51 protein-coding genes and 2 pseudogenes (1 of these 53 only partly in view) are annotated in these 57,148 nt (G+C 71.2%); 15 read left to right on the plus strand and 38 right to left on the minus strand.

What is annotated here, in order from left to right; all coding sequences use genetic code 11:
* On the minus strand, positions 1 to 702 hold a 702-nt coding region (locus AQJ64_RS34190), incomplete at its 3' end, for a type I glutamate--ammonia ligase (RefSeq protein ID WP_483316193.1).
* A 146-nt stretch (positions 703 to 848) separates the two neighbouring features.
* On the opposite strand from AQJ64_RS34190, the gene AQJ64_RS34195 reads away from it, so the two are divergent.
* On the plus strand, positions 849 to 1,583 hold the full coding sequence (locus AQJ64_RS34195; RefSeq protein WP_055636358.1) for a FadR/GntR family transcriptional regulator: 735 nt from the start codon (positions 849 to 851) through the stop codon (positions 1,581 to 1,583).
* 46 nt (positions 1,584 to 1,629) lie between these two features.
* Entirely contained in the window at positions 1,630 to 2,349 is a 720-nt protein-coding gene (locus AQJ64_RS34200) for a gamma-glutamyl-gamma-aminobutyrate hydrolase family protein (RefSeq protein WP_055636357.1), read from the plus strand.
* Here the strand turns inward: AQJ64_RS34200 and AQJ64_RS48495 are convergent.
* A pseudogene (locus tag AQJ64_RS48495) lies at positions 2,324 to 2,589 on the minus strand (aminoglycoside phosphotransferase family protein); the annotation flags it as partial. The gene AQJ64_RS34200 and the pseudogene AQJ64_RS48495 sit on opposite strands and share 26 nt — an antisense overlap.
* Positions 2,590 to 2,883: 294 nt before the next feature.
* Here AQJ64_RS48495 and AQJ64_RS34205 point away from each other — a divergent pair.
* A complete protein-coding gene (locus AQJ64_RS34205; protein WP_157881049.1) occupies positions 2,884 to 3,741 on the plus strand; it encodes a hypothetical protein in 858 nt (285 codons plus the stop codon).
* 186 nt (positions 3,742 to 3,927) lie between these two features.
* A complete protein-coding gene (locus AQJ64_RS34210; RefSeq protein WP_159060324.1) occupies positions 3,928 to 4,800 on the plus strand; it encodes an aminoglycoside phosphotransferase in 873 nt (290 codons plus the stop codon).
* Here the strand turns inward: AQJ64_RS34210 and AQJ64_RS34215 are convergent.
* The 5 genes from AQJ64_RS34215 to AQJ64_RS34235 all read right to left on the minus strand — a co-directional run bounded on the left by AQJ64_RS34215 (position 4,766) and on the right by AQJ64_RS34235 (position 10,796).
* Positions 4,766 to 5,344, minus strand: a complete 579-nt coding sequence (locus tag AQJ64_RS34215; RefSeq protein ID WP_240512787.1) for a DUF6262 family protein — start codon at positions 5,342 to 5,344, stop codon at positions 4,766 to 4,768. The genes AQJ64_RS34210 and AQJ64_RS34215 overlap by 35 nt on opposite strands.
* On the minus strand, positions 5,341 to 7,257 hold the full coding sequence (locus AQJ64_RS34220) for a tyrosine-type recombinase/integrase (RefSeq protein WP_157881047.1): 1,917 nt from the start codon (positions 7,255 to 7,257) through the stop codon (positions 5,341 to 5,343). The genes AQJ64_RS34215 and AQJ64_RS34220 overlap by 4 nt, the downstream gene beginning before the upstream one ends.
* Positions 7,258 to 7,856: 599 nt before the next feature.
* Complete coding sequence (locus tag AQJ64_RS34225) at positions 7,857 to 8,999, minus strand: tyrosine-type recombinase/integrase (protein ID WP_055636354.1); 1,143 nt, start codon at positions 8,997 to 8,999, stop codon at positions 7,857 to 7,859.
* A gap of 103 nt (positions 9,000 to 9,102) precedes the next feature.
* Positions 9,103 to 9,807, minus strand: a complete 705-nt coding sequence (locus AQJ64_RS34230) for a phosphotransferase (RefSeq protein ID WP_079062118.1) — start codon at positions 9,805 to 9,807, stop codon at positions 9,103 to 9,105.
* Between the two features lie 71 nt (positions 9,808 to 9,878).
* Positions 9,879 to 10,796, minus strand: a complete 918-nt coding sequence (locus AQJ64_RS34235) for a LysR family transcriptional regulator (protein ID WP_206189979.1) — start codon at positions 10,794 to 10,796, stop codon at positions 9,879 to 9,881.
* A 125-nt stretch (positions 10,797 to 10,921) separates the two neighbouring features.
* Here AQJ64_RS34235 and AQJ64_RS34240 point away from each other — a divergent pair, with 125 nt between their 5' ends.
* Positions 10,922 to 12,082, plus strand: coding sequence for a TDT family transporter (locus AQJ64_RS34240; RefSeq protein WP_059203266.1), 1,161 nt, complete (start codon positions 10,922 to 10,924; stop codon positions 12,080 to 12,082).
* On the opposite strand, the gene AQJ64_RS34245 is transcribed toward AQJ64_RS34240, so the two are convergent.
* From AQJ64_RS34245 to AQJ64_RS34260, 4 genes are all read right to left on the minus strand, one after another.
* Positions 11,994 to 12,713 (minus strand): helical backbone metal receptor, encoded by a 720-nt coding sequence (locus AQJ64_RS34245; protein ID WP_055634393.1) that lies wholly within the window; start codon positions 12,711 to 12,713, stop codon positions 11,994 to 11,996. The genes AQJ64_RS34240 and AQJ64_RS34245 overlap by 89 nt on opposite strands.
* Positions 12,714 to 12,718: 5 nt before the next feature.
* Positions 12,719 to 13,288: a helix-turn-helix domain-containing protein gene (locus tag AQJ64_RS34250; protein ID WP_055634392.1), complete on the minus strand. Its 570-nt coding sequence runs from the start codon at positions 13,286 to 13,288 to the stop codon at positions 12,719 to 12,721.
* 410 nt (positions 13,289 to 13,698) lie between these two features.
* Positions 13,699 to 15,513, minus strand: a complete 1,815-nt coding sequence (locus AQJ64_RS34255; protein ID WP_055634391.1) for an ABC transporter permease/substrate binding protein — start codon at positions 15,511 to 15,513, stop codon at positions 13,699 to 13,701.
* Positions 15,506 to 16,591 (minus strand): quaternary amine ABC transporter ATP-binding protein, encoded by a 1,086-nt coding sequence (locus AQJ64_RS34260; protein ID WP_055634390.1) that lies wholly within the window; start codon positions 16,589 to 16,591, stop codon positions 15,506 to 15,508. Before AQJ64_RS34260 ends, AQJ64_RS34255 begins: the two co-directional genes overlap by 8 nt.
* A 222-nt stretch (positions 16,592 to 16,813) precedes the next feature.
* Here AQJ64_RS34260 and AQJ64_RS34265 point away from each other — a divergent pair, with 222 nt between their 5' ends.
* The 3 genes from AQJ64_RS34265 to AQJ64_RS34275 all read left to right on the plus strand — a co-directional run bounded on the left by AQJ64_RS34265 (position 16,814) and on the right by AQJ64_RS34275 (position 20,455).
* Positions 16,814 to 17,761, plus strand: a complete 948-nt coding sequence (locus AQJ64_RS34265; RefSeq protein ID WP_240512640.1) for a 5'-3' exonuclease — start codon at positions 16,814 to 16,816, stop codon at positions 17,759 to 17,761.
* A 170-nt stretch (positions 17,762 to 17,931) separates the two neighbouring features.
* A complete protein-coding gene (locus AQJ64_RS34270) occupies positions 17,932 to 18,777 on the plus strand; it encodes a siderophore-interacting protein (RefSeq protein WP_059203267.1) in 846 nt (281 codons plus the stop codon).
* Between the two features lie 121 nt (positions 18,778 to 18,898).
* On the plus strand, positions 18,899 to 20,455 hold the full coding sequence (locus AQJ64_RS34275; RefSeq protein ID WP_059203268.1) for an amino acid permease: 1,557 nt from the start codon (positions 18,899 to 18,901) through the stop codon (positions 20,453 to 20,455).
* 1 nt (position 20,456) lies between these two features.
* On the opposite strand, the gene AQJ64_RS34280 is transcribed toward AQJ64_RS34275, so the two are convergent.
* A complete protein-coding gene (locus AQJ64_RS34280; RefSeq protein ID WP_055638561.1) occupies positions 20,457 to 21,038 on the minus strand; it encodes a GNAT family N-acetyltransferase in 582 nt (193 codons plus the stop codon).
* Positions 21,039 to 21,106: 68 nt separating this feature from the next.
* Here AQJ64_RS34280 and AQJ64_RS34285 point away from each other — a divergent pair, with 68 nt between their 5' ends.
* Positions 21,107 to 22,054, plus strand: coding sequence for an RluA family pseudouridine synthase (locus tag AQJ64_RS34285; RefSeq protein ID WP_059203269.1), 948 nt, complete (start codon positions 21,107 to 21,109; stop codon positions 22,052 to 22,054).
* Between the two features lie 18 nt (positions 22,055 to 22,072).
* Here AQJ64_RS34285 and AQJ64_RS34290 read toward each other — a convergent pair whose 3' ends face one another.
* From AQJ64_RS34290 to AQJ64_RS34315, 6 genes are all read right to left on the minus strand, one after another.
* A complete protein-coding gene (locus AQJ64_RS34290; RefSeq protein WP_059203270.1) occupies positions 22,073 to 23,542 on the minus strand; it encodes a cytochrome P450 in 1,470 nt (489 codons plus the stop codon).
* Positions 23,543 to 23,598: 56 nt separating this feature from the next.
* A complete protein-coding gene (locus AQJ64_RS34295; RefSeq protein ID WP_055638919.1) occupies positions 23,599 to 24,219 on the minus strand; it encodes a GTP-binding protein in 621 nt (206 codons plus the stop codon).
* Entirely contained in the window at positions 24,200 to 24,610 is a 411-nt protein-coding gene (locus AQJ64_RS34300; protein WP_055638918.1) for a DUF742 domain-containing protein, read from the minus strand. Before AQJ64_RS34300 ends, AQJ64_RS34295 begins: the two co-directional genes overlap by 20 nt.
* Complete coding sequence (locus tag AQJ64_RS34305) at positions 24,607 to 25,014, minus strand: roadblock/LC7 domain-containing protein (RefSeq protein ID WP_055638917.1); 408 nt, start codon at positions 25,012 to 25,014, stop codon at positions 24,607 to 24,609. The genes AQJ64_RS34300 and AQJ64_RS34305 overlap by 4 nt, the downstream gene beginning before the upstream one ends.
* On the minus strand, positions 25,011 to 26,645 hold the full coding sequence (locus AQJ64_RS34310; protein ID WP_206189960.1) for a sensor histidine kinase: 1,635 nt from the start codon (positions 26,643 to 26,645) through the stop codon (positions 25,011 to 25,013). The genes AQJ64_RS34305 and AQJ64_RS34310 overlap by 4 nt, the downstream gene beginning before the upstream one ends.
* Positions 26,646 to 26,918: 273 nt before the next feature.
* A complete protein-coding gene (locus AQJ64_RS34315; RefSeq protein WP_055638916.1) occupies positions 26,919 to 27,554 on the minus strand; it encodes a TetR/AcrR family transcriptional regulator in 636 nt (211 codons plus the stop codon).
* 368 nt (positions 27,555 to 27,922) lie between these two features.
* On the opposite strand from AQJ64_RS34315, the gene AQJ64_RS34320 reads away from it, so the two are divergent.
* Genes AQJ64_RS34320 through atzF form a run of 4 tightly spaced genes read left to right on the plus strand, consistent with a single transcriptional unit; the run spans position 27,923 to position 34,514 of the window.
* A complete protein-coding gene (locus AQJ64_RS34320; protein ID WP_059203271.1) occupies positions 27,923 to 28,750 on the plus strand; it encodes an urea amidolyase associated protein UAAP1 in 828 nt (275 codons plus the stop codon).
* Complete coding sequence (locus AQJ64_RS34325) at positions 28,747 to 29,346, plus strand: urea amidolyase associated protein UAAP2 (RefSeq protein ID WP_059203272.1); 600 nt, start codon at positions 28,747 to 28,749, stop codon at positions 29,344 to 29,346. Before AQJ64_RS34320 ends, AQJ64_RS34325 begins: the two co-directional genes overlap by 4 nt.
* Positions 29,343 to 32,849, plus strand: a complete 3,507-nt coding sequence (locus AQJ64_RS34330) for a 5-oxoprolinase/urea amidolyase family protein (protein WP_059203273.1) — start codon at positions 29,343 to 29,345, stop codon at positions 32,847 to 32,849. Before AQJ64_RS34325 ends, AQJ64_RS34330 begins: the two co-directional genes overlap by 4 nt.
* Before the next feature lie 15 nt (positions 32,850 to 32,864).
* Positions 32,865 to 34,514, plus strand: a complete 1,650-nt coding sequence (atzF, locus tag AQJ64_RS34335; RefSeq protein ID WP_059203274.1) for an allophanate hydrolase — start codon at positions 32,865 to 32,867, stop codon at positions 34,512 to 34,514.
* Positions 34,515 to 34,605: 91 nt separating this feature from the next.
* Here the strand turns inward: atzF and AQJ64_RS34340 are convergent, their stop codons facing one another.
* The 11 genes from AQJ64_RS34340 to AQJ64_RS34390 all read right to left on the minus strand — a co-directional run bounded on the left by AQJ64_RS34340 (position 34,606) and on the right by AQJ64_RS34390 (position 46,198).
* Positions 34,606 to 37,458 (minus strand): DEAD/DEAH box helicase, encoded by a 2,853-nt coding sequence (locus AQJ64_RS34340; protein WP_055636557.1) that lies wholly within the window; start codon positions 37,456 to 37,458, stop codon positions 34,606 to 34,608.
* A 153-nt stretch (positions 37,459 to 37,611) separates the two neighbouring features.
* Positions 37,612 to 38,571 (minus strand): twin-arginine translocase subunit TatC, encoded by a 960-nt coding sequence (gene tatC / locus AQJ64_RS34345; protein WP_055636556.1) that lies wholly within the window; start codon positions 38,569 to 38,571, stop codon positions 37,612 to 37,614.
* Positions 38,572 to 38,618: 47 nt separating this feature from the next.
* Complete coding sequence (gene tatA / locus AQJ64_RS34350; protein WP_055636555.1) at positions 38,619 to 38,906, minus strand: Sec-independent protein translocase subunit TatA; 288 nt, start codon at positions 38,904 to 38,906, stop codon at positions 38,619 to 38,621.
* Between the two features lie 283 nt (positions 38,907 to 39,189).
* Positions 39,190 to 39,384, minus strand: coding sequence for a hypothetical protein (locus AQJ64_RS34355; RefSeq protein ID WP_055636554.1), 195 nt, complete (start codon positions 39,382 to 39,384; stop codon positions 39,190 to 39,192).
* Between the two features lie 19 nt (positions 39,385 to 39,403).
* Positions 39,404 to 39,694, minus strand: coding sequence for a hypothetical protein (locus AQJ64_RS34360; protein ID WP_055636553.1), 291 nt, complete (start codon positions 39,692 to 39,694; stop codon positions 39,404 to 39,406).
* Positions 39,691 to 40,839: a helix-turn-helix transcriptional regulator gene (locus AQJ64_RS34365; RefSeq protein WP_079062119.1), complete on the minus strand. Its 1,149-nt coding sequence runs from the start codon at positions 40,837 to 40,839 to the stop codon at positions 39,691 to 39,693. The genes AQJ64_RS34360 and AQJ64_RS34365 overlap by 4 nt, the downstream gene beginning before the upstream one ends.
* A 19-nt stretch (positions 40,840 to 40,858) precedes the next feature.
* Positions 40,859 to 41,854: a helix-turn-helix transcriptional regulator gene (locus tag AQJ64_RS34370; protein WP_055636552.1), complete on the minus strand. Its 996-nt coding sequence runs from the start codon at positions 41,852 to 41,854 to the stop codon at positions 40,859 to 40,861.
* Between the two features lie 167 nt (positions 41,855 to 42,021).
* Positions 42,022 to 42,393: an FKBP-type peptidyl-prolyl cis-trans isomerase gene (locus AQJ64_RS34375; protein ID WP_055636551.1), complete on the minus strand. Its 372-nt coding sequence runs from the start codon at positions 42,391 to 42,393 to the stop codon at positions 42,022 to 42,024.
* A 60-nt stretch (positions 42,394 to 42,453) separates the two neighbouring features.
* A complete protein-coding gene (locus AQJ64_RS34380; RefSeq protein ID WP_055636550.1) occupies positions 42,454 to 43,458 on the minus strand; it encodes an FKBP-type peptidyl-prolyl cis-trans isomerase in 1,005 nt (334 codons plus the stop codon).
* A gap of 109 nt (positions 43,459 to 43,567) precedes the next feature.
* Positions 43,568 to 44,929, minus strand: coding sequence for a Pup--protein ligase (pafA, locus tag AQJ64_RS34385; RefSeq protein WP_055636549.1), 1,362 nt, complete (start codon positions 44,927 to 44,929; stop codon positions 43,568 to 43,570).
* A 9-nt stretch (positions 44,930 to 44,938) separates the two neighbouring features.
* Positions 44,939 to 46,198, minus strand: a complete 1,260-nt coding sequence (locus AQJ64_RS34390; protein WP_059203275.1) for an MFS transporter — start codon at positions 46,196 to 46,198, stop codon at positions 44,939 to 44,941.
* Positions 46,199 to 46,293: 95 nt separating this feature from the next.
* Here AQJ64_RS34390 and AQJ64_RS34395 point away from each other — a divergent pair, with 95 nt between their 5' ends.
* Positions 46,294 to 47,313, plus strand: a complete 1,020-nt coding sequence (locus AQJ64_RS34395; RefSeq protein ID WP_059203276.1) for a LacI family DNA-binding transcriptional regulator — start codon at positions 46,294 to 46,296, stop codon at positions 47,311 to 47,313.
* 67 nt (positions 47,314 to 47,380) lie between these two features.
* Here the strand turns inward: AQJ64_RS34395 and prcA are convergent, their stop codons facing one another.
* The 6 genes and pseudogenes from prcA to arc form a co-directional block, all read right to left on the minus strand.
* Positions 47,381 to 48,121: a proteasome subunit alpha gene (prcA, locus tag AQJ64_RS34400; protein WP_055638671.1), complete on the minus strand. Its 741-nt coding sequence runs from the start codon at positions 48,119 to 48,121 to the stop codon at positions 47,381 to 47,383.
* 62 nt (positions 48,122 to 48,183) lie between these two features.
* On the minus strand, positions 48,184 to 49,029 hold the full coding sequence (gene prcB, locus AQJ64_RS34405; protein WP_055638670.1) for a proteasome subunit beta: 846 nt from the start codon (positions 49,027 to 49,029) through the stop codon (positions 48,184 to 48,186).
* A pseudogene (locus AQJ64_RS46845) lies at positions 48,981 to 49,497 on the minus strand (endonuclease VII domain-containing protein). Before AQJ64_RS46845 ends, prcB begins: the two are co-directional and overlap by 49 nt.
* 32 nt (positions 49,498 to 49,529) lie before the next feature.
* Complete coding sequence (locus tag AQJ64_RS34410; protein WP_055638672.1) at positions 49,530 to 49,748, minus strand: ubiquitin-like protein Pup; 219 nt, start codon at positions 49,746 to 49,748, stop codon at positions 49,530 to 49,532.
* Positions 49,749 to 49,935: 187 nt separating this feature from the next.
* A complete protein-coding gene (gene dop / locus AQJ64_RS34415) occupies positions 49,936 to 51,447 on the minus strand; it encodes a depupylase/deamidase Dop (RefSeq protein ID WP_079062120.1) in 1,512 nt (503 codons plus the stop codon).
* A gap of 237 nt (positions 51,448 to 51,684) precedes the next feature.
* Entirely contained in the window at positions 51,685 to 53,451 is a 1,767-nt protein-coding gene (arc, locus tag AQJ64_RS34420) for a proteasome ATPase (protein WP_055638668.1), read from the minus strand.
* 243 nt (positions 53,452 to 53,694) lie between these two features.
* Between arc and AQJ64_RS34425 the strand changes: the two genes are divergently transcribed.
* Positions 53,695 to 54,000, plus strand: coding sequence for a ferredoxin (locus tag AQJ64_RS34425; RefSeq protein ID WP_055638667.1), 306 nt, complete (start codon positions 53,695 to 53,697; stop codon positions 53,998 to 54,000).
* Positions 54,001 to 54,058: 58 nt separating this feature from the next.
* On the opposite strand, the gene AQJ64_RS34430 is transcribed toward AQJ64_RS34425, so the two are convergent.
* The 3 genes from AQJ64_RS34430 to AQJ64_RS34440 form a co-directional block, all read right to left on the minus strand.
* Positions 54,059 to 54,643 carry a hypothetical protein gene (locus AQJ64_RS34430; RefSeq protein ID WP_059203277.1) on the minus strand — a complete coding sequence of 195 codons (585 nt, stop codon included), beginning with the start codon at positions 54,641 to 54,643 and terminating at the stop codon, positions 54,059 to 54,061.
* A gap of 217 nt (positions 54,644 to 54,860) precedes the next feature.
* Positions 54,861 to 55,763 (minus strand): tRNA (adenine-N1)-methyltransferase, encoded by a 903-nt coding sequence (locus tag AQJ64_RS34435; RefSeq protein ID WP_059203278.1) that lies wholly within the window; start codon positions 55,761 to 55,763, stop codon positions 54,861 to 54,863.
* 65 nt (positions 55,764 to 55,828) lie between these two features.
* Positions 55,829 to 57,148 carry the 3' portion of a site-2 protease family protein gene (locus AQJ64_RS34440; protein ID WP_059203279.1) on the minus strand. It continues 282 nt past the right edge of the window, so 1,320 of the gene's 1,602 nt are visible here — the last part of the coding sequence; its start codon lies beyond the right edge, outside the window — the gene reads right to left on this strand; the stop codon is at positions 55,829 to 55,831.

Consider the following 57,148-nt stretch of genomic DNA (forward strand, 5'->3'; position numbering starts at 1 on the left):
GTAGATCGCGTGCTGGTCGCAGGTGACGAGGGCCTCGTCGTAGCGGAAGGCGATCTCGTGCTGTCCGGGGTTGCACTCGCCCTTGGCGGACTCGACGGTGAGGCCGGCACCGGCCATGTCGTTGCGGATGCGGCGCAGCAGCGGCTCGATCCGTCCGGTCCCGAGGACCGAGTAGTCGATGTTGTACTGGTTGGCCGGGGTCAGCCCCCGGTAGTTCGCGTCCCAGGCCTGCTCGTAGCTGTCCTTGAAGACGATGAACTCCAGCTCGGTGCCGACCTGGGCGGTGAGGCCGTGCTCGGCGAGTCGCTCCAGCTGGCGGCGGAGGATCTGGCGCGGGGCGGCGACGACCGGCGAGCCGTCGTTCCAGGCGAGATCGGCGACCAGCATCGCGGTACCGGCGTTCCAGGGCACGCGGCGCAGGGTGGACAGGTCGGGGTGCATGGCGAAGTCGCCGTAGCCCCGCTCCCAGGAGGACATGGCGTAGCCGTCGACGGTGTTCATCTCGGTGTCGACGGCGAGGAGGTAGTTGCAGCCCTCGGTGCCGTGGTGGAGGACCTCGTCGAGGAAGAAGCGGGCGGCGAACCGCTTGCCCTGGAGCCGCCCCTGCATGTCGGGGAAGGCCAGGACGACGGTGTCGATCTCACCGCTCGCGACGAGGGCGTGCAGTTCCTCGACGCCGAGCGGGGGTGTGCGGTCTGCCACGGGAGGGCCTCCTTCAGGCTTCCTGGGCTGCTTTGTTCCTGTGACTTCTTCTTTGTTTCTGGGACTTCCTGGGCTTGGATGGCTCGGACGACCGGGAGCCATAAGGTATTGCGGAGAACCATTGCTTGGGAAGGGGGCACGGCCAGATGTCGGTGGACGCGGACGGCGGCCTCGGGGACCGGCTGGCCCCGGTGCTGCGGCCGGTGCGCGCGGGGAACGGCTTCGAGGAGGCGCTGGAGCAGATCCTCCAGGTCGTACGGCTGGGCCTGGTGCCCGGCGGCGAGCGGCTGCCGGCCGAGCGGGACCTGGCGGAGCGGCTCGGGATCAGCCGGGTGACACTGCGCGAGGTGCTGAAGGTGCTCCAGGACCAGGGGCTGGTGGAGTCCCGGCGGGGCCGCTACGGCGGAACGTTTGTGCTGCCGCGCGCGGACGCCGGCGGCGAGGACGAGCTGCGGCGCCGGATCGCCGAGGTCGACATCGAGGACGTCCTGCGGTTCCGCGAGGTGCTGGAGGTCGGCGCGGCGGGACTGTGCGCGGCGCACGGGCTGACCGACGAGCAGGCGGACCGGCTGCGCGACGCCCTCGCCCGGACCGCGGACGCCCCGCTGGCCGACTACCGGCGGCTGGACACCCTGCTCCATCTCACGCTGGCCGAGCTGTGCGGCTCCCCCTCGCTGACCGCGCAGTACGCGGCCGTGCGGGCGACGGTGAACGAGTTGCTGGATTGCATCCCGCTCCTGGTGCGCAACCTGGAGCACTCGCAGCGGCAGCACCTCGCGCTGGTCGAGGCGGTGCTGGACGGGGACGCGGACGGGGCGCGGGAGATGATGCGGGAGCACTGCGCCGGGACGGCGGCGCTGCTCCGGGGGTTCCTGGCATGACATGTCATTGGTCTGGGGAAAACCCATTGCGGGGACGGGAGGACACATGACGGACGGCGGCCGCCCGTTGATCGGGGTCAGCACGTATCTGGAGGCCGGGGCGCGCTGGGGCGTGTGGGAGCTGGACGCCGCGCTGCTGCCGGCCGGATATCCGCGGCTGGTGCAGCGGGCGGGCGGTCTGGCCGCGCTGCTCCCGCCGGACGCGCCCGGACACGCGGCGGCGACGGTCGCCCGTCTGGACGGTCTGGTGATCGCGGGCGGCCCGGACGTCGAGCCGGTCCGCTACGGCGCCGAGCGCGACCCCCGTACCGGTCCGCCGGCCCGGGAGCGGGACGCGTGGGAACTCGCCCTGATCGACGCGGCGCTCGCGGCGGGCGTACCGCTGCTGGGCATCTGCCGGGGCATGCAGCTGCTGAACGTGGCGCTCGGCGGCACGCTGACCCAGCACATCGAGGGGCACGCGGAGGTGGTCGGGGTGTTCGGCAGCCACCCCGTCAAGCCGGTCCCGGGCACGCGGTACGCCGCCGCAGTCCCGGAGGAGAGCTCCGTGCCCACGTACCACCACCAGGCCGTCGACCGCCTCGGCACCGGTCTCGTCCCGAGCGCGTACGCGGCGGACGGGACCGTGGAGGCGGTGGAGCTGCCGGCCGCCGACGGCTGGGCGCTCGGGGTCCAGTGGCATCCGGAGATGGGTGAGGACCTGCGGGTGATGCGGGCGCTGGTCGAGGCGGCCGTGGCCGCTACGACCGCCGCCACCGCCCCCTGAGCCAGGCGAGGGCCGCCTCGCCCTGGGCGCGCTGGAAGGCGCGCAGGGTGGGCAGCCCGGGTGGGGACGGGCGCAGCGAGGCCTCGACGAAGTAGCCGGCCATGCGGCGAGGGCCACGGTCACCGCGTCCGGGTCCGCGTCCCGGCCGCAGGGGTGCGCGCCGAACAGCTCCTCCGGCTCCGGTCCGCCCTGGGCCCGTACGCAGGGCAGCATGACCAGCAGGTCGAACCAGGGGGCGGCGTGCCTTATCTAGATGTCCGGCCCATTTGTGCTGGTCAGACAGGTGCAGAGCGATTAGGGACGTTGGGGACGTCAAGCCCTGACGGCTGACATCCCTACTTCTTCCGTGTGAAAGGGCCGTCCTCGTTGTCGTCGGTCTCGGCATCGTCGGCCCGCGGCCGAACGGCCCGCTCCGCCGGGGGCGTGGCATCGAGTACACCGGGCCACTGACCCTTCCCGCACAGGGCCACAGCAGCCGGACAGGCGCGATACGGTGATCCGCGAGTCAATGTTTCGGGGGAAGGGGACGACGCGGTGACAGCGCCGGACGAAACCAGTAGCACCGCACCCGCGGACTCGTCTGCCGCGGGGCCCCCGCCGACTCCCGAGGACCCACCGGCAAACGGCAGCACCGGACGGCGGCCCCTGCGGCAGCGCCTGCGCGACTACCACGACAACCGGCTGGACGGTGGCGGACGGGGAGCGGTGATTGGCGCGCTAGCCACCCTCGTCGTCGGCGTGCTGACCGTCGGGGCGATGGTGTACACCGCTGATGACGACGACAAGGACCCGTCGGACAGTAACCCGGCTGTCAGCACACCGCCCACCGCAGGACAGCCCAGCGCGGTCACCAGTCCCCAGCCGCAGGACTCGCAAGCGCCGTCCCCCACGCCGTCGACCCAGGTGCCGGCGAACAGCTACAAGCTGGTCTACAAAGACCGCAAGGTCGGCGTCTCTAAGCCTGCCGGATGGGACTTCGGCACGCTCGACCTCGACCGCCCACGCGCCCAGACGTTCGGCTCCGCCGAATACAAGCGAATGCGGGAGGACGCGGAGACTGAAGGGAAGCTCGTCGAGCCCGACTTGCTCTACCGCACTGACGCCTTCCCGGAGTTGGTGCTCGAGGAGGGGCGGACAGCGGTGTTCGCAGACACGTCCCCTCCCACGCAGCCGAAGCAATGTGCCGCCGACGCCGAGGCGGGTGGATTCGATGCCATGCGCATGGACCAGTGGCCGGCGGAGGTTGGTAGCGGCTTCTGCCTGATCACCGACCAGGGCAACGTGGTGCGCCTTCAGATCACGCGGTTCGTGGGTGGGGACCGCGACATTGTCACAGGTGAACCGGACCGCATCGAGTTCAGCGCCACGATGTGGCGGGCACCCAAGTCCTAGTCTCCTGAGCAGGCGCGCAGCCGAAGTGCTGCCGCTGGACGGGCAGTCCGTGTGACCGCCCGCAGCCTTACCCAGCTCTACCTGGGCGCCCGTACGCCGCAAGAACAACTACTGGCAGCTTTGGGCACACCTCGACCCCCTGGAATGCTGGTCCGAAAGAGAACAGGCGACCCGAGGGGATAGACGGTGCCGATGTGGAAGCCCTCTGAAACTGATCTCCACCTTCTTCGGGAGATGTTCGCGCGGGCTGCGGAGGAGTTCGGCTGCCAGGCCGTCGATGGGGTGCGGGCCGAGGGCTGGAGAGGGCGGACCCTGGGCGGCAAGGTGACGGTGAACGGACTCGTCAGGTGGCTCCGGGTAGTCGTCGCGCCGACGGACAAGGTCAGCGAGAGACTCTGGATGGGTAACGAGTCCGCGCAGGCCATCGCGGGGGCGGCCCGGCCGGAGTTGCTGGGGGTCCGTGACTGGGCCGAGGAGGAACTCCGTTTCCGGGCCGAGCTTTCGACCTTCGTCGAGGACGCGCCGGTGTCGGTGACGCCCGAGCTGCAGGGACCCGTGCAGTTGTCGGAGAGCTGGTGGAAGGAACTGGAGACGTCCCTCAAAGCGGTGGCGGCGACCGCGACGGACCGGGTGTCGGTCCGTCAGGACCTGGTGAACCGGCGCCTGGAGTGGATCAGCGGCGGCCGAGTCGATCCGGAAGTCGCCGTGTGGAAGGCCAGCCATGGCGATCTGCACTGGGCGAATCTGACGGCTCCGGCATGCGTTCTCTTCGATTGGGAGGGATGGGGGTTGGCGCCGGCGGGGTGGGATGTTGCCGTTCTCCGCGCGTACTCCCTCTTGCAGCCCTCCGTGGCGGCGGAGATCACGGACCGCTTCTCCGGCCTCCTGACCGGTGCTGGAGGACGTCAGGTCCAGTTGTTCGCGGTGGCCGAGCTGCTGATGGCCGGCAGCCGGGGCGATCACCCCGAACTGACGCCCCCGCTGCTGGACCTGGCCTCCGAGCTGCTGGACGAGCCGGCCGAAGTCATTGCCCGTCGGGTGGGCCTGCCTGCTGCCTGATCATCTTCCGCAGGCTGGTGCGGGCCGCCGCAAGGTCGGCCTGCAGTTCCGCGACGCGTGAGCCGAGCTGCTCGGCCTCGGTCCTGGCCTGGGCTTCGGACCGCTCCAACTGCCGGACCTGTTCCGTGAGTTCGCTGACGCGGTCGGTCAGCTGCCGATTGCTGACCTGGTCGAGCTGCTGGCCGAGTTGCTGCCGGACGGCCTCACGGAGCCGGTCGCGTTCGTCCCGCAGAGAGCTGATCTCTTCCCGGGCCAGGGCGAGGTCGGTCGTCAGACTTGCCGGGCTGGTCTGCCGGCCCTGGCTTCGGGCCTTCGCGGGTTCATGAGACTGCTGGTCGATCGCGGCCTGGACGTGCTCGCGTACTCCTTCGGCGTAGACGAGCCAGGTGGACACTTGGGCCGCTCGTGCGACTGTGGCGAAGGTGATGCGCTCGCCGGCCGCCGCCAGGGTCTGGAGTGCTGCCAGGACGCTGGTCCGTTTGCGCTGGCTGTCGGCTCGACGGGCCTCGGCCAGGACCTGAGCGGGTGTGCGGACCGCCGTCATGGAGCCGCCTTGCGGACGACGGACAGCGGTAGTAGCGGTCGTGTACTCCCGGATCTGACCTGCCGCAGGACGGACGCGGCTTCCTCGATCTCCGCCCGTTCCTCGTCCGGCAGGGCTGTCAGGCCATCGCGCATCGTGGCCGCGACCTGCTGGTAGGCGGCGATCTGCGCGGTGAGGTTACCGATCACGAAGTCGGCGGCGTCCATCGCCTGGGCAGTCTCGCGGTCCGAGCGCAGGCTGTTGATCTGGTCCTCGATCGCGGGCAGGTAGGAGGGGTCGGGGCGATAGAAACCGCAGCCCGCGCACTGGAACCGCAAGGGGCATGCCTGCCCTCCGGCCTTGACGTTGGACGGCTCGGTGCAGCCGCCGAACGGGACGGCGACCGACCGGTGCTCGTACGCTTGCGGGGAGCACGGTTTCGCCGCTCCGTGCCGGTCGGTGACCAGCAGACTGAGCTTCTTCACCGCTTTCCGCTTCCGTTCCAGGGTGACGCGGTAGTAGCCCATCGTCGTCTTTGGATCATCGTGGTCCATGAGGGATTGCAGCACGTCAAGGGGTGTGTCGGCGTCCGCGAACCGTTGCGCGAACGAGTGCCGGAACGCGTAGGGGAAGATCAAGGACCGGTCGAACGGCACCAGCTGCCCGTCGGGGCCGACGACGTCACTGAGCAGTTCCGGCAGCGCGTCGACCCAGTTGCGGATGGCCGCGCTGAGGGACACGGAGTTCATGTGAGCGATGCCGCTGTAGTCCGAGATCGCGGGAAAGAGATAGGCGTCGCTGTGCCGCGGTGCCGGGATACGGTCGCGGATCTGCTGCCACCGCTTGATCCTCTCGACGGTCTCGCGGCTGAGCGGGAGCCTGCGCCGCAGGCGACGGCCTTTGTGGTTGTCCCAGATCAACTCGACATCGTCGCCGTCGTGTTCGAGGCAGTGCCGGGGCAGGGACACCACTTCCAGGGGACGGCGGCCGCAGTCCCGCAGCACGATGTAGAGGGTCTGGAACATCTCCCGGATCTCGCCGTCGGACAGGTCCCCGTAGGTGATCCCGGCGGCGATCGAGTCCAGCGCGGCATCCAGCTGAGCGATGACCGGCTCGGGGACGGCCTTGCCGATCTCCTCCTCGTTGGTGTCCTCCCTCGGGATGGTGTGCGTGGGGTGCCGGGCGAAGCTGCCGGGAGCCTCGTCGAGAAGTCCGGCGAACCGTCCGAAGTCCAGCAGTTGGAAGAACAGTCCGAGCAGGTCGCTGCGGAACTTGGAGCCGCAGAGCTTGCCGTCGCGGCGGCGGTCGGAGGCGATCTCCTCGAAGGCTGCCTGCATGTGCGCGAAGCCGAGGCTGGAGAGCTCACGGCCGCCACCGGGCAGGCGGTTCATGCCCTTGCCGGCCAGGGTGGCGGCTCGCAGCCAGCGTCCGAACTGATCGCTGTTGGGCCGCTCGGCCTCGGTCCGGCGTCGCAGCAGGTCCCGCAGCCAGGGCTGGGGAAGGACCGAGAGATCCGCGACTCCCGCCGTGCGGCGACGCCCTGTGCGGCTGGTGGATTTCAGCCCGGCGGCCCGCAGATCGAGGCGGTCTTCGCCCCACGGATCCGTGCCGGAGAACTCGACGAAGCCCCGCCGGACGGACCAGGCGACCTGCCGGAAGACGCAGTGCGGGTTCAACTGACGCTCGAAGTGCCCGGCGAGCTGGTCATCGCGCATGGCCAGGCTGGTGTTGTGCCGGGCAAGAACCGGGGCGATCTGCCGGACCGTTCGCGGGTCCAGGGGGCTGCCCAGCTCGTCACGTCGTTGCAGGCCGTAGGCGACCTCCAGCCGCAGAAGGGGTGACAGCTGGATCAGCGAGAAGCGGTAGGAGTTGAGCACGGGGGCCTGTCGCGCCGCCCAGGCCATGGCGTCCGCCGTAGTCGAGCGCGGCTTCATCTCAACCTTCCACTTCCCGATATGGAAGGTGCAGAGCACGGTCCGATCGTGCAGGGCCTTGTTCGGGCAGGCTCCGACCGAGCAGGGAGGCGGAGTCGGGAACGGCGTGGCCACGCCTGATGCCGCCCACAGTGCGACGTCAGGCGCACGCGTTCGTCCATGAAGTCGGCGCAGCCGCCCCCAGGTCCCGTAATGGACCCTGCAGAGGCCATGGCTGTTGCCGGGGCGGCCGCACCGCGTGCCGTCGCGGACGACTGCGCAGTCCTCCGGATCGACTCCGTCCCGGAGCATCCGATTCACAACATAGGTGCGGTCGAATTCCTCCCAGGACACGCCGGCCACCTTGTGGTCCCGCGCGCAGGTGATACACCGCCCCCGGCGAGAGTAGACGCCGATGGTGCAGGCCGGAGTCTGGCACTGCCAGATCGACGTCCGCGGGTTGTCAGGGTCGCCCGTGAACAGCCACCACTTCTCCTCCCACTCACCCGGCCGCCAGGCAGGATCAACCTGCTCGCGCAGCCACCGCTCCCATCCCGTCCAGTCGACGGCGAACGGCGACGGCCCCGCGGGATCGACGGCCGTGGCCGTCGTGACGGCCGTCACCGCCTCGCCGCCGCGACACGCTCGACGGCCTCGCGTTTCCGCCGGTCCCGGACATGCTTATAGGGCTTGAGGGACTGCGGGGACTGGTGGCCCAGCAGATCCGACACCACATCGTCCGGAACACCAGCCTCAAGCCACTCCGTGCCCGCGGTATGCCGCATCATGTGCGGCCGGGCGACGATCTCCGCCCACGTGGCGATCCGGTCGAAGAGTTGCTTGGCGTTCGGATAGCTCATGGCCCCACCGAGCGGGGCCCGGAAGAGGTTCACGAAGACCATGTCGCAGCCGGCCGCCTCCGGGACCTGCTCACGTTCCCACTGATACTCCCGGTAGTAGTCGATGACCTCGGCCTCGACCGGAATGACGCGCGCCACGCGGGACTTCGCGAGCGCGTTGTTGGCGTTGTCGTCGCGGCGCCGGACATGGACATGCGGCCCTTGGTGGAAGCAGCCCAGTCCGCGCGAGTCGGGAAGCAGGTGCAGGTCCTCGCGGCGAAGGCCGAGCGTCTCCCCGATCCTCATGCCGGTGGCCCGCATCAGCACGATCAAGAACCGGTCACGGGCGTTCCTCGCCAGGCGGGTCATCAACTCCACCTGCTCAGCGGTAAGGAACTCGATGCCCGGGGTGTCCCCCTTGAACTTCAGCGTCCGCGTCTGGATCTCGCGGAACCTGCCGCCCTCACCGGCGCTGAATCCCTGCGGAAGGAACCTCAGGTACTTCGGATGCGAGAGCATCAGCGCGAAGTCGACGCTCACCCAGCCGTGCTGGACGCCGAAGCCCAGGAACTCGGTCATCGTGCCCAGAACCGCGTCCGCGCTGCCGTCCGAGCGGAACCGGACACGGGCGGGAGGCTTCTTCCCCCGGGCGGGCAACGGCTCGCTGACCAGCCAGTCCCGGAACTTCACCAGGTTCTCGAAGCCCGGCGCCGACCAGGACAGCCCGCGCTCATCGCACCACGTCAGATACAGAGCGACCCGGCTGGCGTAGTTCCGCAGTGTGTTCGGGGAACAGTGGCGGCCACGCAGGCTCTCCAGGTACGTACTCGCCTCAACCTGCATCCGGTACAGCTCGTCGACCACGACCCACGCCACCGTCAGTACGGCACCGGGGAGCGTCACCTTCTCAGCATGGAACTTCACGGACGGACCAACGAGCCAAACGTCCCTACGACCTATCAGATACGCATAAGGCACACAGAAGAGTGACGACTGAACTCACGTCCCTCAAGACTCAAACCCACCTCTAGATAACGCGTACGACGTGCGGCCAGTCGACGAAGACGACGCGGTCGTCGGGGGTCAGCAGGATGTTGTCGGCGCGCAGGTCGCCGTGGGCGAGGGTGTCGCCGGCGGTGGCCCGCGGCCAGTCCGCGGCGAGCGCGGCGAGGGCCGGGAGCCGCTCACGCGTCCAGGGGTCGAGGCGGTCGCGGCGGTCTTCCGCCTCCGGTGCGGTGAGCCGCTCCCAGCCCGCGAAGGACCCGGTGAGCGACTCGGCGGCGGACGGGGCCGGGAGCGGGGCGGGGGTGAGGGCGCGGCTCAGGTGGGCCACGGCGTCCAGCACGCGACGCAGCTCGGGCTCGCGCCAGGGGATGCGGGGCTGGCGGCCGGGGACCTCCTCGAAGACGAGGGCGACCCAGGTGCCGTCGTCGTAGGTGCCGAGGAGGCGGGGGGCGGGGACGGTGGGCGGGAGGGCGGCGGCGTTGCGGGCCTCGGCGCGGTGGAGGCCGGGGCTGTCGGGGTTGGTGTGAGCACCGACCGCCTTGACGAAGGCGCGGTGGCCCGCGGCCGTGCGCAGGCGGGCGGCGACACCCGGGGAGAAGCCGCCGGGCTGGGTGACGGCGTGTGTGACGGGCGCACCGAGAAGCTCGGCGACGGCCGCACGGACGGGGGCGGGGAGGTCTGCCCAGGGGGTCCGGGTGCCTTCGGCGGGCGGGGCGGGGGTGGTCATGGGGCATGGTGACCGGGGCGGGGGTGCTGCTGCGAGCGCTTTTCGGGGGACGTGGCCCAGGGACGGGGCCGTCAGCCGCGGGTCAGGGACAGGAGGTCCCGCGCCGGGCCCGTCGGGCGGTGTCCGGTCGGCCACACCGCGCGCAGGTCCCGGGCGAGCGACACCCCTTCCACCGGGACGCCCACCAGACGCCGCAGGGCCAGTTCCTCGCCGACCGCCAGTTCGCTGAGGACCGCGGGACCGGCACCGCTCACCGCCGCCGCCTTCACCGCCGTCGTCGAGGAGAGCTCGATCAGGGGACGGGCCAGCCCGCCCAGCGCCGTGTCGAGGACCTGCCGGGTGCCGGAGCCCTTCTCACGGAGGATCAGCGGGGTGACGGCCAGCTCGGCGGCGGCCAGCCCCCGCCGGCGCCGGGCCCAGGCGTGTCCGGGTGCCACCACGACGATCAGCCGGTCGTGGGCGATGACGGCGGAGTCGAGGCCGGTGGGGACCGTCAGTCCCTCCACGAAGCCGAGGTCCGCCTCCCCCGACAGCAGCCGCTCCGCCACCGCCGCCGAGTTCCCGGCGTGCAGTGACACCGCCGTGTCGGGCCGGCCCTCGCGCAGCGCCACCAGCCACCCCGGCAGCAGATATTCCGCGATCGTCATGCTCGCCGCCACCCGCAGCCGCGAGTCCCGCCGGTCCCGCAGCGCCTGTGCCCCCGCGTCGAAGGCCTGCGCCGCCTCCACGATCCGCCGTGCCCAGTCCGTCACCAGCGCGCCCGCGTCGGTGAGCCGGGACCCGCGCGGCGAACGGTCCACCAGCGCCACCCCGAGCTGCCGTTCCATGGAGCGGATCCGGCTGCTCGCGGCCGGCTGGGTGATGCCCACCTCGCGCGCGGCCGCCCCCAGACTGCCCAGCCGGGCCACGGCCAGCAGCAGCTCCAGCGCCCCGAGATCCGGGACGCGATGCGCCAGGGAACCGGTGACTCCGGGCTGGTCCTCCGACATCCCCGCCACCTTCCCCGCCACCTTCCCCACCTCGTTCCCCACACCCTTGCCCATAAGCCCAGTTTATGCCCCCATAGCGAGGGCGTCCCTGGTCCGGGCGGCCGTCAGGCACGACCGTGGAGACCATGGTCACCGTCGCCCCACCGCTGCCCCTCGCCCCCCGGCCCGCGCACCACGCCGTCCGGCATCTCGGACCGAACTGGTACGCCACGGTGATGGGCACGGCGATCGTCGGCACGGCCGGGGCCGCCCTGCCCCTGCGGCTCCCGGGGCTGCGCCCGGCCTGCGCCGCGCTGTGGGCGCTGTCCCTGGCCCTGCTGCCGGCCCTCCTCGCCGCCCGCGCCCTGCACTGGCGCCACCACCGTGACCGCGCCCGCGCCGATCTCCTGGATCCGGCGACGGCGCCCTTCCACGGCTGTCTCGCGATGGCGCTGCTCGCCGTCGGCGCGGGTGCCCTCACGGTCGGGCGGGACTGGATCGGCACCGGTCCCGCGGTCGCCCTCGGCGCCGTGCTGTTCGGCGCCGGTACGGTCGTGGCGCTGGCGGCGGCCGTCGCCGTGCCGTACCTCATGGCCGTACGCCACCACGGGGCGCAGCCGACACCGGTGTGGCTGCTGCCGCTCGTCGCGCCCATGGTGTCGGCCGCGTCGGGGCCGGCGCTCGTGCCGTATCTGCCGCCCGGCCAGGCCCGCGCGACCCTGCTGCTCGCGTGTCTCGCGCTGTTCGGGCTGAGTCTGCTGGCCACGCTCGCGCTGCTGCCGGTGGTGTTCGGCCGGCTGCTGACCGGCGGCCCGCTGCCGCCCGTGCTCACCCCGACCCTGTTCCTGGTCCTCGGCCCGCTCGGCCAGTCCACCACCGCCGTCGGCCGGTTCGCGGAGGCGGCGCCGGGTGTCGTACCGGGTCCGCAGGCCCGGGCCTTCGCGGTGTTCGCCGTGCTGTACGGCGTGCCCGTCATGGGATTCGCCCTGCTCTGGCTGTGCCTGTCCGGTGCGCAGGTGGCACGGGCCCGCCGGGAGGGGATGGGCTTCGCGATGACGTGGTGGGCGTTCACGTTCCCGGTCGGGACCTGTGTGACCGGTGCCGCGGTCCTGGCCCGGCACACGGGGCTGGTCGCCTGCGACGTGCTCGCCGTCGCGCTGTACGCCGTCCTCGTGGGCGCCTGGGGCGTCGTCGCCGCGGGCACCGTCCGGGGGCTGCTCAGCGGAGCGCTGCTCGCAGGGCCTCGCCCAGCGCCTGCGGGGCCTCGGCGAGCGACGGGCCGTACCAGGTCAGATGGCGTCCGCTGACGAGTGCGCAGGGCAGCCCGGGGAAGGCCTCGGGGCCGTCGTCGGGGGTGAAGCGGTAGGGCTCGTCGGGGAGGACGACGACCTCGGGGGCGGCCGCCCGGAGGTCGTCCAGGGCGATCTTCGGGTAGCGGTCCTCGTGGTGCGCGTGGAGGTGGTCGACGCCGAGGCGGGCCAGCACGTCCCCGGCGAAGGTGTCGCGGCCCAGCACCATCCAGGGGCGGCGCCAGATCGGCACGACGGCCGAGAGGCGGGTCTCCGGCTCCTTGAGCCCGGCCCACTCCTCCTCCGCCTCGTCCAGCCAGCGCGGCCGGGTCCGCGCGCCGCACGCCGTGAGGACGCGGGCGAGCTCCCGGAAGGCCTGCGGGACGTCCCGCACCTCCGTGATCAGCACCTCGATGCCCGCTGCCCGCAGCGCGGAGAGGTCCGGCTCGCGGTTCTCCTCCTCGTTGGCGATCACCAGGTCGGGCGCGAGGGCGGCGATCCGTCCGACGTCCGGGTTCTTGGTGCCGCCGATCCGGGTGACGTCGAGGTCGGCCGGATGGCTGCACCAGTCGGTGGCGCCGACCAGCGCGCCGGGCACGGAGACGGCGACCGCCTCGGTCAGGGAGGGCACCAGCGAGACGATCCGCACGGGCGTCAGCGCTTCCGGTTCCGGACCGCCTCGATGTGCTCCGCGACCGCCACGACGACCACCCGGGTGTCCGGGACGGTCGCCCGCCAGCGGTGGCGGACCCCGCCGGTCAGATAGAGGGTGTCGCCCCGGCCCAGGCGGTAGGCGCGGCCCTCCGCCTCGATCTCCACGGCGCCGTCGGCGACATACATCAACTGGTCGTTGCGGTACTGGAACTCCCGGCCGGCCTCGTGGTCGCCGGTGAACTCCGTGGCGTGCATCTGGTGGTGGCCGCGGACCAGGGAGCGGGAGCGCGGACCGGGTCCCGGGGTCTCGGTGATCTCCGCGCGGACGACGTCCACGCTGCACGCCGGGTCGGCGGCGGCGAGGAGTTCGACGGCCGTGGTACGCAGGGCGTCGGCGAGCTTCTCCAGGGAGCCGGTGCTGGGCCGGGCCCGGTCGTTCTCGATCTGGCTCAGGAAGGGGACCGACAGGCCGCTGCGCTCGGCCACGACGGCGAGGGTGAGGTCCAGGGCCCGGCGTCGCCGCCGTACGGCCGCGCCGACCCGCAGGGGCTGTTCTTTGTGGTCGCCCATCGCTCCGGCTCCCTCCTTCGCTCGCAGAAACCGTCGGTGTCCTGAAGAGTTCTCTGCACCCTACGCATGTTCGGCAAACCGTTTCATGTGCCCGTCACATCGAGGACACACCACGTGACACACCACCCCACAGATCGCGCCAGCGGAACGGGCCGTCCGGGTCGCCGGGCGCTCGCTCGCCCTCTGCTTTTCCGGTTCAATGCGCGAACGGCCGTGAGTGTTCCCGCTCGTCCCGGGCTTCGCAAGCACCTCACCCCAGGCCTGGGGGTGGCTCTGCGTGGTTGGCCGGATCCTTACCGTGGCGAAGGAACGTCTCAGCTGCGGACACGCCACGAGGGGCGGGCCCCGCCGTACGCGTCGCGTCGTACGTCGGTGCCCGCCCCTCGACGGGCGGTGCCGGGGCTGTCAGGTCACCCGGCCGCCCGGCTCCCGTGTCCCGCCCCGGCCACCGGGACCCAGCGGTCGACGAGACCGGGGTGGCCCTTCAGCCAGGTGCGGACCGCGTCCTGCTCCTTGCCCTTGCCGGCCCGCTGGATCTGTGCCTCCAGGCCGGTGAGCTGCTCCTCCGTCATCCGGAAGTCCTTCAGCCAGGCGCCGACCTCGGGCTGGTCGGCGGCGAAGTCCTGCCGGGCGAGGGTGTGCACGCCGTCGCCCTCGCCCCAGGCGCCCTCGGGGTCCTTCAGCTTCTTGAGGTCGTAGGTGCTGTAGGCCCAGTGGGGCGACCAGAGGGTGACGACGATCGGCTGCTTCCTGGCGTACGCGCGCTTGAGCTCGGCGAGCATCGCGGGCGTGGAGCCGTCGACGACCCGGTAGGCGCCGTCGAGGCCGTACTCCTCGAGGACCTTGTCCTTGAGCAGGCCCATCATCCCGGCGCTGGGCTCGATGCCGGTGATCCTCCCGCCGAACTCGGCGGCGTGGTCCTTCAGGTCCGCGAGCGAGTTCACGTCCTTCATGTACGAGGGGACCGAGAGCTCCAGCGAGGTCGGGCCGTACCACCGGCCGAGGTCGTCGAGCCGGTCGCCGTACTTCTTCCAGTACTCGGCGTGGGTGGTGGGCAGCCAGGAGTCGGTCTGGAAGTCGATCTGGCCGGTGGCGAGGCCGGTGTAGAGGGGGCCGGCGGCGTACTGGGTGGTCTTCACCTTGAAGCCGCGCTCCTCCAGGAGTTCCTTCCAGAGGTAGGTGGAGGCGATGCCCTCGTCCCAGGGGATGTAGCCGATGCTGATCTCCCGGCCCCTGCCGACGTCCGTGGCGGAGGCCGCGGCGCCGCCGGAGGAGGGGCCGAGGACACCCAGTCCGCCCGCCACCAGGGCGAGCACGGCCACACCAGAGAGGGCGACGGTGGGGCGGGGGCGGTGCGCCCACACGCCGGTGCGGGCCCGGGCGGCGGCACGGCGGCCCAGCGGGGAGATCCGGGTGCCGAGGGCGCCCGTCATGCGGTCCAGGTAGACGGCGAGGACGACGATCCCGAGGCCCGCCTCGAAGCCGAGGCCGATGTCGAGCTGACCGATCGCCTCGTTGACGGCCCCGCCGAGGCCGCCGGTGCCGACCATGCCGGCGATGACGACCATGGACAGGCCGAGCATGATGACCTGGTTGACGCCCGCCATGATGGTCGGCAGGGCGAGCGGGAGCTGGACCCGGAACAGGGTGTCGCGCGGTGTCGTGCCGAACGCCTCGGCCGCCTCCACGAGTTCGGCGTCGACCTGGCGGATGCCCAGCTCGGTCATGCGGACGCCGGGCGCGAGCGCGAAGATCAGGGTGGCGACGACACCGGCCGGGACGCCCATGCCGAAGAACAGGATCGCGGGGATCAGCAGGACCATCGACGGCATGGTCTGGAGCAGGTCCAGCACCGGGCGCAGGGCCGCGGCGACCGGCTGGGAGCGGGCCGCCCAGATGCCGAGCGGGATCGAGATCACCAGGGCGACGGCGGTCGCCACGAGCACCAGGGACAGCGTCGACATCGCCTCGTCCCACAGCGCGAGGGAGTCGATGAGCGCGAATCCGGCGAAGGCGAGGGCGCCCGCGAGCAGGCCGCGCAGCCACCAGGCGAGCACCGCGAGGATGCCGGCGAGCAGCAGCGGCTGGGGGGCGGTGAGGACGGCGTCGATCCCGTCGTACATGCCTTGGACGACCGTCTTGACCGCGTCGAAGAGCCAGGAGAGGTGGGTGACGAGCCAGTCGAGGCCGGAGTCGACCCCGTCGCCGAGCCGGAGCCTAGGCACGGGCGGTCACCTCCTTGCGCCTGTTCCGCTCGCGGTCGCAGGGCGTGCCGGGGCCCTCCGCGTCGCCGAGGAGGCCGACCAGGCGGCGCCTGGGTACGACCCCGACGAGCCCGCGTCCGCCGTCGAGGACGGCGACCGGGTGGGTCAGGCGGGCGCTGAGCGCGCACAGCGTGGTGAACGGGGTGTCGGGGGTCGCGGTCTCGCAGCCGCAGTCGGCCTCGTCGCCGCGGACGTGGGGGTCCATGACGGCGGAGGCGGTCAGCACCCGGGAGCGGTCGACGTCCTGGATGAAGGAGGCGACGTAGTCGTTCCCGGGGCGCAGCAGGATGTCCTCGGCCGTGCCGGTCTGCACGATCCGGCCGTCGCGCATGACGGCGATCCGGTCGCCGAGGCGCATGGCCTCGTTGAGGTCGTGGGTGATGAAGACGATGGTCTTCTTCAGGGTCTGCTGGAGCGTGAGCAGCTGGTCCTGCATGTCCCGGCGGATCAGCGGGTCCAGTGCGCTGAAGGACTCGTCCATGAGGAGGAGGTCGGCGTCGGTGGCGAGGGCGCGGGCCAGGCCCACGCGCTGCTGCATGCCGCCGGACAGTTCGTCGGGCCAGGACTTCTCCCAGCCGGCCAGGCCGCAGAGCCGGAGCGCCTCGGTGGCCCGTTCCTCGCGCTCGGCGCGGGGCGCGCCCTGGACGGCGAGGCCGTAGGCGGCGTTGTCGAGGACGCTGCGGTGCGGGAAGAGCGCGAAGTGCTGGAAGACCATGCTGATCTTCCGGGCGCGGACCTCGCGCAGGTCACGGCCGCTCAGGGCGGTGAGGTCCCGGCCGTCGAAGAGGACGCGGCCGGCGGTGGGCTCGAGGAGTCCGTTGAGCATGCGCAGCAGGGTGGACTTGCCCGAGCCGGACAGGCCCATGACGACGAAGATCTGTCCGGGGCCGACGGTGAAGGAGACGTCGATGACGGCGGCGGTGGTGCCGTCGGCGCGCAGTTCCTCCCGGGTGGCTCCTTCGCGGAGCCGTTCGACCGCCTCGTTCTGTCGTCTTCCGAACACCTTGAAGAGATGTTCGGCCTCAAGCCTGGCTGACACGCTTACCCACTCGTTCGGGGACGGGGACAGGAGCGGCACTCGGCGCGTGCTGACGCAAAGCCAACGGTTGAATATGCAACCTTGCGCCGCTCCGAGGCCGCGCCTGCCCTGGCCCGATGCGGACAAACACGCGAGTGGCTCAGTTCACAGGACGCACGAACGATGTTCACGCATGCCACGGGAGTGAATACCTGCCGGTCACCCGGGCACCCGTGGGGCATGATGCGGGACGTGACCGGACGACTGATGCTCCTCGACACCGCCTCGCTCTACTTCCGCGCCTACTTCGGCGTCCCGGACTCCGTGAAGGCCCCGGACGGCACGCCGGTGAACGCCGTGCGCGGACTGCTCGACTTCATCGACCGCCTGGTCAAGGACCACCGGCCGGACGAGCTGGTGGCCTGCATGGACGCCGACTGGCGCCCGAAGTGGCGGGTCGACCTGATCCCCTCCTACAAGGCGCACCGCGTCGCCGAGGAGCGCCCGGTGGGCCCGGACGAGGAGGAGGTGCCGGACACGCTCTCGCCGCAGGTACCGGTGATCGAGGCGGTGCTGGACGCGCTGGGCATCGCGCGGGTGGGTGTCACCGGCTACGAGGCGGACGATGTGATCGGCACGTTCACCGCGCGGGCGACGGGCCCGGTCGACATCGTCACCGGCGACCGCGACCTGTACCAGCTGGTGGACGACGCGCGCGGGGTGCGGGTGCTGTACCCGCTCAAGGGCGTGGGCACGCTCCAGACCACCGACGAGGCCTGGCTGCGTGAGAAGTACGGCGTCGACGGGCGCGGGTACGCGGATCTGGCGCTGCTGCGCGGCGACCCGAGCGACGGACTGCCGGGGGTGCCGGGCATCGGGGAGAAGACGGCGGCCAAGCTCCTGGCCGAGTTCGGCGACCTGGCCGGGATCATGGCGGCCGTCGACGACCCGAAGGCGAAGCTCACCCCCTCGCAGCGCAAGCGGCTGGACGAGGCGCGGCCGTACCTCGCGGTCGCGCCGAAGGTGGTCCGGGTCGCCGGCGACGTCCCGCTGCCGGACGTGAACGTTTCTTTGCCCCACGCGCCACGGGACGGGGCGACACTGGAGGGGCTCGCCGAGCGCTGGGGCCTCGGCGGGTCGCTGCACCGGCTGCTGCTCACCCTGAGCGCGTCCGGGGCCGCCGGCGCGTGACCCCGGGGGCGGACGGCGCGTAAGCATGGTTCTCGCCGGACGGAATGACATGTGCGGGCGCGGAAAGCCATCCTCGGCAAGAGAGGTGAATCCACCTCTCCCAGGGGAGGCATCACCGGGGAAGAGATGCTAACTTAGGTAAACCTAACCATAGAACATGGGAGGCCGTCATGGCAGAACGTCCGGCACGGAAGCCGCGCAAGCCCCACTCCGCGCAGGTCGTCCGCACCGAACGGCTGACCCCGCACATGCAGCGCGTGGTCCTCGGCGGCGAGGGCCTGGCCGAGTTCTCGGCGGGCACGTGCACGGACCACTACGTGAAACTCCTCTTCGGCCCCGAGGGCGTGACCTACCCCGAGCCCTTCGACCTGGAGCGGATCCGCGCCGAGTTCCCGCGCGAGCAGTGGCCCGTGACCCGGACGTACACCGTGCGGGCCTGGAACCCCGAACACCGAGAACTGACCCTGGACTTCGTGATCCACGGCGACGAGGGCCTGGCCGGGCCGTGGGCGGCGCGCGTCCAGCCGGGCGAGACCGTCCACTTCATGGGCCCCGGCGGCGCCTACACCCCCGACACCGCCGCCGACTGGCATCTGCTCGCGGGTGACGAGAGCGCCCTGCCGGCGATCGCGGCCGCGCTGGAGTCGCTGCCCTCCGGTGCGGTGGCACACGCCTTCATCGAGGTCGACGGCCCCGAGGAGGAGCAGAAGATCGAATCCGACGTGGAGGTCGTCTGGCTGCACCGCGGAGGCCGGCCGCTCGGCGAGCGGCTCGTCGAGGCCGTGACCGCACTGGAGTTCCCCGAGGGCCGCGTGCACGCGTTCGTGCACGGCGAGGCGGCGGCCGTGAAGGAACTGCGCCGGCTGCTCCGCGTCGACCTGGACATCCCGCGCGAGGACCTGTCGATCTCCGGCTACTGGCGGCTCGGCCACGACGAGGACGGCTGGCAGGCCGCGAAGCGGGAGTGGAACGCGCGCGTGGAGGTCGAGCAGGAGGGCGCGGCACCGGTCGCGTAGCCCTCCCCGGGGAACGTGAGGAGTTGGGCCCGCCCCGGACACGACGGCGTGACACCTGCGAAACAGGGCGTCCCTAATTTCTGTCGCCCGACAGGAATTCGCGCCCAAGGCAGGTGCCGCCATGACCACCAGCTCCCCCGCCGACGTACGCCCCGACCCGCCGCACTCCCCCGCCCACGCCCCGGACGACCACTCCCTCGCGGAGTTCGGCTACCGCCAGGAACTCCACCGCAGTCTGGGCCGGTACGCCTCGTTCGCCGCCGGGTTCTCCTTCATCTCCGTCCTGACCACCGTCTTCCAGTTCTTCGCCTTCGGATACGCGTTCGGCGGGCCCGTCTTCTTCTGGGCCTGGCCGGTGGTGCTGGCCGGGCAGTTGCTGGTGGCCGCCTGCTTCGCGGAACTGGCGGCCCGCTATCCGATCTCCGGCGCGATCTACCAGTGGGCGTCGCGGCTGTCGACACCGTCGTTCGGCTGGTTCGCCGGCTGGATCATGGTGATCGGGCAGATCGTCGTCGTCGCGGCCGCCGCACTCGCCCTGCAGATGGTGCTCCCGGCGATCTGGTCCGGCTTCCAGCTGATCGGCACCGACCCGTCACCCGTCTCCCCCGACGGCGCGGCCAACGCGGCGCTGCTCGGCGTGGTCCTGCTGGTCCTGACGACCGTCGTGAACGTCGTGGACAACCGCGTGATGTCGGTGATCAACCGGGTCGGCGTGACCGCCGAGATCATCGGCGCCGTCCTCATCGTCGTGCTGCTGCTGACCCACTCCGAGCGCACGCCCGGCATCACCTTCCACACCACCGGCGCCGCCCAGTCCGGCCTGTTCGGGGCGCTCGCGGTGGGCTCGTTCACCGCCGCGTACGTGATGATCGGCTTCGACAGCGCGGGCGAGATGAGCGAGGAGACGCACAACCCGCGCCGCACCGCGCCCCGCACGATCCTCACCGCGCTCGGCGCGGCCGGCCTGCTCGGCGGGCTGATCGTGCTCGGCGGACTGCTCGCCGCCCCCAGCCTCACCGACGGGCACCTCGGCGTCGACGGGCTCTCCTACGTCCTGACCAGCAGCCTCGGCGACGGCGTCGGCAAGGTGCTCCTCGCGGACGTGGTGGTGGCGATCGCGGTGGCCACGCTCGCCATCCAGACGGCGGCCTGCCGGATGCTGTTCTCCATGGCGCGCGACGGACAGCTCCCGTTCTCGGCCCGCCTCGCGCGCGTGAACCCCCGCACCGGCATGCCGAGCGCCCCCGCCCTGGTCGTCGGCGTCCTCGCGGCGGCCCTGCTGCTGCTCAACTTCGCCTCCCCGGACGCCTTCCTGGCCATCGGCACCACCTGCATCGTGATGCTGTACCTGGCGTACGCGATGGTCACCGGCCCGCTCCTGCTCCGCCGCCTGCGCGGCGAGTTCTCCTCGGCCGACACCGACGAGACCGGCGCCCCGCTGTTCTCGCTGGGCCGCTGGGGCGTCCCCGTCAACGCCCTCGCCCTGCTCTACGGCGTCCTGATGACCGTCAACCTGGCCTGGCCGCGAGCGGCGGTGTACGACCCGGCGGGCGGGCACTGGTACTTCCAGTGGTTCACGGTGCTGTTCCTGGCCGTGACGGTCGCGGCGGGGGTGGCCTTCCGGGCGTACCGGAAGCGGGCGTCGGCCCTGACCGTCGTACCGGAGGCGGTGGCGTAGTTCAGTCGCCCCGCACGCGCGCGTGAAGGTGCATGTCGTGCCAGCCGTCCTGGTGGATGGCGGCACTGCGCTTGGTTCCCTCCAGCGCGAAGCCCGCCTTGATCGCGACGCGGCAGGACGCCTCGTTGGCGGTGGAGTGCATCAGCTCCAGACGGTGGAGGCCGATCTCGTCGACGGCCCAGCGGGTGAGGGCGGTCGTGGCCCGTACGGCGACTCCCCGGCCGCGGGCCGCCCTGGTCGTCCAGTAGGCGACCTCGGCCACACCCTCCTCGAGCTGGATCCCGCGCAGCGCCACCCGCCCCACCACCCCGTCGGTGTCCGCGTCGGCGACGGCCCACTGGGCGTCGCGTTCGCTCTCCCAGCCCTTCTGCCACGCCTCGATCCAGCCGACGACCTCCTCCACCGAGTCGGCGGTCCGGATGTGCCACCGGTTCAGCACCGGATCCTGGAAGGCGGCGTGGACGGCGGGGGCGTCCTCGGTCCGCCACGGGCGCAGGACCAGTCCGTCGCCGGTGCGGAGCACGGGCTGCGGGACGGTGGAGAGGGTTCCGGCGGGCACGACGGGGCCGGCGATGTACGGCATGGAACGTATCCTCCCCGCGCGCGCCGCCCCGCCCAACAGGTTTTCCCGCCCCCGTACCCTGGACCCCGATGAGACGCCGTACCCCTCCCCCGCCCTCCCCCCTGCCGCAGCGCGACGGGATCGATCCGGTACGGGTGCGGTTGCCGGGTGAGGGGGACTGGGCCACCGTCCGGGACCATCTGGTGGAGCGGCTCAGCGGGGCGGGCGCCGGGGTCGTGGACGGGATGCTGCGGGCCGGGCTGGTGGTCGGCGCCGACGGGACGCCGGTGCCGCCGGACGCCCCGTACGTACCGGGCATGTTCGTCTGGTTCCACCGGGAGACACCCGCCGAGGTGCCGGTGCCGTTCCCGCTGGAGGTCGTGCACCGCGACGAGCACATCGTCGTCGTGGACAAGCCGCACTTCCTGGCCACCACCCCGCGCGGCAGCCATGTCACCGAGACCGCGCTGGCCCGGCTCCGGCGGGAGCTCGGCATCCCCGCCCTGGGCGCGGCGCACCGCCTGGACCGGCTCACCGCCGGGCTCGTGCTGTTCACGGTCCGGCCCGAGGAGCGCGGCGCCTACCAGACGCTGTTCCGCGACCGGCGGGTGCGCAAGGTGTACGAGGCCGTCGCCCCCTACGATCCGGCGCGGGCCTGGCCGGTGACCGTGCGCAGCCGGATCGTGAAGGAGCGCGGCACACTGACCGCGTTCGAGGTGCCGGGGGAGGCGAACGCGGTCAGCGACATCGAGCCGGTCGAGCACCGGGCGGACGGGCTGGCCCGCTACCGGCTGGTCCCCCACACCGGTCAGACCCATCAACTGCGCGTCCACATGAACGCGTTGGGCGTGCCGATCCTCGGCGACCCCCTCTACCCGGAGGTGGCCCCGCCCGGGCCGGCCGGTGACTTCCGACGCCCTCTGCAACTGCTGGCGCGGGAGCTGGAGTTCACCGATCCGGTCACCGGCGCACAGCACCGGCTGCGCAGCGGCAGGGTGCTGGAGTCCTGGGTGTCGTACGCCCGTTGGGCCGAGTAGCCGGCGAGCGGCGGCGGCTCAGTAGCCCCGCCACCAGAGCAGGAACCGCTGCCAGGCGCCGGGGCGGCGGGCCGGCTGCGGGGCGGGCTGTTCGGGCTGCGGGGCGGCCATCGGCTCGGGGGCGGGGGTCGCGGGCCTGGGGTCGATGTGCAGCGGGCGGAAGGCGCGCTGCGGCGGCACGGAGGCCGCGTGGGTCGGCTTCAGCTTGACGTCCTGCTGGGGCTTGGGCTCGAAGTGCGCCGGCAGCGCCACCAGGTGCCGGGAGGCGATCGACGTCGTCCAGCGCAGCTCGTCCTCGTCGCAGGCCAGCTGGATGTCCGGCAGCCGCGACAGCAGCGCGTCGACGCCGACGTCGGCGATGGCGCGCCCGATGTCCTGGCCGGGGCACTCGTGCGGGCCCCGGCCGAAGGCGAGGTGGGAGCGGTTGCCCCGCATGTGGGCGGAGAGGTCGGGGCGCACCCGGGGGTCGACGTTGGCGGGGGCCGGCGCGAAGAAGAGTCCGTCGCCCGCGCGGATGCGCTGGCCGCCCAGCTCGGTGTCCTGCTTGGCCATGTAGCCGAAGATCGTGCTGAACGGCGGTTCGTCCCACAGGGACTGCTCGACCGCCTCCGGCACGGTCATCTCGCCGCCGTTGAGCCGGGCGACGAAGCGCGGGTCGGTCAGGACCATGCGCAGCACGTTGGAGAGCAGGTTGACCGTGGCCTCGTAGGCGGCGAAGAGCACCAGACGCAGGTGTTCGCGGACCTCGTCGTCGGTCAGCCCGGCCGGGTGGGCGATGAGATGGCTGGTGAAGTCGTCGGCGGGTGCGGAGCGGCGGCGCACGGTGAGCCGGCTCAGCGCGTCGACGACGTACCCGTGGCTCTCGACGGCGGTCTCGCTGCCCTTGAGCGCGTCCCGGGCGCAGGCGACCATCTTGTCGTTGTACTCGTCGGGCATGCCGAGGAGCTGGCACATCACCGCCATCGGGAGGTGCTCGGCGAACTGGCCGACCAGATCGGCCCGGCCCTCCTCGCAGAAGCGGTTGACCAGCGTCTGCGTGGCTCGGTTGATGTACCGGCGCACACTGCGCTCGTCGAGGGTCTCCATGGCGGCGGTGACCGCACCGCGCAGCCGTTTGTGCTCGTCGCCCTCGGCGTGGGCGCAGATCGGCTGCCAGGCGATGTGCGGCATGTACGGGTGGTCGGGCCGGACCCGGCCCTCGCGCTGCGGCGTCCAGATGCGGGTGTCCTTGGTGAACGTCGAGGGCGTACGCAGCATCTGGAGGTTCTCGGCGTGGCCGAGCACCATCCACATCGGCAGGTCGTCGTGGAGCAGGACCGGTGCCACGGGGCCGTACTGCTCGCGCAACTGCTCGTACAGCTCGCCGAGGTCCTCCGCGCCGGGTCCGTAGAGCCGGGTCAGTCCGCCGGCGGCGTGCGCGGGGCAGCCGGGCGGCGGGTCCAGGGCGAGGTCGTGGGGTCCGGTCGTCATGGGGTGTTCAGGCGTCACAGGGGTCGCTCCGCAACTGTGGGGGATCCGTTGTCAGGGGGGCAAGGGGGCTCGGGCTAGGTGAGGCTGCCTCTGAGCGAGAGGGTGTGCAGGAACCGCATCAGGGTCATCAGGACGTCCCGGCTGGAGGCGCGCCGGCGGGCGTCGCACTCCACGATCGGCACGTCCGGGGGCAGGTCGAGGGCGGCCCGGAGGTCGTCCAGGGGGTAACGGGGGCCGTCGGGGAAGGTGTTGACGGCGACGACGAAGGGCACTCCGCCCTCCTCCAGCCGGCCCATGACCTCGTAACTGACCTCCAGGCGGCGGGTGTCGACCAGGACGACCGCGCCCAGGGCTCCTTCGAAGAGCCCGTTCCACAGGAACCAGAAGCGTTCCTGGCCGGGGGTGCCGAAGAGGTAGAGCACCACCTTGTCGGTGATGCGGATGCGTCCGAAGTCCATGGCCACGGTGGTGGCGGTCTTGGTGTCGGAGCCGAAGTCGTCGTCGACCCCGATACCGGCCTGGGTCATGGTCTCCTCGGTGGTCAGCGGTTTGATCTCGCTGACGGAGCCGACCATCGTCGTCTTGCCGACGCCGAAGCCGCCCACGATGACGATCTTCGCCGCGGCCGTGGTGGTCTGCGGGAGCTGGTCCTCGGCCCGTGGGCCGGGGACCGTGTCAGAGCCTTTGAAGTCCATGCATCACCGCTTCGAGCAGGGATCGGTCGGGGAGCTTCTGGCGGACGATCGGGGCGCGTGCCTGGACCAGTTCGGCCGCCAGCATCTCGGTGAGCAGGACCGTCACCACCGTGAACGGCAGGCCGAGGTAGGCCGACACCTCGGCCACCGACAGGGGGGCGGCGCACATCCGCAGCACCACCGTCTGTTCCGGGGTGGCGGACGAGGGGGGGTCGGCACACGCCACGATTAACGTCACCAGGTCGAGCGGCGCCCGCTCCCCGTCGGGTCCCGTGATCGTGTAGAGCCGGTCGGGCTGTTTCCCCCGGTCCGCCGGGGATTCGGCGGGCGGGGCGGGTGCGGGGGGCGGGAGCGGCAGGGGCTGGCGCCGCCGGCGTTGCGGAGGCGTCATACGGTCTGCCCGTTGCGGCGGGGCGGGCTGGTCAGATGGGCCCCGATGCGGACGACGAGGTCACGCATGGAGGCGCTCATCCGGCCCGGTTCGCAGCACACGTCGGAGAGGACGGCGAGATAGGCGTTGGCGCCGGCGGACATCATGTAGAAGTAGCCGCCGTCCATCTCGATCATGATGAGGTTCATGTCGCCCTCGACGCACTCCATCTCCTGGGCGATGGCGGTGGCGAGGCTCTGCATGCCCGCGCAGGCGGCCGAGACGCGGTCGGCCGCGTCGGGTTCACCGGCGTAGCGGGCGATGCGCAGACCGTCGGAGGAGAGCACGACGATCATCTCGATGCCGGGGACGCCGTCGTAGAGCTCCTTGAGCACCCAGTCGAAGTTCTGGCGCTGCTGGATCACGTGTGGTCCCCTTCGTCGTCGGCCTCGGGCGGCTTGGGCTTGTCCTGGATCAGGTGCAGGTATGCGGTGGGGTTGCGGGTGAAGTCGGTGGGGTGGACGCCCGGCGGGGCGATCTTCTTCAGGCCCTCCCAGAAGGCCTCGAAGGCGACTCCGGGTTCCTGCTTCTTCTTCTTGGGCTTCGGCGGTTCGGGCCGGGCCTGGGCGAACGGGTCGGGCCTGCCCTCGCGTTCGGCGCGCTCGGCGGCCTCCTGGGCGGCGTACGCCTCGGCGTAGCGCTGGCTGATCGGGATGGTCGCCTTGGAGCGGCGCTGCGGCAGGCCCTTGTCGGTCCACTCGGTGATCACCGGCACGTCGTCCTCGAGGGAGACGTTGGCCGGGATCTTCGGGTTGGTGGGCCGGCGCCGCTTGGGCGGGCGCTTGGGTCCTTCGAGGTTGCTCAGGTCGATCTGCGCGGAGGCGGCGCCGATGCCGTGGGCATAGCCGGGTGCCGGGTCGGAGGTCATCATCTCGCGGGGCACGACGAGAACGGCGCGGACCCCGCCGTACGCCGAAGTGCGCAGCGACACCTGGAGGTTGAAGGAGGTGCACAGCCGGCCGACGACGGCGAGGCCGAGGCGCGGGGCGCCGCCGAGGTCCTGCATGGTCACACCGCGCATGGCGTCGTCGAGCATCTTCTCGGTCTTGGCGCGGGACTCCTCGCTGAGGCTGACGCCGGCGTCCTCGATCTCGATGGCGATGCCGGTCTGCACCTCGATGGCGTTGACCATCACCTTGGACTGCGGGGGCGAGAACCGGGTGGCGTTGTCGAGGAGTTCGGCGATCGCGTGGATGAGCGGCTCGACGGAGATGCCGCGGATGTTGACCTTGGCGATGGAGTTCAGCTTGATCCGGGGGTACTCCAGGATGCGCGACATGCCGCCGCGCAGCACGCTGTAGAGCGGGACCGGATTGGGCCAGCTGCGGCCGGGGCGGCCGCCGCCGAGGACGCCGATGGAGTCGGCGAGGCGGCCGATCATGGAGGTGCCGTGGTCGATGCGGAGCAGGTCGTCGAAGACCTCGGGGTTGCGGCCGTGGTCCTCCTCCATCTCCCGCAGTTCCGCGCACTGCTGGTGAACGATGGCCTGGACGCGGCGGGCGACGTTGACGAAGGCGCGCTGGACGGAGTCGCGCAGGGCGTTCTCGTAGTCGATGGCGTCGAGGAACCTCTTGACGAGGACGCGCTGTCCGTCGTCGATGTCATGGAAGAACGGTTCACGCTCCCCCAGGTGGTGCATCACCTCCTCGGGGGAATTTCCGCCGCGCAGCCATTCCACGGCGAGGGGGACCAGTTCCTTGGCGATGAACCGGTTCTCGTCCTGCTGGGCGGCGAGGCGCCGTTCCAGATGCGCGACGCGTTGCTCCGAGGCCGTACGCAGTTCCCAGAGCCGGCGGCAGCGGCGCCGGGCGTCGGCCCCCGCCGCGGTGATGAGCAGGGTGGCCACGGCTCCGCAGACGCCGACGGCGAGCCGTGCCTGCCCCGCCACCAGGGCGACGGCGGCTCCGGTCACCGCGGCCATCAGTATCGCCGGCAGCAACAGCAGTCGGGCGAAGGAAAGTTCTCGGCGACCGGGTGGGGACTGAACACTCACCATGTGGGCACCCTCTGTAGGGATCTGTCGGTATCTTCGGAGCATTTGGGAACAGGCGCACGAATACACCGCAACTCGGTGCGCCGCGGGCGAGCTTAGTCCGACCGGATCATCGCTGTGTCATATTCGGCAACCCTCTGAAACCGGCCGTGCGAGTGGAGTAACCTCAGCCCCATTTGCACACTCGGGCATCATTCGAACGCGCACAGTGACGACGCGTGGGCGTGCGAGAAGCGGCCCGCCCGGACGGGTGAGCCGGTCACTCCCAGGCGGTGTTCAGGCCCCGGTGATGCGCAGCGCCGCGTCGGCGGTGGCGCGGGCGAAGTCGGAGACGGGACGCTCCGGATCCGAACGGTGGACCAGGATGACGCCCTCGATGAGGCCGAACACGAGATCGGTCCGCAGATCCAGCTCGCCCTTGGCGAGCCCGCCGCCCACTGCCGTCGCGGCGATCAACTGCCGGTAGGCGTCCTTGAGTTCGGCACGCACCGCATGGAAGCCGGCGAACCGCTCGGCGCGCACCTCGGGCAGCAGATACAGCCCGCCGAGGTTGTGCGGCCCATCACACAGCAGCTCCACGTCGGTGCGGCACAGCTCCCACAGGCGCTCCTCGGCCGCCCGCCCGTCCTCGGCGAGCAGCGCGCGGGCGTACGTCAGCGAGGGCGTGACGGTGGACTCCAGCAGGTCGGCGAGGAGTTCCTCCTTGCCGGAGACGTAGTGGTACATCGACGCCTGGCGCATCCCGGCCCGCTCGGCGACCGCCCGGGTGGTGGTGGCGGCGTAGCCGCGCGTGGTGAACAACTCCGCCGCGGCAGCGAGCAGTTCGGCACGCGGTTCGAGACCGCTGTCCGGCCGCTGCGCGGCCCGCGGCCTGCCGACCCGGCGTCCGCCGCGTCCGTCGTTCGTCCCCATGCGTCCGATCCTCGCACAGCGCGGCGGACGGCGATCTTCCCGGCGACCTTCCCGGCCACCCCTCCGGCGACCTTCCCGGCCACCCCTCCCGGCGACCTTCCCGGCCACCCTCCCGGCGACCTCCCAGCAACCCTCCTGGCCACCCCCCTGCGATCCTCCCGCCCACCCTCGCGACCACCCTCTCGGCCACCTCCCGGCGACCTCCCAGCAACCATCCCGACCACCCCCCTGCGATCCTCCCGGCGGTCGCCCGTGAGGGCTCGGTAACCGGGCGGCAACGGGCGCGCAACGCCGGTGACGCGCCCCGGTCCTAATTTCTGTCACGCGACAGAAATTACGTTCCCCCACGTCCCAGCCGGAGGTCCGCGATGGCGGCGACAGCGACCACGTACGGAGCACGCGCCCACGCCCGCGCGCAGGAGGGCACCCGGGCCGAGGCCATGCCCGTCGTCCCGGCGGCCGACTGGCCGGCCCCGCCCTGCGAGGCGGGCCACCTGGTGTGGGCCGAGACCGTGGCGGGCGGCAACTACACCCACCGGGTCCTCGCCCGCGGCACCGAACTGCGCCTGACCGACCTGCGCGGCGACGCCTGCGCCCATCTGCTGCTCCATGTGGACGGCCGCCCCTGGGAACGGCTGAACGTCGCCGACACGGTCAAGGTCCAGTGGAACGCCTACCTCGGCGAGGGCGTGCTCCTCCTCTCCGACCAGGGCCGCGTCCTCGCCTCCCTGATCGCCGACACCTCGGGCCGGCACGACGCCCTCGCCGGCACCTCCACCCTCGCCCGCAACACCGCCCGCTACGGCGACGGCACCCCGCAGGGCCCCTCCCCCGCCGGCCGTGAACTGTTCAAGCTGGCCGCCGCCAAGAACGGCCTGGAAGCCCGCGATCTGCCCCCCTCCCTCTCCTTCTTCCAGGGCGTCGAGGTACGCGAGGACGGCACCCTCGACTTCACCGGCTCGGCCGGCCCCGGCGGCAGCGTCACCCTGCGCGCCGAACAGGACCTCACCGTCCTCCTCGCCAACGTCCCGCACCCGAGCGACCCCCGCCCCGACTACATCAGCACCCCGCTGGAGGTCCTCGCCTGGCGCGCGGCACCCACCCGGCCCGGCGACCCGCTGTGGGACGCCACCCCCGAAGGCCGCCGCGCCTTCCTCAACACCGCCGAATTCCTCACCGCGAGGGGGCTCGTATGAAGACCGTCGTCCCGGCCCGCGCCGCCTGGTCCGCCGTCGTCCGCGAGGGCGAGACACTGACCGTCACCGACCTGCACGGCAACCAGGCCGTCGACTTCCTCGTGTACGACGCCCACGACACGTCGGTGCGCTACAGCGCCCCCGACACGATCCACGCCCAGGGCGGCATCTTCCTCACCACGGGCAGTGTGCTGATGTCCAACGAGCACACCCCGCTGATGACGGTGACCGCCGACGCGGTGGGCCGCCACGACACCGTCGGCGGCGCCTGCTCCAAGGAGTCCAACACCCTGCGCTACGGCCACCACACGTACGCCCAGCACGCGTGCGTGGACAACTTCCTCGCCGAGGGCGCCAAGTACGGTCTCGGCAAGCGCGACCTGGTCTCCAACATCAACTGGTACATGAACGTGCCCATCGAGCAGGACGGCACCCTCGGCATCGTCGACGGCCTCTCCGCCCCCGGCCTCGCCCTCAGCCTGCGCGCCGAACGGGACGTCCTCGTCCTGGTCTCCAACTGCCCCCAGATCAACAACCCGTGCAACGGCTTCGAGCCGACGGCGGTGGAGATGACGATCACGGGGAGCGCCGCATGACCTTCTCCAAGCTGCTCGTCGCCAACCGGGGCGAGATAGCCGTACGGATCATCCGCACCGCCCGCGAACTGGGCCTGCGCACGGTCGCCGTGTACTCCGACCCCGACCGCTCGGCCCCCCACGTCCGGCTCGCCGACGAGGCGGTACGGCTCGGCCCGGCGCCCGCGAAGGAGTCGTACCTGGACGCCGACCTCGTCCTGAAGGCCGCCAAGGACACCGGCGCGGGCGCGATCCACCCCGGCTACGGCTTCCTCTCCGAGGACGCGGCCTTCGCCCGCCGCTGCGCCGACGCCGGGATCGTCTTCGTCGGCCCGACACCCGAGCAACTGGAGCTGTTCGGCGCCAAGCACACCGCCCGCGCGGCGGCCGAGGCGGCGGGGGTGCCCCTGGCCCCGGGCACCGGACTCCTGCCGGACCTCCCCGGGGCCCTCGAACGCGCCGCGGCCGTCGGCTATCCGGTCATGCTCAAGGCCACCGGCGGCGGCGGAGGCATCGGCATGTCCGCCTGCCGCTCCCCCGAGGAACTCACCGACGCCTGGGAACGCGTCCAGCGCGTCGCCGCCGCCTCCTTCTCCTCGGCCGGCGTCTTCCTGGAACGGCTCGTGGAACACGCCCGCCATGTCGAGGTACAGGTCTTCGGCGACGGCGAGGGCCGGGTCGTCACCTTCGGCGACCGCGACTGCTCCCTCCAGCGCCGCAACCAGAAGGTCCTGGAGGAAGCCCCGGCCCCCGGCCTGCCCGACCATGTGAGACGGCAACTCGCCGCCTCCGCCCGCGATCTGTGCGCCTCCGTCGGCTACCGCTCCGCCGGCACCGTCGAGTTCGTCTACGACGCGGCCCGCGAGGAGGCCTGGTTCCTCGAGGTCAACACCCGCCTCCAGGTGGAACACCCGGTCACCGAGGAGATCTACGGCGTCGACCTCGTCGCCTGGATGCTGCGCCTGGCCCGCGGCGAGCGGGACGTCGTACGCGACCCCGGACCCGCGCGCGGACACGCCGTCGAGGCCCGTCTCTACGCCGAGGACCCGAGCCGCGACCACCGGCCCGGCGCGGGCCTGCTGACCCGGGTCGAGTTCCCGGGGGGCGTCCGGGTGGACGGCTGGGTGGAGACCGGCACCGAGGTGACGACGTCGTACGACCCGATGCTCGCGAAGGTGATCGCCCACGGCGCCGACCGCGCCGACGCGCTGCGCCGCCTGGACGAGGCGCTGGCCCGCACCCGCGTCGACGGCATCGAGACCAATCTGGGGCTGGTCCGGGCGGCGCTCGCGGACCCGCGTCTGAGCACGGCGACCCACTCGACGGCCACCCTCGCCGAGGTGCACGACCCGACCCCGCGGATCGAGGTCGTCGCCGGCGGCACCCTCACCACCGTGCAGGACTGGCCCGGCCGCACCGGGCACTGGCAGGTCGGGGTCCCGCCGTCCGGCCCGATGGACGACCGGTCCTTCCGGCTCGGCAACCGGGCGCTCGGCAACCCCGAGGGCTCCCCCGGCCTCGAATGCACCCTCCAGGGCCCCTCGCTGCGGTTCACCCACCCCACGACCGTGTGCGTGACCGGCGCCCCGGCCCCGGTGACGGTCGACGGCACCCCGGTGCCGCAGTGGGAGCCGGTGACGGTCCCGGCCGGGGCCGTGCTGGAGGTCGGCGCGCCGGACGGGCACGGCCTGCGCACCTACGTCCTGTTCGCGGGCGGCCTGGACGTGCCCTCCTTCCTCGGCAGCGCGAGCACCTTCACCCTGGGCCGGTTCGGCGGGCACGGCGGACGCGCCCTGCGCACCGGGGACGTCCTGCACGGCGGCGAGGTCACCGAGGGCACCCCGGTCACCGACCGTCCCTCCTTCGGCTCCGTCTGGCACCTCGGCGCCGTCGAAGGCCCGCACGCCGCACCGGAGTTCTTCACCGAGGACGACATCCACGACTTCTACGCCGCCGAGTGGAAGGTCCACTTCAACTCGGCCCGCACCGGGGTGCGGCTGGTCGGCCCCAAGCCGCGCTGGGCCCGCACCGACGGCGGCGAGGCCGGTCTGCACCCGTCCAACATCCACGACACCCCGTACTCCGTCGGCGCCGTCGACTACACCGGAGACATGCCGGTGCTGCTCGGCCCCGACGGGCCCTCGCTCGGCGGGTTCGTGTGCCCGGCGACCGTCCTCAGCTCCGAACGCTGGAAGCTGGGCCAGCTGCGGCCGGGCGACACGGTCCGCTTCACCCCCGTCGACGTGCACGGCACGGCACGCCCCGCGATCGTCGACGGCGGGATCCTCGCCCGGGACGGCGATGTCACCTTCCGCCGCAGCGGCGACGACAACCTGCTGGTCGAGTTCGGCCCGATGCAGCTGGACCTCGCCCTGCGGATGCGGGTCCACGCCCTCATGGAGGCGGTCGGCGCGGCCGCCCTGCCGGGCGTCGGCGACCTCACCCCCGGCATCCGCTCCCTCCAGATCCGGACGGACCCGGCGCTCCTGCCCCAGCACGAACTCCTCGCGGCCGTACGGCGGATGGCGCGCGCCCTGCCGCCCACGGACGAACTCGTCGTGCCCTCCCGCACCGTCCACCTCCCCCTGTCCTGGGACGATCCGGCGACCCGTGAGGCCATCGCCCGCTACATGGCCGGGGTCCGCGAGGACGCGCCCTGGTGCCCGTGGAACATCGAGTTCATCCGCCGCGTCAACGGCCTCGCCTCGGTCGCGGACGTCTACGACACGGTCTTCGAGGCGGAGTACCTGGTCCTGGGCCTCGGTGACGTCTACCTGGGCGCCCCCGTCGCCACCCCCCTCGACCCCCGCCACCGCCTGGTGACGACGAAGTACAACCCCGCCCGGACCTGGACGGCCGAGAACTCGGTCGGCATCGGCGGCGCCTATCTCTGCGTGTACGGCATGGAGGGCCCCGGCGGCTACCAGTTCGTGGGCCGTACGACCCAGGTGTGGTCGGCGTGGCAGCAGCGCGGCGCGTTCCGGCCGGGCTCGCCCTGGCTGCTGCGCTTCTTCGACCGGATCCGCTGGTACCCCGTCGACGCCGACGAACTCCTCGACCTGCGCGCCGACCTCGTCTCCGGCCGGTTCGTGCCGCGTATCGAGGAGGGCACCTTCTCCCTGGCGGAGCACCAGGCCTTCCTGACCGAACACGCCGAGTCCATCGCGGAGTTCCGGCGGCGGCAGCAGACGGCCTTCACGGCCGAGCGCGACGCGTGGGAGGCGGCGGGCGAGTTCACCCGCGCCGAGGCCGCGTCCGCGCCGCCCGCTCCCCCGGCCGAGGTGGCCGTCCCGGCGGGCGGCCGGCTGATCGAGGCCGAGTTCGCCGCGTCGGTCTGGCAGGTGAACGTGTCGCCGGGCGACGCGGTGGCGGCGGGGCAGCCGCTGCTCGCGCTGGAGGCGATGAAGATGGAGTCCAGGGTGCACGCGCCGGCGGCCGGCGTGGTGGCGGAGATCCTGGCCCGCCCCGGCGACCAGGTGGAGGCGGGGACGGCGCTGCTCGTCCTGGCCCCGGCCGCGAACTGAAAGAGGTATCAGGCGATGTCCACCACACTCTCCCGAGTCCGCGCCGCCTACGCCCGCATCGAGGCGGTCGACCGCCCGGAGATCTGGATCGACCTGCGCCCGAGGGCCGAGGTCGAGACGGAGGCCCGTGCCCTCGACGACCGCGTGGCGCGGGGCGAGCGCCTTCCGCTGGCGGGCCGTCTCTTCGCGGCCAAGGGCAACATCGACGTGGCGGGCCTGCCCACCACGGCGGGCTGCCCCGCGTACGCCTACCACCCCGCCGCCGACGCCCCCGTGGTCGCCGGTCTGCGGGCGGCGGGCGCCCTGCTGCTGGGCACGACGAACCTGGACCAGTTCGCGACGGGCCTGGTGGGCACCCGCTCCCCGCACGGCGCGGTGCGCGGCGCCGTCGACCCCCTGCGCATCAGCGGCGGCTCCAGCTCCGGTTCGGCCGTCGCGGTCGCCCTCGGCCTCGTCGACTTCGCCCTCGGCACCGACACGGCGGGCTCGGGCCGGGTCCCGGCCGCCTTCAACGGCATCGTCGGCCTCAAGCCCACCCGTGGTCTGGTCCCCACCGAGGGCGTGGTCCCGGCCTGCGCCTCACTCGACTGTGTGACGGTGTTCGCCCGCACCCTCCCGGAGGCGGAAGGGGCCCTGGCCCACATGACGACCGGTACGGTCCCCCCGTCCGTCCCCGTCCGCACCCCCGGTCCCTGGCGCATCGCGGTCCCCCCGCTCGCCCAGCTCGGCGAACTGGACGAGGGCTGGGCGGATGCCTACGAGGCTGCGGTACGGCACCTCGCGGCGTCCGGGGCCGAGATCCGCCCCCTCGACCTGACCCCGTTCACCGAGGCGGCCGCGATGCTCTACGAGGGCGCCTTCGTCGCCGAGCGCTACACCGCGGTGGGCACCTTTGTCGACAAGTTGACCGAGGAGGGCGGCGCGGGCCTGGATCCCACGGTCGCCGGCATCATCACCCGCGCCCGGGACATCCCGGCCCACCGTCTCTTCGCGGACCAGGACAGACTGGCCGCCCTGCGCACCCGCGCGCTGGCCGAACTGGCCGACGCGGACGCCCTCCTCCTGCCCACCGCCCCCGGCCACCCCACCCTCGCGGAGGTCGCCGCCGACCCGCTGGGCGCCAACGCCCGGCTGGGCCGCTTCACCAACTCCACCAACCTCTTCGACCTGGCGGCGGTGGCCGTCCCGGCCGGCGAGGTCAACGGCCTTCCGTTCGGTGTGATGCTGATCGGCCCCGCCCACACCGACGAGCGCCTGGCCCGGATCGCCGGACAGCTCCAGCCGGAGACCCGTCTCGCGGTGGTCGGCGCCCACCTCACGGGCCAGCCCCTGAACCCCCAGCTCCTGTCCCTGGGCGCCCGGCTGGACCGCACGACGACCACGGCCCCCGTCTACCGCCTGCACGCCCTCGGCACGACACCGCCGAAGCCGGGGCTGGTGCATGTGGGAGAGGGAGGCGCGGAGATCGAGACCGAGATCTGGCGCCTACCGGCAGAGGGCCTGGGCCGCCTGCTGGCGTCCCTCCCCCGCCCCATGACGCTCGGAAGGGTGAAACTGGCGGACGGCACCACGACCCCCGGCTTCCTGTGCGAACCGAGCGCCTTGAAGGACGCCGAGGACATCACGCGGTACGGAGGCTGGCGGAACTATGTGAGCAAGGGCTGAGTGGTTCAGGAGCGCGGGGCTCTGTCGATATGCGGGGCTCCGCCGCGTGGGCGCGACCAGCCACACACTCCCCGCACCCGCCGTCCCCCACTCACCCCACGGACGAGTAGGCGACAACTCCCCGCAGCACCTGTTCAACAGCCTTGCGCGCCGCCTTGGCCACGGTCGATCCCTCCGCGGGAGCAGCCGCGGAGATCTGCCCCAGCACGTCGATGACCTGCTTGCACCAGCGCACGAAGTCGCCGGCCGGCATCTCCGCCTCCCGCAGCACCTCGTCGAGGCCCTTGCCGGACGCCCACATGTACGCGGCCCAGGCGAACCCGAGATCGGGCTCACGCTGCCCGACCCCTTCGGTCTGGTTGATCCGGAAGTCCTCCTCCAGGGCGTCCAGCCGCCCCCAGATCCGGACCATCTCGCCCAGCGCGGCCTTGGCCTTGCCGGACGGCAGCTTCGGCGCCATCGCGTCGTCCCCGACGCGCGCCTCGTACACCAGCGCGGAGACGCACGCGGCGAGTTCGGCGGGGGCGAGCCCCTCCCACACCCCGGCCCGCAGACACTCGCTGGCCAGCAGGTCCAGCTCGCCGTAGAGCCGGGCCAGCCGCTTGCCGTCGTCGGTGACCTCGTCGCCCCGCAGATAGTCGAGTTCGGTCAGCAGCGCGACGATCCGGTCGAAGGTCCGGGCGATGGTGTTGGTCCGCCCCTCGATCCGCCGCTCCAGCTGCGAGGTGTCCCGCAGCAGCCGGTGGTAGCGCTCGGCCCACCGGGCGTGGTCCTCACGCTCGTTGCACCCGTGGCAGGCGTGCGCCCGGATCGCCGTCCGCAGCCGCGCGATCTCGCGGTCGTCGGCGGCCTGCGACCGCTTCTTGCGGGCCCGCTCCGGCGGGATGTGCCCGGCCTTGGTGCGCAGCGCGGACGCCAGGTCCCGACGGGACTGCGGGGAGCGCGGGTTGAAGGACTTGGGGATCCGCATCCGCTCCAACGCCTCGACCGGTACCGGGAAGTCCATCGACGCCAGCCGCTTGACCTGCCGTTCGGCCGTCAGCACCAGCGGGCGCGGCCCGTCGTGCTGCTCGAAGCCGCGGTGCCCGTTGGCCCGCCCGGCCGGCAGCCCGGGGTCCAGGACCAGCGCCAGACCGGCGTACTTGCCCGTCGGCACATGGATGACGTCACCCGGCTTGAGCTTCTCCAGGGCGACGGCCGCCTCGGCCCGGCGCTCGGCCACGCCCTGCCGGGCCAACTCCGTCTCCCGGTCCTTGAGTTCACGCCGCAGCCCGGCGTACTCCTCGAAGTCGCCGAGGTGGCAGGTCATGGAGGCCTTGTAGCCCTCCAGCCCCTCCTCGTTGCGCTGCACCTGCCGGGAGATCCCGACGACCGAGCGGTCCGCCTGGAACTGGGCGAAGGAGGTCTCCAGCAGCTCCCGCGACCGGTGCCGCCCGAACTGCTCGACCAGGTTGACCGCCATGTTGTACGACGGCTTGAAACTGGAGCGCAGCGGGTACGTGCGCGTGCCGGCCAGTCCCGCGAGGTGGTCGGGGTTCATGGCGCGCTGCCACAGCACCACGGCATGGCCCTCGACGTCGATCCCGCGCCGCCCCGCACGCCCCGTCAACTGGGTGTACTCGCCGGGGGTGATGTCGGCGTGCTGCTCGCCGTTCCACTTGACGAGCTTCTCCAGGACCACCGACCGGGCGGGCATGTTGATGCCGAGCGCGAGGGTCTCCGTCGCGAACACGGCCTTGACCAGCCCGCGGACGAACAGTTCCTCGACGACCTCCTTGAACGTCGGCAGCATGCCCGCGTGGTGGGCGGCGATACCGCGCTCGAGGCCCTCCAGCCATTCGTAGTAGCCGAGGACGTGCAGGTCCTCGCGGGGGATCGCGGCCGTACGCTCCTCGACGAGCGCGCGCACCTCGGCGCGCGCGTCCTCGTCGTTGAGCCGCAGTCCGGCGTACAGGCACTGCTGGACGGCGGCCTCGCAGGCGGCGCGGCTGAAGATGAAGGTGATGGCGGGCAGCAGGCCCTCGGCGTCGAGGCGCTCGATGACCTCGGGCCGGCCCGGTGTCCACACCCGGGACCGCTGGCGCCGCTCCCGCTCCCGGTCGGCCTCGCGCATGGCTCTGCCGCGTCTGCGGTCCTGGTAGGAGGGCCGGCTGGCCTCCATCCTGGCCAGCCGGGTGAGGTCGGGGTTGACCGCCCGGCGGTGGCCCTCGCCCTCCTCGAACAGGTCGTACATCCGCCGTCCGGCGAGCACGTGCTGGAACAGCGGCACGGGCCGGTGCTCGGAGACGATCACCTCGGTGTCGCCGCGGACGGTGTCCAGCCAGTCGCCGAACTCCTCGGCGTTGGACACGGTCGCGGAGAGGGAGACCAGGGTGACCGACTCGGGGAGGTGGATGATCACTTCCTCCCACACGGCGCCCCGGAAGCGGTCGGAGAGGTAGTGCACCTCGTCCATCACCACGTAGCCGAGGCCGAGGAGGGTCTGCGAACCGGCGTACAGCATGTTCCGCAGGACCTCGGTGGTCATCACGACCACCGGGGCGTCGGAGTTGACGCTGTTGTCGCCGGTGAGCAGGCCGACCTTCTCGGCGCCGTAACGGCGGCACAGGTCGGAGTACTTCTGGTTCGACAGCGCCTTGATGGGGGTCGTGTAGAAGCACTTCTTGCCCTGCTGGAGGGCGAGGTGGACGGCGAACTCGCCCACGATCGTCTTGCCGGAGCCGGTAGGGGCGGCCACCAGGACGCCCTTGCCCGCCTCGAGTGCCTGACAGGCCTCGATCTGGAAGGGGTCGAGACCGAAGTCGTACATCTCGCGGAAGGAAGCGAGCGCGGTGGCCTGCTCGACGGCACGCCTGCGTGCCGCCGCGTACCGCTCGGCCGGGGAGAGGTCGTCTGTCATCGTGCTTTCGAGCGTACCGGGAGCCTGTGACAACAGGACGATCAATATCCCGATCAGTGCCTGTGAAACCTGCGATCGCGCAGTTCAGGGGCCTACGGTGCGTACCGTCCCGGCCACAGCCTGCGCCGGGCTCTCCCGGGAACGCGGAAGCGGCCGGCCGCGCAGGGTGTGCGCGCCGGCCGCCGTGGCGTCGGGGGATCAGGTGACGTCGTCGTATCCGTTGACGCGCTCCGGGCCCGCCTGCTCCGGCAGGGCACGGGTCGCCGACACGGACTCGACCTCGCCGATCGCCTCGGGGGTGAGATCCAGCTCGGAGGCCTCGTCGTCGGCGGGACCCAGGGCGTCGCGCCGGCGCCTGCGACGGTCGTTCAGCAGCGAGAAGGCGGTCGCGCCGAAGTACAGGATCCAGATCGGACCGGCGAGGGCCAGCATCGAGATGGGGTCCGTGCTGGGGGTGGCCACGGCCGCGAAGACCGTGATGCCGATGATCATTCCGCGCCACCAGCCGAGCATGCGCGCGCCGGTGACCATGCCGGTCATGTTGAGCATGACGAGCAGCAGCGGCAGCTCGAAGGAGAGGCCGAAGACCACGACCATGCGCGTGACCAGCTGCAACAGGTCGTCCAGCGGCAGCAGGTTGTTGACGCCGCCCGGGGTGAAGTCGATCAGCACCTTCGCGGTGGTCGGCAGCACCCGGTACGCGAAGTAGCCGCCGCCCAGGAACAGCGGCACACCGGTGCCGACGAACCCGTAGGCGTACTTGCGCTCGTGCTTGTGCAGTCCCGGGGCGATGAAGGCCCACAGCTGGTAGAGCCAGACCGGGGAGGCGAACACGATACCGGCCATCAGGGAGACCTGAAGGGCGAGCGTGAACGGCGCGAGCAGACCGTTGATCGTGATGCTCGCGCACTTGTTGACGTCGTCGCCGTCCTTGAGCGCGGTCGCGATCTGCTCGAATGTCTTCCCACAGCCGACCGAGTCGAGGATCGGCTTGGTGAGGAAGTTGATGATGTCGTTGTAGAAGAAGGCGGCCACGACCGTCACGAGGACGATGGCCAGCATCGCCTTCGCGAGCCGGTTGCGCAGCTCACGAAGGTGATCCGCGAGGGGCATCCGCCCCTCGGGGTCCTTCTCCTCCTTGCGGGCAGACTTCAGCAACCCACGTTCCCATCTCGTGCGGCGGGCCGGAGGTCACCGGCCCTGCGTCAGCGCTTGGTCGTGTCCGTCGGCTCGGTGACCGGGCGGGAGCTGGTCACATCGCCGGGGGCGGCCTGGATGGTGCGCTGCGCGGGAGGCTGCTCGCCGGGGTTCGGCGGGCCCGCCGGGGTGGCGGTGCTGTTGCCCTCTTCCTTCATCGCCTTGGCCTCGCTCTTGAGGATGCGCGCGGACTTGCCGAGCGAGCGGGCCATGTCCGGAAGCTTCTTCGCGCCGAACAGCAGGATGATGACGACGAGGATGAGAATGATCTCGGGGGCGCCGAGCCTTCCGAACATAAGTCTTTACCTTCTCACCGAGGCGGCTGGGTGGGGGTGCTGTGCGACCGGTCGGACAGGTGTCCGAACGATCGTGCTGGCAGCGATCGTAACGCTCAGGGGTGAACGAGAGGCAATCCCCGTGCGTACTCCCGGTCCGCGGTCCGGGCCTCGTTCTCCGGGCCGCGATCTGCACACTACCCGCCCCTGGTACCACGGCGGGAGGGCGAAGTGGCCCAAAACGCATTCGGCGCCGGACTCACAGAACCACCACAGCCCCGCGCCAGGATCACCACAGCGCCCCTCACAGCGCGTCCACGGCACCCGCCGCGCTCACCGACGCCCGCTCGAGCTCCTCGGCGGCCCGGCTGATCCGGCGGGCGGACTCCGTGACTTGCCGGCCCAGCCGCCGCGCCTCCACGAAGACCCGGACGGCGAACACCGCGAGCACGGCGAGACCCACGAAACCCACGGCTACCGCGAACATCGGCCAGAACATGAGGCGAGCCTAGACCCTGCTACGGCGCCTGGAGCCGCAGGGTCCGCACCCCGCCGCCGAGGAGCAGCTCGACGATCCGCTCACCGGCCGGCTTGCGCACGGCCACACCGCAGTCGGGGCAGGTGAAGGAGTAGAACGTGGTGCGGCTGGTGGCGCCGATGGCCAGCCGCAGAGCGCCCGCCGCCAGCTCGAAACAGCCGCGGCAGTCCGGGCAGCCCGCCCGGAACGTCACCGGGCCCACACTCCGCATGCCCGCGAACGCCGAAGCCACCGAGATGCCCCGCGCTCCGGACGCCACCGACTCGCTCACCGCTGCTCCCGCCCCTCGAACCGCCCGTCGGACCGACCCTCGGTCCGCCCGTCGTACCGCACGCCGGCCGGCACATCGGCCGGAGCGCCGGCCTGGCCGCCGACCGGGCCGCCGCGCTGCTCGTCACCGCGGGCGGACGGCACCCCGGCCGCGTCCGCCGCCTCGATGCCGTCGTACGCGGCCAGCGCGTCGCGGGCGGCGCGGCGGGCGCTGTCGGCGAGGTCCGGCGGCGAGACGATCCGGCCGTCGCGGCCGAGCCGCAGGGCCAGGCGCCTGAGCGAGGCCGGGTCGGGCGTGCGCAGAGTGATACGCAGTCCGCCGTCGGAAAGCTCATCGGCGCTGTCGTGCGGGTAGTACTCGGCGACCCAGCGGCCGCCCGGACCGACCTCGACCACGACCTCCGGATCCTCGGCGGCCGGCTGCACCAGCGCCTCCGACAGATCCCGCAGCTCGATCTCCGGCGGCGCCGCCGGCTCGTCGAGGATCTTGATCTCGGCGACCCGGTCCAGCCGGAACGTGCGCCGCGCCTCGGAGCGGCGGCACCAGGCCTCCACATACGTGTGCCCCACGCTGACCAGGCGGATGGGGTCGATCTCGCGCTCGCTGAGCTCGTCGCGCGCGGGCGAGTAGTAGCGGATCCACAGCCTGCGGCGCTCGGAGATCGCCCGGTCGACGTCCGCGAAGACCCCGCCCTCGGACTCGAACGTCACCGACAGCCGCGAGCTCGCCCCGGCCGCCTCACCGGCCGCCGTCTCCACCTTCGCCGTCGCCCGCAGCAGCGCCTGCCGGTCGCCCTCCCGCAGACCGGGCAGCGTCGCCACCGCGCGGGCGGCCACCAGCAGCGCGGTCGCCTCGTCGGCCGCCAGCCGCAGCGGCTCCGCGGCCTCCGCCCCCAGCGCCGCCGGGTTGTGCCACCAGATGCGCTCGCCGTCGGTGTCGATGTCGAGCAGATCGCCGCCGCGGAAGCTGGTGCCGCACATGGGCAGCACGTCGAGATCCGAGACCAGCTCGTCCTCGGTGATGCCGAAGGCGCGCGCCACGTCCTCGATCCGCGCGCCCGGGCGCTCCCTGAGATACGTCACCAGGGAGAGCATCCGACGGGTCTGGTCGATCGCGTTCGCCGGCCTGACCGGTTTGCCTGCCACTGTCTTGCTCCGCTCCCCCTCAGCCCTTGGCCACGGCCCGCAGCCGGTCCACGACGTCCGCCCGCAGCTCCGCAGGCTCCAGGACGACCACGTCCGGCCCGAACTCCACCAGCCAGGCGTCCAGCCCGTGCCCGTACGGAATCTCCAACTCGTCCCAGCCGTCCGCGAGTTCCCGGACGGCCGTGGCCTTCGCCCGCAAGGGGTACCCGGCACCGGTGCGCAGCCGGATCAGCGCGCTGCGGTCCGCGGTCTCCCCCGCCCAGCTCGCCACGGTCTCCCGGACCGTCACGACATCGGGGACGGGCGCGGTGAAACCCGCCCCGCGCGAGCGGACCCTGCCGGTGATCCGCGACAGCCGGAACACCCGCTCGGCACCCCGGTCCCGGTCGAATCCCGCCAGATACCAGTGACCGCGCCAGCACTCCAGCGCCCACGGCTCGACATGGCGGGGCTCGGGACGGGCGGCGGTGGCCTTGCGGTAGTCGAACACCACCGGCCGGCGGTCACGGCAGGCCAGCATCAGCGGCTCGAACGCCGCCTCGTGCACGGGGATCCTGGGCTCCAGCGCGCCGTGCGCCTCGTACGGATCGACGTCCTCGGGCAGACCGGCCGCGCGCAGCTTCTGCAGCGCGCCGCTGGCCGCGCCCGCGAGCCGGGCCTGCTGCCACACCTTCGCGGCCAGGCCGAGGGCGGCGGCCTCCTCGGCGTCCAGGGTGATCGGCGGCAGCCGGTTGCTGTCCCGGCGCGCCAGATAGCCGATCTCGCCGTCCAGGCTCTCCACGGTCTCGATGACCAGGCCCAGCTCGCGCAGATCGTCCTTGTCCCGCTCGAACATCCGGTTGAAGGAGTCGTCGCTCGCGGCACCGGAATCCGGCCTCGAGCCGACCCCGCCCGCCCGGGACGCCTCGACATAGGCCTCGATGGAGTCACGCAGCTCACGCTTGCTCAACGGCCTGCGCGTGCCCAGCAGACACAGCGCGAGGTTCATCAGCCGCTCGGCCTTGGCAATGGCCATCGACGCCCTTCGCCTCCCCTTTGGTGCTTACGATCGTCGACCGTACCGCCCCGCGGTCCCCCGGCAAAAGCCGAGGGTCCATGCCCGCGCAGGCATGGACCCCGGCTGGTCACGACCGACCGGACGACGACCGATTGGACAACTGTCGGACGACGGTCAGACAGCGATCAGACGGCGATCAGGTCCACGACGAAGATCAGCGTCTCACCGGGCTTGATCGCCGGGGTGGGGCTCTGGTTGCCGTAGGCCAGGTGCGGCGGGATGGTCAGCCGGCGGCGGCCGCCGACCTTCATGCCCTGCACACCCTGGTCCCAGCCCTTGATGACACGGCCGCCACCCAGCGGGAAGCGGAACGGCGCGCCACGGTTCCAGCTGGCGTCGAACTCCTCACCCGTGCTGAAGGAGACACCCACGTAGTGGACGGTGACGGTCTGACCGGCCTGCGCAACCTCGCCGTCGCCCTCCCAGATGTCCTTGATCTCGAGGTCCGCCGGGGGCTCGCCTTCGGGGAAGTCGATCTCGGGCTTCTCGTTGCTCACGTCACTGCTCCTGCTTGTCTACGGAAAGGCAACACACACAGTCTTTCATCCCGGACGGCGTCACGACGCCGCGAGGATGTCGACCACGAACACCATCGTGGAGTCCTTCTCGATACCGCTGCCACTCGGCGGGTTGTCCCCGTAGCCCAGCGACGGCGGAATCACGATGAGGACCCGGCTGCCCACCTTCTTGCCGGTCAGGCCCTGCGCCCACCCCTTGACGACCTGCTGGAGCGAGAACGAGGTGGGAGCGCTGCGGTCGTACGACGAGTCGAACTTCTTGCTCGTGTCCCAGACGAAGCCCTGGTACTGCACGACCACCGTGCTGTCGGCCGCGACCTTCGCGCCGTCGCCCTCGATCACATAGGTCGCCACCAGCTTCGTCGGCGGGTCCGCCTTGGGGATGTCGACGGAGGGCGCCTTGCCGTCGGTGTTCGTGCCGACCTTCGGCAGCTTGGCGTCGTCCTGCGGGACGTCCGTGCCCTTGGCGGAGCTCTTGGCGTTGAAGGTGTCCTCCAGGTCCACCACGAACACCAGCGTGTCGGTGCCCTTGATACCGGCCTGCGACTGGCCCTCCTTGCCGTAACCCCAGGTCGGCGGGACCGAGAACTCCACCCGGCTGCCCACCTTCTTGCCGGTCAGGGCATAGCGCCAGCCGTCGATGATGGAGCCCTCGGCGAGCTGGATGAACAGCGGGGTCTTGCGGTCGTAGGAGTTGTCGAAGACCTTCCCGGTGTCCCAGATCTGGCCCAGGTAGTTGGCCCAGATGAAGTCCTTCTCCGCGACCGCCCGACCACCGCCCGCGATCACCGTCTTCACCGCCAGCTGGTCCGACGGCTCCCCCGTGCCCTTGGCCACCGTCGGCTTCTCACCGAACTTCGTCCCCGCCGTGATGGCCGGCAGCGGACCGTCCACGATCTTCGGCGCGGGCGCCGCGGACGTCGCGGACGCCGAGGGCGACGCGTCCTCGCTCGCCTTGCTCGAGTCGGACTTGTCGTCACCACAGGCGGAGAGCGTGACCAGCCCTGCGGGAACGGCGGCAAGGAGAAGTGAGCGTCGGCGCACGATGAGAGCCTCGTAATCGGTCGATCTTGGGAAGGGCGTGCGCGCAACTCTACGGCGTGAGAAGGGCGCCGTACGGGAAACGTACGGCGCCCGTGTTGCGTTCCGGCGATCACATACCGGCGATCAGCTTCTCCACCCGGTCGTCCACCGAACGGAACGGGTCCTTGCACAACACCGTCCGCTGGGCCTGGTCGTTCAGCTTCAGATGCACCCAGTCCACCGTGAAGTCCCGGCGCTGCTCCTGCGCCCGCCGGATGAAGTCACCGCGCAACCGCGCCCGAGTGGTCTGCGGCGGCACCGACTTGCCCTCGAAGATCTTCAAGTCGTTGCAGATCCGCGTCGCTTGTCCCTTGCGCTCCAGCAGGTAGTACAGACCACGACGACGGTGGATGTCGTGGTAGGCGAGGTCTATCTGCGCCACCCGCGGATGCGACATCGTCATGTTGTGCTTGGCCCGGTACCGCTCGATGAGCTTGTACTTCATCACCCAGTCGATCTCGGTGCCGATCCGGTCCAGGTCCTCGGCCTCGATCGCGTCCAGCGTACGGCCCCACAGCTCCAGGACCTGCTCGACCGTGCCCGTGCGGATGCCGCGGCGCTCGCAGAAGTCCACGGCCTTCTCGTAGTACTCGCGCTGCACGTCCAGCGCCGAGGCCTCCCGCCCGCTCGCCAGCCGCACCTTGCGCCGGCCCGTGATGTCGTGGCTGACCTCACGGATCGCCCGGATCGGGTTCTCCAGGGTCAGGTCCCGCATCACCGTGCCCGCCTCGATCATGCGCAGCACCAGATCCGTCGCGCCGACCTTCAGCAGCATCGTCGTCTCGGACATGTTCGAGTCGCCCACGATGACATGCAGCCGACGGTAACGCTCCGCGTCCGCGTGCGGCTCGTCGCGCGTGTTGATGATCGGCCGGGAACGGGTCGTCGCCGAGGAGACGCCCTCCCAGATGTGCTCCGCCCGCTGGCTGACGCAGTACACCGCCCCACGGGGCGTCTGCAGCACCTTGCCCGCGCCGCACAGCAGCTGGCGGGTCACCAGGAACGGAATGAGGATGTCCGCGAGCCGGGAGAACTCCCCGTGCCGGGCCACCAGATAGTTCTCGTGACAACCATAGGAGTTGCCCGCCGAGTCCGTGTTGTTCTTGAAGAGGTAGACGTCGCCCGCGATTCCTTCCTCGTGCAGGCGTCGTTCCGCGTCCACCAGGAGTCCTTCGAGAATGCGCTCGCCGGCCTTGTCGTGGGTGACCAACTCGGTCACGTTGTCACATTCCGGTGTGGCGTATTCCGGATGCGAACCCACGTCGAGATACAGGCGGGCGCCGTTCCGCAGAAAGACATTGCTGCTACGGCCCCATGACACGACACGGCGGAAGAGGTACCGCGCCACCTCGTCAGGCGACAGGCGGCGCTGTCCCCTGAACGTGCACGTGACGCCGTACTCGTTCTCCAGCCCGAAAATGCGGCGGTCCATGACTGAACATTACGCCCGATCCCCTGAACTGAAACGGGGTTCGGCAGCACGGTTCGGATCATTTTCCGATGAAGACGCAACCACCGCACTTACGGCCGGAGCTGCCAATACCCGCCCCGTGACCAGCAAAACCAGCAACGACACGCCGCCCGCGACACCCGGCACCGCAAACCCCCAAACGGCGCCACCGGCCTCCACGACAGGCCCCGCGACACCCGTCCCGACGGACGCGCCCACCGTGAAAGTCGTCACCAGCCAGGAGAACGCCTCGGTGACCGTGCCGCGCGGCGCGTGCCGGTCCACGATCACGAACGCACAGGCCAGCACCGGCGCCAGGAACACCCCCGCCAGGGTCGCCAGCGCCACCATGGCCACCGCGCCCGGCATCAGCATCAGCGGCACGTAACACACCGCCAGAAACGCGACCAGCACCCGCAGTCGCCGCTCCGGCACCCCCGCCCACTCCCGCGCCCCGTACGCCAGACCCCCGACGAGCGCCCCCAGCCCCAGCGCCGCCATCAGCCAGCCGTACACCACGTCACCGCCGTGACCGTCCGCGTACGGCACCGACGCCACCGTGATCGACCCCATCGCGATCCCCACGAACAGCAGCGCGCCCAGCAGCACCAGCAGCGCGGGCGAGCGCAGCGCACCCAGCCAGTGCGCCTCGCGCAGAGCGGAGCGCCACGCGCGCGAGGGCGGCGACACGACCACCGAGAGCGCCCCGAGCACCCCGACACCGTTCACGACGAGCAGCGCCGCCCGCTCCGACCACAGCGAGGCACACAACGTCACCAGCAGCGGCCCGACGGTGAACATCACCTCCTGCGCCACCGCGTCCATCGCGTACGCCGCCGGCACCTGCTCCTCGCGGCGCAGCACCGACGGCCACAGGGCCCGCAGCCCGCCCTCCAACGGCGGGGTGAAGAGCCCGCCGGCCACCATGGCCGCGTAGGCGAGCGGCAGCGGATCCGTGCCGGAGAACGCGAAGAGGGCCATCGCCAGGGCCGAGACCAGCGCGGCGGGCAGCTGGACGCGCGGCTGCCCGAAAAGATCCACCAGGCGGCCCAGCACGGGCTGCCCCACGGCGCTCGCGACGCCGTACACCGAGACCAGCGCACCCGCCAGGCTGTACGTGCCCCCCTCGGCCCGCACGAACAGCACGACCGCGATGGCGGACGTGGCGTTCGGCAGCCGGCCGACCAGCGTGCCGACCAGCAGCCGGGCCGCGTGCCGCGCCCTGAGGATCTCCCCGTACGCCGTGGCCATCGCCCACCCGCCCGTCTGAGGTTGTACGTATAACGCCCTTCGTCATACGTACCATGTGCGCTGTTCACGAGTCCAGACGAAGGAGCAGGCGGACGGTGGCACACCACAGCACCCGCCCCACGAGCCGCGACGTCGCCCAGGCCGCCGGGGTCTCCCAGGCCGCCGTCTCCCTGGTCCTCGGCGACAAATGGCGCGGCCGGGTCGCCGAAACCACCGCCGAACGCGTACGGCAGGCGGCACGCGACCTCGGCTACCGGCCCAACCTCGCCGCCCGCAACCTCCGCCTCGGCCACACCCGCACCGTGCTCCTCGTGGTCCCCGTGCTCACCACCGAGTTCTTCGCCGGCGTCTACACCGGCGCCGCCCGCGTCGCCGCGGACCACGGCTTCGGCGTCGTCCTCTACCCCTCCCCCGAAGGCGTCGGCCCCGCCCGCGACCCCTTCGCCTCCGCCCAGGCCGCCCTCGACGGCGTCATCGCCTCCTCCATGGCCGCCGACGCCCTCACCGCCATCCGCGGCGACCAGCTCCCCCTCGTCATGCTCGACAGCGACCCCGCCGGCAGCCTCGGCGCCGCCACCGTCAACCTCGACATCGCCGACGGCGTCCGCCAGGTCACCGACCACCTGCTCGACCTCGGCCACCGCCACTTCCTCCACCTCGCGGCCGACGTACCCTCCTGGACCTTCGAGGTACGCGCGCGTGAACTCACCGCACGCCTCGCAGCCGCCCCCGGCACCTCCCTGCGGACCGCCCCGGCACCCATCTCCATCGAGGGCGCCCTGGCCGCCACGGAGGCCGCCCTGAGCGCACCCGGCACCCACCGCCCCACCGCCGTCGTCTGCGACGACGACAAACTCGCCGCCGGCGCCTACAAGGCCGCCCGCCGCCTCGGCCTGCGCATCCCCGACGACCTCTCCGTCACCGGCCTCGACGACCTCGCCCTCGCCACCGCCCTCGACCCCGAGCTCACCACCGTCCGCCTCGACGCCGAGCTCTTCGGCGAACGCGGCATGCACGCCCTCCTCGCCGTCCTGGACGGCCGCACACCCGACGCCGGGGACATCCCCGTCCACCTGGTCGTACGAGGCTCCACAGCCCCACCGGGCGCCTCCTGAAACGCCCTGTGCCCCGGCGGTCGACCCGGCCGGGGCACAGAAGGGTGAAGACCCGCCTGCGGGCGGACTACTCCTCGTCCTCGGAGCTCTCCGCCTCCGTCGTCGCACCGTCCGCCTCCAGCAGCCGCGCCAGCTGACGGCCCACGACGCGCTTGAACTTGCGCTGCTGCGGACGCGTACGGTCCAGCACCGCCACCTCCAGCCGCTCGGCGGGAATGTCCCGCTGCGTGCCGTTGGTGTCCCGCGACAGCGCCTGCACCGCCAGCTTCAGCGCCTCGGACAGACTCATCCCGTCCTGGTGACGCTGATCCAGATAGCTGCTGATCTGCTCGGCGTTGCCGCCCACCGCGACCGAACCGTGCTCGTCCACGATCGAGCCGTCGTGCGGCAGCCGGTAGATCTGGTCACCGTCCGGGGTCTCACCGACCTCGGCGACCACCAGCTCCACCTCGTACGGCTTCTCACCCGCCGAGGAGAAGATCGTGCCCAGCGTCTGGGCGTACACGTTCGCCAGACCACGCGCGGTCACGTCGTCACGGTCATAGGTGTACCCGCGAAGATCGGCGTACCGCACACCGCCGATCCGCAGGTTCTCGTACTCGTTGTACTTGCCGGCCGCCGCGAAGCCGATCCGGTCATAGATCTCGCTGAACTTGTGCAGCGCACGGGACGGGTTCTCCCCGACGAACACAATGCCGTCGGCATACTGCAGCACGACCAGGCTGCGGCCACGGGCGATGCCCTTGCGCGCGTACTCCGCGCGGTCCGCCATCGCCTGCTGGGGTGAGACATAGAACGGCGTCGACACCGGTTATCCGTCCCTTTCTGTCGAAGTCACTGGATCACCTGCCACAAGATGCGGACCGACCGCTACAGCAGGGCGGCACGCGGGCCGTCCGGCTCCTGCAGCCGGCGCTCGAGGATCGAACGGGCGATCTCCGAGGACTCGTCGTCGGTGAGCCTGCGGAAACCGTCCTCGGTGATCACAGTGACGATCGGATAGATCCGGCGCGCGACATCGGGACCACCGGTCGCCGAGTCGTCGTCGGCCGCGTCGTACAGAGCCTGCACCACGAGGGTCGTGGCCTCTTCCTCGCTCAGGTCGTCGCGGAAGAGCTTCTTCATCGCCCCGCGCGCGAAGATCGAGCCGGAGCCCGTGGCGGCGTAGTGGTGCTCCTCGGAACGGCCGCCCGTGACGTCGTACGAGAAGATCCGCCCCCTGCCGCGGTCCACGTCGAACCCGGCGAAGAGCGGCACCACGGCGAGGCCCTGCATGGCCATGCCGAGGTTGCCGCGGATCATGGTCGACAGCCGGTTCGCCTTGCCCTCCAGCGAGAGCTGGGCCCCCTCGACCTTCTCGAAGTGCTCCAGCTCCAGCTGGAACAGCTTCACCATCTCCACGGCCAGACCGGCGGTGCCGGCGATACCCACGGCGGAGTACTCGTCGGCCGGGAACACCTTCTCGATGTCGCGCTGGGCGATGACATTGCCCATGGTGGCCCGGCGGTCACCGGCGAGCACGACCCCGCCGGGGAAGGTGGCGGCCACGATCGTGGTCCCGTGCGGCGCCTCGATCACACCCTGCGTCGGGGGCAGCTGCCTCTTACCGGGCAGCAGCTCCGGCTGGTGGTCGGAGAGGAAGTCCATGAAGGACGAGGACCCAGGCGTCAGGAAGGCAGCTGGTAGACGCCCGGTGCTACGAGTGTTGGCTTCCACGGAGTTCCTTCCAGGTAGGCGGCTGCCCGACGAACTGCGTCGGGATCGTCTCCCAACTTGCCGATGGCCGAATTGCAGTTGAAGCACAGTACGCCACGGACCCTACCCGTCTGGTGGCAATGATCCACATGTACGGCGGGAGCTTTCAGGCAGATCACGCAGAGCCCCATCTGCGAGGCGACCATGGCGTCACGCTCGGCGACCGTCGGAAGCCGTGGCGTTGCGGTGCCAGTCACTGTGCGGCTTGATCACTCCGCACGTACGGCAGTACTTGTGCCCCTCAGGCGCATCCACTCGGGGCCGCACGTTCTTACCTTTGGCGAGCTGCCGGGCTTGGTGATACCCCGCCCAGCACTCCCGGCAGTAGGCCTGCAACCCGTCACGAGCCGCCTTGTCACCAGCGAAGGCTGCCCGCGGCTTGGACTCTTTGCACCGCGAGCAACGCTTCACACCATCTGGATTTTCCAACCCGAACTCCCCCGGAGCCTTCGATTCGAAGGCTACTCGCCGCCCTTCTGAACGAAACTTCGAACGAAGTCCTCGGCATTTTCCTCGAGGACATCGTCGATCTCGTCCAGCACCGAGTCCACGTCGTCGCTCAGCTTCTCGTGCCGCTCCTTGAGGTCGCCGGAAGCCTGCGCCTCTTCCGTCTGCTCCTCGACCTCCTCCGTGGAGCGCGTCGCCTTCTGCTGGCCGCCGCCGGTGTCCTTGGTCGCCATAACCCTCACCCCGCTCAGTTCGCCCGACATGTTCGGCAGGTCGGCTTCCTGCCGATCGGTGATGATCAGACCCTACAAGGAGGGTCCGACATCGGCCCCGTAGTTGTTCCAACGTACGAGGCCCCTTTCGATGATTCCCTTGCGGCGGGGTTTCCACCCCGCCGCGGGAGAGCTTCCTCGGGCCCGCTCAGCCGCCCGACAGGACCTTGACCAGGTCTTCTGCCGTGCGGCAGCGGTCCAGGAGCTCCTTGACGTGATTTCGCGTTCCGCGAAGCGGTTCCAGGGTTGGGACGCGCTGGAGCGAGTCCCGGCCCGGGAGGTCGAAGATGACCGAGTCCCAGGAGGCGGCGGCGACGTCGTCGGCGTACTGCTCGAGGCAGCGGCCGCGGAAGTACGCGCGGGTGTCCTCCGGGGGCTTGGCCTTGGCCCGCTCGACGGCCGGCTCGTCGAGGAGCCGCTTGATGCGGCCGCGGGCCACCAGACGGTTGTAGAGGCCCTTGTCGGCCCGTACGTCGGCGTACTGGAGGTCCAGGAGGTGCAGCTTCGCCGCGTCCCAGTCGAGGCCGTCACGGCGGCGGTAGCCCTCCATGAGTTCCCGCTTGGCGACCCAGTCCAGCTCGCCGGCCAGGCTCATCGGGTCGTTCTCCAGGCGGGTGAGGGTGTCCTCCCAGCGCGTAAGGACGTCCTTGGTCTGGTCGTCGGCGTCCGACCCGAACCGCTCCTCCACGTATTTGCGCGACAGCTCGTAGTACTCCATCTGGAGCTGCACCGCGGTGAGTGTGCGGCCGCTGCGGAGGGTGACCAGCCTCTTCAGCGTCGGGTCGTGGGAGACCTGGTGCAACGTCCGTACGGGCTGGTCGACGGCCAGGTCGACGGCGATGAAGCCGTCCTCGATCATGGAGAGGACCAACGCCGTCGTGCCCAGCTTCAGGTAGGTCGAGATCTCCGACAGGTTCGCGTCGCCGATGATCACGTGGAGACGGCGGTACTTCTCGGCGTCGGCGTGGGGCTCGTCACGGGTGTTGATGATGGGGCGTTTGAGGGTGGTCTCCAGGCCGACCTCGACCTCGAAGTAGTCCGCGCGCTGGCTGAGCTGGAAGCCGTGTTCGTGGCCGTCCTGGCCGATGCCGACCCGGCCGGCGCCGGTGACGACCTGGCGGGAGACGAAGAAGGGCGTGAGGTGGCGCACGATGTCGGAGAAGGCGGTTTCCCGCTTCATCAGGTAGTTCTCGTGCGTGCCGTAGGAGGCGCCCTTGTTGTCGGTGTTGTTCTTGTAGAGGTGGATGGGCTGGGCGCCGGGGAGCTGGGCCGCGCGTTCGGCGGCTTCGGCCATGATCCGTTCGCCGGCCTTGTCCCAGAGGACGGCGTCGCGGGGGTTGGTGACCTCGGGGGCGCTGTATTCGGGGTGTGCGTGGTCGACGTAGAGGCGGGCGCCGTTGGTGAGGATCACGTTGGCGAGGCCGATGTCCTCGTCGGTGAGCTGGCTGGAGTCGGCGGCCTCGCGGGCGAGGTCGAAGCCTCGCGCGTCCCGCAGCGGGTTCTCCTCCTCGAAGTCCCAGCGGGCCCGGCGGGCCCGGTGCATCGCCGCGGCGTAGGCGTTGACGATCTGGGACGAGGTGAGCATGGCATTGGCGTTGGGGTGGCCGGGGACGGAGATGCCGTACTCCGTCTCGATGCCCATTACTCGCCGTACGGTCATGCGGCCCTCCTTGCCCGGCGGCACCCTCGGTCGTGGGCGCCGCTCAGATACCGGTGGTGCTCCGGTGCGGGTGCGGTGCCCGTCCTCTCCGCACTGCGCAACCCGGCGGTAGGAAAGAGCCTAGAACGCCTCTGTGCCGGTGGGGAGATCATTTGCGTCATTGCCTTGCTCCAGCCGTGGCCTGAAAAGCAGGCGGCTGCGGGTACCCGTGGAGGGCACCCGCAGCCGCCCTGTTCTTTACAGGTACTGTCCGGTGTTCGCCACCGTGTCGATGGAGCGTCCGGTGTCCGCGCCCTGCTTTCCGGTGATGAGGGTACGGATGTAGACGATCCGTTCGCCCTTCTTTCCGGAGATCCGGGCCCAGTCGTCGGGGTTGGTGGTGTTGGGCAGGTCCTCGTTCTCCTTGAACTCGTCCACGCATGCCTGGAGGAGGTGGGAGACGCGGAGGCCCTTCTGGTTCTTTTCGAGGAAGTCCTTGATCGCCATCTTCTTGGCGCGGCCCACGATGTTTTCGATCATGGCGCCGGAGTTGAAGTCCTTGAAGTAGAGGACTTCCTTGTCGCCGTTGGCGTAGGTGACTTCCAGGAAGCGGTTTTCCTCGGATTCGGCGTACATGTGTTCCACTGCCGTCTGGATCATGCTCTGGACGGTGGTGGTCTTGTCGTTTCCGTGTTCGCCGACGTCGTCGGAGTGCAGCGGGAGGCGTTCGGTGAGGTACTTGCCGAAGATGTCCTTGGCCGCTTCGGCGTCCGGGCGCTCGATCTTGATCTTCACGTCGAGGCGGCCGGGGCGCAGGATGGCGGGGTCGATCATGTCCTCGCGGTTGGAGGCGCCGATGACGACCACGTTCTGCAGGCCCTCGACGCCGTCGATCTCGGCGAGGAGCTGGGGGACGATGGTGTTCTCCACGTCCGAGCTGACGCCGGAGCCGCGGGTGCGGAAGAGGGATTCCATCTCGTCGAAGAAGACGATGACGGGGGTGCCCTCGCTGGCCTTCTCGCGGGCTCGCTGGAAGACGAGGCGGATCTGGCGCTCGGTCTCGCCGACGTACTTGTTCAGGAGCTCGGGGCCCTTGATGTTGAGGAAGAAGCTCTTGCCGGCGGCCTGGCCGGTGACCTCGGCGACCTTCTTGGCCAGCGAGTTGGCGACGGCCTTGGCGATGAGCGTCTTGCCGCATCCGGGGGGCCCGTAGAGGAGCACACCCTTGGGCGGGCGCAGTTCGTGCTCCTTGAACAGGTCGGGGTAGAGGTACGGGAGCTCCACGGCGTCCCGGATGGCCTCGATCTGGCCGCCGAGGCCGCCGATCTGCTCGTATCCGATGTCGGGGACCTCTTCGAGGACGAGTTCCTCGACCTCGCTCTTGGGGACGATCTCGTAGACGTAGCCGGAGCGGGGTTCGAGCAGGAGGGCGTCGCCGGGGCGGATGGTGACGTCCAGCAGCGGCTCGGCGAGCCTGACCACCCGTTCCTCGTCGGTGTGCCCGATGACCAGGGCGCGCTCGCCGTCCTCGAGGATCTCCTTGAGGGTGACGATGTCCCCGACCCGCTCGAATTCCATGGCCTCGACCACGTTGAGCGCTTCGTTGAGCATCAGTTCCTGGCCGCGTCGGAGCTCGTCGAGCTCGACGCTGGGGCTGACGTTCACGCGGAGTTTGCGGCCTCCGGTGAAGATGTCGGCCGTGCCGTCCTCGTTCGCCGCGAGGAAGACGCCGAAGCCGGCCGGGGGCTGCGCGAGCCGGTCGACTTCCTCCTTGAGGGCCACGATCTGGTCGCGGGCCTCACGGAGCGTGTTGGCAAGTCGCTCGTTCTGGGCGGACACGCCGGCCAGGTTGGTCTGCAGCTCGACGATCCGCTCTTCGAGAATCCTCGTGTGTCGCGGAGAGTCGGCGAGCTTGCGGCGCAGGACGGCGATCTCCTGCTCAAGGTAGGCAATCTGCCCGGACGGGTCGTCGGACCCTCGTCCCGGGCGGATGCCGCGGTTCATGTCGTCGTCGTGGGCTGCCACGGTCCTCACCTCCTCCAAGGGGAGCTGGACGCTTCCAGACCCTACCTGGGCGGGTGTCGATTGAAACCCCTAGATCACAAAGACTGTCGGGGTGTGTCCGATCTTCACCCTTGCGCTCTCCCTCACGCCAGGGGAATACCCACCGAACATGATTGGGAAGCGGGCGGGGGTAGGGTCGAAGTGTTCAACACCCGTCAGAGCCTGCATCGTTCCCGTGCGGCTCGGCACCAAACGGCAGGAGAGATGAGCGTGCAGCAGGAGGCCGGTGCCGGCGTGGAGACGCTGGAGGTCTGGATCGACCAGGATCTCTGTACCGGTGACGGTATCTGTGCGCAGTACGCGCCGGAGGTGTTCGAGCTGGACATCGACGGGCTGGCGTACGTGAAGAGTGCGCAGGACGAGCTTCTGCAGGCCAAGGGGGCGACGGTGCCGGTGCCGTTGCCGCTGTTGACGGACGTGGTGGACTCGGCGCGGGAGTGTCCCGGCGAGTGCATTCATGTACGTCGCGTTTCGGACAGGGTCGAGGTGTACGGCCCGGACGCGGAGTGACCGTTCAGGTACGGGCCGTGAGAGTTGTCTGATTTCTCACAGGGCGTGATGGCCTGATTCAGACGCTGTGGGCGCCGGCGGGTGTCGAGCGGATGAACCTGTCGTCCTTCCACTGCCACTTGACGCTGTCCTTGAGGTCGGGGCAGCAACTGGGCACGTCCGCCGACGAGTAGCCGAGGAGTGTGGCGAGGACGGCACCGTCGGTGACGGTGAGGGTGGTGACGTTGGTGCGGTCCTTGGGGTCGACGAGGGTGGCGACCACGCGCGCGTGGGTGCTGCCGGCGGCCTGGGCGAGGACGTAGACGCCGTCGGGCGGGGTGCCCATGGGGGCGTCGCAGTGGACGACGGCGACGGTTTCGGGCCTGCCGTCGCCGTCGAGGTCTCCGTCGGCCTTCTTCATGACGAGCGGTTTGACCGTGGGGCCGCAGTCGAGGGGGAAGTCGACGCCGGTGGTCGCGGGGGCGGTGGCCGCGGTGGTGGGGGTGGCGCCGGTGTGCGGCTGGGAGGCCTGGGCGGCCGTCGCGGGTCCGGGCTGGAGGATCGAGGAGAGGGCCACGACGCCGGCCACCGCGGTGGCGGTGGCGACCCAGTGGATGGGTCGGGTGTGGGTGTGTGCCAGTTCCGGGACGGCGGATTGCTGCACTAGGAGCGTCTCCTGGGATGGCTGTGCCGGTGGAGGTGGGGGGGTGGCCAGCATCGTGCCACACGTCACAGGGTGGGGGAACGGCGGGGTGCGGGACGTGCGGGATGTCGGACGGCGGTGGTGCGGGGTCAAGGGGAGGGCGCCGTGGCCGAGTTCCCCGAGGGGTCGGGGAACTCGGCCACGGCGCCCTGTCGTTGTCCGTGGTGTGCGGGCCGGGTCAGCGGCCGCTGCCTCCGTCGGCGTTGGGGCCGGCGTAGTCCTCGCCGTAGGCGCCCTTGGCGGGGCGGCGGCGGCGCATGGGCGGCTCGACGCCGTCGGCGAGGCGGCGGGCGGTGAGCAGGAAGCCGGTGTGGCCGATCATGCGGTGGTCGGGGCGGACGGCGAGGCCCTCGATGTGCCAGTTGCGGATCATCGTCTCCCAGGCGGTCGGCTCGTTGAAGCAGCCGATCTCGCGGATGGACTCGACGGTCCGGGCGAGCTGGGTGGTGGTGGCGACGTAGCAGCAGAGGATGCCGCCGGGGACGAGGGCCTTGGAGACGGCCTCGAGGCACTCCCAGGGGGCGAGCATGTCGAGGATGACGCGGTCGACGTCGGTGTCGCTCAGGTTGTCCTGGAGGTCGCCGACGGTGAGCTGCCAGGCGGGGTGGGGGCCGCCGAAGTAGCGCTCGACGTTCTGCCGGGCGATGTCGGCGAAGTCCTCGCGGCGCTCGTAGGAGTGCAGCATGCCCTGGTCGCCGATGGCGCGCAGCAGGAAGCTGCTGAGCGAGCCGGAGCCGACGCCGGCCTCGACGACGCGGGCGCCGGGGAAGATGTCGGCGAAGGCGAGGATCTGCCCCGCGTCCTTCGGGTAGACGACGGCTGCCCCGCGGGGCATGGACAGGACGTAGTCGGGGAGCAGGGGGCGCAGCGCGAGGTAGGCGACGTTACCGGTGGTGCGGACAACGCTGCCCTCGGGAGCGCCGATCAGCTCGTCGTGCGGGAAGGAACCCTTGTGGGTGTGGAAGTTCTTCCCGTCCTCGAGCGTGAACGTGTAGTGGCGGCCCTTGGGGTCGGTCAGCTGAACCTGGTCCCCGACCTTGAAGGGCCCGCGCCTGCGGGCGGCACCGGTCGGTTCGGACATGTGAACAGCCTACCGGCGATTGGCGGGGCCGCCGACCACGGGTGCGTGCGGTGTGCGGGGAGGGTCTACGCGGGGCGGGCCATGGCTTTGACGAAGGCGCGTTCGACGTCGGCGGCGGACAGGACGCCGTAGATCTCGCCGGTCTCCTCGACGACGAGGTACTCGGTGGCCGGGGTCGCCCGCAGGACGTCGAGGAGGTCCTCCCCGGCGAGTTCGGCGGAGACGCGCATGCCGTCGGTGAGGTCCTGGGCGAGGCCGCTGACGGCGACCCAGGGGCGGCGGTGTTCGGGGACGCCGACGATGGCGGCCTCGCGGACGAGGGAGAGGGGTTCGCCGTGGGCGTCGACGACGACGAGGGCGCGGGCGCCGGCGGCGTTGGCGCGGCGCAGGGCCTCGGAGAGGGGGGTGTCGGTCTCGACGGGGACGGCGCGGCGGGTGAGGGTGCGGGCCCTGAGTTCGGGGAGGTGTTCGCGCAGGCGGGCCATGCGCAGGCTGTTGCCGGCGCCGGTCCAGATGATGGCGGCGAGGATGGCGGCGAGCAGGGCGTCGGTGACGGTGTCCATGCCGACGCTGTCCTCGGCGCTGGTGCCGAGGGCGCCGGAGTGGGTGAGCAGGGGGAGGCCGATGAGGACGGAGACGGCGAGGGCGCGGCCGACCCAGGCGGCGGCGATGGTGCCGCTCATGGGTTTGCCGGTGATCTTCCAGACGACGGCGCGGAGCATCCGGCCGCCGTCGAGGGGGAGGCCGGGGAGGAGGTTGAAGATCGCCACGATGAGGTTGGAGATCATCAGGCCGGCCAGGAGGACGCCGGGGACGGTGCCGGGCTCGACGGGCTGCAGGGCGGCGTAGAAGACACCGGCGAGGACGAGGGAGAGCAGGGGGCCGACGAAGGCGAGCCAGAACTCGCGGCCGGGGGTCTCGGCTTCCTTCTCGATCTCGGAGACACCGCCGAAGAACTGGAGCTGGATGCGGCGGACGGGGAGTTTGAAGCGGAGGGCGGCGATGGTGTGGGCGAGTTCGTGGATGAGGACGGAGGCGTAGAAGGCGACCGCGAAGAACAGGGAGACCAGGTAGCGGGCGGCGCCGAGTTCGGGCAGGACGCGGTCGAGCTGTCCGCCGAAGACCCAGGTGATCAGGGCGGCGACGAGGAACCAGCTGGGTGCCACGTAGACGGGTACGCCGAAGGGCCGTCCCATGAGCAGTCCGCCGCGGGGCTGCTCCGGGGGGCGCTGGGGCGGGGGGCCCTTGATGCCGGTGGGGGCGGATCCCCGGGCGGCGCCGCCCTCATGGGCGTGCGCGTGCGCCCGGACGCGGTCGCCGCTCGGGGCGGGCTCGTCGTGGGGGGCGGCGGGGGGCGCTTCGGCGGGGGAGGTCGTGGGCGGTAC

It is taken from the genome of Streptomyces griseoruber (genome assembly GCF_001514205.1).
Classification (GTDB): domain Bacteria; phylum Actinomycetota; class Actinomycetes; order Streptomycetales; family Streptomycetaceae; genus Streptomyces; species Streptomyces griseoruber.

Coding starts and splice junctions, on each gene's coding strand:
- AQJ64_RS34195 (WP_055636358.1), top strand. CDS start 849: ATGTCGGTGGACGCGGACGGCGGCCTCGGGGACCGGCTGGCCCCGGTG.
- AQJ64_RS34200 (WP_055636357.1), top strand. CDS start 1,630: ATGACGGACGGCGGCCGCCCGTTGATCGGGGTCAGCACGTATCTGGAG.
- AQJ64_RS34215 (WP_240512787.1), bottom strand. CDS start 5,344: ATGACGGCGGTCCGCACACCCGCTCAGGTCCTGGCCGAGGCCCGTCGA.
- AQJ64_RS34220 (WP_157881047.1), bottom strand. CDS start 7,257: ATGAAGCCGCGCTCGACTACGGCGGACGCCATGGCCTGGGCGGCGCGA.
- AQJ64_RS34230 (WP_079062118.1), bottom strand. CDS start 9,807: ATGACCACCCCCGCCCCGCCCGCCGAAGGCACCCGGACCCCCTGGGCA.
- AQJ64_RS34235 (WP_206189979.1), bottom strand. CDS start 10,796: ATGTCGGAGGACCAGCCCGGAGTCACCGGTTCCCTGGCGCATCGCGTC.
- AQJ64_RS34240 (WP_059203266.1), top strand. CDS start 10,922: ATGGTCACCGTCGCCCCACCGCTGCCCCTCGCCCCCCGGCCCGCGCAC.
- AQJ64_RS34250 (WP_055634392.1), bottom strand. CDS start 13,288: ATGGGCGACCACAAAGAACAGCCCCTGCGGGTCGGCGCGGCCGTACGG.
- AQJ64_RS34265 (WP_240512640.1), top strand. CDS start 16,814: ATGCGGGACGTGACCGGACGACTGATGCTCCTCGACACCGCCTCGCTC.
- AQJ64_RS34270 (WP_059203267.1), top strand. CDS start 17,932: ATGGCAGAACGTCCGGCACGGAAGCCGCGCAAGCCCCACTCCGCGCAG.
- AQJ64_RS34275 (WP_059203268.1), top strand. CDS start 18,899: ATGACCACCAGCTCCCCCGCCGACGTACGCCCCGACCCGCCGCACTCC.
- AQJ64_RS34280 (WP_055638561.1), bottom strand. CDS start 21,038: ATGCCGTACATCGCCGGCCCCGTCGTGCCCGCCGGAACCCTCTCCACC.
- AQJ64_RS34285 (WP_059203269.1), top strand. CDS start 21,107: ATGAGACGCCGTACCCCTCCCCCGCCCTCCCCCCTGCCGCAGCGCGAC.
- AQJ64_RS34295 (WP_055638919.1), bottom strand. CDS start 24,219: ATGGACTTCAAAGGCTCTGACACGGTCCCCGGCCCACGGGCCGAGGAC.
- AQJ64_RS34300 (WP_055638918.1), bottom strand. CDS start 24,610: ATGACGCCTCCGCAACGCCGGCGGCGCCAGCCCCTGCCGCTCCCGCCC.
- AQJ64_RS34310 (WP_206189960.1), bottom strand. CDS start 26,645: ATGGTGAGTGTTCAGTCCCCACCCGGTCGCCGAGAACTTTCCTTCGCC.
- AQJ64_RS34315 (WP_055638916.1), bottom strand. CDS start 27,554: ATGGGGACGAACGACGGACGCGGCGGACGCCGGGTCGGCAGGCCGCGG.
- AQJ64_RS34320 (WP_059203271.1), top strand. CDS start 27,923: ATGGCGGCGACAGCGACCACGTACGGAGCACGCGCCCACGCCCGCGCG.
- AQJ64_RS34325 (WP_059203272.1), top strand. CDS start 28,747: ATGAAGACCGTCGTCCCGGCCCGCGCCGCCTGGTCCGCCGTCGTCCGC.
- AQJ64_RS34330 (WP_059203273.1), top strand. CDS start 29,343: ATGACCTTCTCCAAGCTGCTCGTCGCCAACCGGGGCGAGATAGCCGTA.
- atzF (WP_059203274.1), top strand. CDS start 32,865: ATGTCCACCACACTCTCCCGAGTCCGCGCCGCCTACGCCCGCATCGAG.
- tatA (WP_055636555.1), bottom strand. CDS start 38,906: ATGTTCGGAAGGCTCGGCGCCCCCGAGATCATTCTCATCCTCGTCGTC.
- AQJ64_RS34355 (WP_055636554.1), bottom strand. CDS start 39,384: ATGTTCTGGCCGATGTTCGCGGTAGCCGTGGGTTTCGTGGGTCTCGCC.
- AQJ64_RS34370 (WP_055636552.1), bottom strand. CDS start 41,854: ATGGCCATTGCCAAGGCCGAGCGGCTGATGAACCTCGCGCTGTGTCTG.
- pafA (WP_055636549.1), bottom strand. CDS start 44,929: ATGGACCGCCGCATTTTCGGGCTGGAGAACGAGTACGGCGTCACGTGC.
- AQJ64_RS34390 (WP_059203275.1), bottom strand. CDS start 46,198: ATGGCCACGGCGTACGGGGAGATCCTCAGGGCGCGGCACGCGGCCCGG.
- AQJ64_RS34410 (WP_055638672.1), bottom strand. CDS start 49,748: ATGGCGACCAAGGACACCGGCGGCGGCCAGCAGAAGGCGACGCGCTCC.
- dop (WP_079062120.1), bottom strand. CDS start 51,447: ATGACCGTACGGCGAGTAATGGGCATCGAGACGGAGTACGGCATCTCC.
- AQJ64_RS34425 (WP_055638667.1), top strand. CDS start 53,695: ATGAGCGTGCAGCAGGAGGCCGGTGCCGGCGTGGAGACGCTGGAGGTC.
- AQJ64_RS34435 (WP_059203278.1), bottom strand. CDS start 55,763: ATGTCCGAACCGACCGGTGCCGCCCGCAGGCGCGGGCCCTTCAAGGTC.